Annotated in this window: 54 protein-coding genes (2 of these 54 running past the window's edge); 21 read left to right on the forward strand and 33 right to left on the reverse strand. The window is 72.2% G+C overall.

Going from position 1 to position 56,784, the window contains the following annotated elements:
* Positions 1-216 carry the 5' portion of a histidine ammonia-lyase gene (gene hutH / locus AB0G01_RS05845; protein ID WP_360940170.1) on the reverse strand. The gene continues 1,290 nt to the left of window position 1, outside the view, so the window shows 216 of its 1,506 coding nt (coding positions 1-216); the start codon lies at positions 214-216; the stop codon falls past the left edge of the window.
* Positions 217-455: 239 nt separating this feature from the next.
* On the opposite strand from hutH, the gene AB0G01_RS05850 reads away from it, so the two are divergent.
* Positions 456-1,262: an IclR family transcriptional regulator gene (locus AB0G01_RS05850; protein ID WP_360940172.1), complete on the forward strand. Its 807-nt coding sequence runs from the start codon at positions 456-458 to the stop codon at positions 1,260-1,262.
* 75 nt (positions 1,263-1,337) lie between these two features.
* Here the strand turns inward: AB0G01_RS05850 and AB0G01_RS05855 are convergent, their stop codons facing one another.
* The 4 genes from AB0G01_RS05855 to AB0G01_RS05870 are packed head-to-tail and all read right to left on the reverse strand — an operon-like array spanning position 1,338 to position 4,651.
* Positions 1,338-2,222, reverse strand: a complete 885-nt coding sequence (locus tag AB0G01_RS05855; RefSeq protein WP_360940174.1) for an ABC transporter substrate-binding protein — start codon at positions 2,220-2,222, stop codon at positions 1,338-1,340.
* 20 nt (positions 2,223-2,242) lie between these two features.
* Positions 2,243-2,962 carry an ABC transporter permease subunit gene (locus AB0G01_RS05860; protein ID WP_360941204.1) on the reverse strand — a complete coding sequence of 240 codons (720 nt, stop codon included), beginning with the start codon at positions 2,960-2,962 and terminating at the stop codon, positions 2,243-2,245.
* Positions 2,959-3,618, reverse strand: coding sequence for an ABC transporter permease (locus AB0G01_RS05865; protein ID WP_360940176.1), 660 nt, complete (start codon positions 3,616-3,618; stop codon positions 2,959-2,961). The genes AB0G01_RS05860 and AB0G01_RS05865 overlap by 4 nt, the downstream gene beginning before the upstream one ends.
* Positions 3,611-4,651 (reverse strand): ABC transporter ATP-binding protein, encoded by a 1,041-nt coding sequence (locus AB0G01_RS05870; protein WP_360940178.1) that lies wholly within the window; start codon positions 4,649-4,651, stop codon positions 3,611-3,613. Before AB0G01_RS05870 ends, AB0G01_RS05865 begins: the two co-directional genes overlap by 8 nt.
* A 119-nt stretch (positions 4,652-4,770) precedes the next feature.
* Between AB0G01_RS05870 and AB0G01_RS05875 the strand changes: the two genes are divergently transcribed.
* Both AB0G01_RS05875 and AB0G01_RS05880 read left to right on the forward strand, forming a co-directional pair.
* Positions 4,771-6,303, forward strand: a complete 1,533-nt coding sequence (locus AB0G01_RS05875) for a bis-aminopropyl spermidine synthase family protein (protein ID WP_360940180.1) — start codon at positions 4,771-4,773, stop codon at positions 6,301-6,303.
* A 73-nt stretch (positions 6,304-6,376) separates the two neighbouring features.
* On the forward strand, positions 6,377-6,913 hold the full coding sequence (locus tag AB0G01_RS05880) for a hypothetical protein (protein ID WP_360940182.1): 537 nt from the start codon (positions 6,377-6,379) through the stop codon (positions 6,911-6,913).
* A 4-nt stretch (positions 6,914-6,917) separates the two neighbouring features.
* Here the strand turns inward: AB0G01_RS05880 and AB0G01_RS05885 are convergent, their stop codons facing one another.
* Both AB0G01_RS05885 and AB0G01_RS05890 read right to left on the reverse strand, forming a co-directional pair.
* Entirely contained in the window at positions 6,918-10,097 is a 3,180-nt protein-coding gene (locus AB0G01_RS05885) for an EAL domain-containing protein (RefSeq protein ID WP_360940184.1), read from the reverse strand.
* 224 nt (positions 10,098-10,321) lie between these two features.
* Positions 10,322-11,506, reverse strand: coding sequence for an NADP-dependent malic enzyme (locus tag AB0G01_RS05890; protein ID WP_360940186.1), 1,185 nt, complete (start codon positions 11,504-11,506; stop codon positions 10,322-10,324).
* Positions 11,507-11,794: 288 nt separating this feature from the next.
* On the opposite strand from AB0G01_RS05890, the gene AB0G01_RS05895 reads away from it, so the two are divergent.
* The 5 genes from AB0G01_RS05895 (at position 11,795) to AB0G01_RS05915 (ending at position 17,237) form a co-directional block, all read left to right on the forward strand.
* Positions 11,795-12,388, forward strand: coding sequence for a dTDP-4-dehydrorhamnose 3,5-epimerase family protein (locus AB0G01_RS05895; RefSeq protein WP_360940188.1), 594 nt, complete (start codon positions 11,795-11,797; stop codon positions 12,386-12,388).
* A 663-nt stretch (positions 12,389-13,051) separates the two neighbouring features.
* Positions 13,052-14,242: an ROK family transcriptional regulator gene (locus AB0G01_RS05900; protein WP_360940190.1), complete on the forward strand. Its 1,191-nt coding sequence runs from the start codon at positions 13,052-13,054 to the stop codon at positions 14,240-14,242.
* A gap of 256 nt (positions 14,243-14,498) precedes the next feature.
* Positions 14,499-14,690 carry a lasso RiPP family leader peptide-containing protein gene (locus AB0G01_RS05905; RefSeq protein ID WP_360940192.1) on the forward strand — a complete coding sequence of 64 codons (192 nt, stop codon included), beginning with the start codon at positions 14,499-14,501 and terminating at the stop codon, positions 14,688-14,690.
* A gap of 4 nt (positions 14,691-14,694) precedes the next feature.
* Positions 14,695-16,518: an albusnodin/ikarugamycin family macrolactam cyclase gene (locus AB0G01_RS05910; RefSeq protein WP_360940194.1), complete on the forward strand. Its 1,824-nt coding sequence runs from the start codon at positions 14,695-14,697 to the stop codon at positions 16,516-16,518.
* Complete coding sequence (locus AB0G01_RS05915; RefSeq protein WP_360940196.1) at positions 16,500-17,237, forward strand: lasso peptide biosynthesis B2 protein; 738 nt, start codon at positions 16,500-16,502, stop codon at positions 17,235-17,237. The genes AB0G01_RS05910 and AB0G01_RS05915 overlap by 19 nt, the downstream gene beginning before the upstream one ends.
* Before the next feature lie 56 nt (positions 17,238-17,293).
* Here the strand turns inward: AB0G01_RS05915 and AB0G01_RS05920 are convergent, their stop codons facing one another.
* The 3 genes from AB0G01_RS05920 to AB0G01_RS05930 form a co-directional block, all read right to left on the reverse strand.
* The gene (locus AB0G01_RS05920; protein ID WP_360940198.1) at positions 17,294-17,572 is read right to left on the reverse strand and encodes a hypothetical protein; all 279 of its coding nucleotides are present in this window, start codon (positions 17,570-17,572) and stop codon (positions 17,294-17,296) included.
* 334 nt (positions 17,573-17,906) lie between these two features.
* Complete coding sequence (locus tag AB0G01_RS05925) at positions 17,907-18,773, reverse strand: aminoglycoside phosphotransferase family protein (RefSeq protein ID WP_360940200.1); 867 nt, start codon at positions 18,771-18,773, stop codon at positions 17,907-17,909.
* Complete coding sequence (locus AB0G01_RS05930; RefSeq protein ID WP_360941207.1) at positions 18,763-19,614, reverse strand: DUF3578 domain-containing protein; 852 nt, start codon at positions 19,612-19,614, stop codon at positions 18,763-18,765. Before AB0G01_RS05930 ends, AB0G01_RS05925 begins: the two co-directional genes overlap by 11 nt.
* A gap of 199 nt (positions 19,615-19,813) precedes the next feature.
* Between AB0G01_RS05930 and AB0G01_RS05935 the strand changes: the two genes are divergently transcribed.
* The 3 genes from AB0G01_RS05935 (at position 19,814) to AB0G01_RS05945 (ending at position 21,398) form a co-directional block, all read left to right on the forward strand.
* Positions 19,814-20,416, forward strand: a complete 603-nt coding sequence (locus AB0G01_RS05935) for a histidine phosphatase family protein (protein ID WP_360940202.1) — start codon at positions 19,814-19,816, stop codon at positions 20,414-20,416.
* A complete protein-coding gene (locus AB0G01_RS05940) occupies positions 20,409-20,897 on the forward strand; it encodes a GNAT family N-acetyltransferase (RefSeq protein ID WP_360940204.1) in 489 nt (162 codons plus the stop codon). The genes AB0G01_RS05935 and AB0G01_RS05940 overlap by 8 nt, the downstream gene beginning before the upstream one ends.
* A gap of 135 nt (positions 20,898-21,032) precedes the next feature.
* The gene (locus AB0G01_RS05945) at positions 21,033-21,398 is read left to right on the forward strand and encodes a DUF5684 domain-containing protein (protein ID WP_360940206.1); all 366 of its coding nucleotides are present in this window, start codon (positions 21,033-21,035) and stop codon (positions 21,396-21,398) included.
* A 107-nt stretch (positions 21,399-21,505) separates the two neighbouring features.
* On the opposite strand, the gene AB0G01_RS05950 is transcribed toward AB0G01_RS05945, so the two are convergent.
* The 3 genes from AB0G01_RS05950 to AB0G01_RS05960 form a co-directional block, all read right to left on the reverse strand.
* Positions 21,506-22,303 carry an SAM-dependent methyltransferase gene (locus tag AB0G01_RS05950; RefSeq protein WP_360940208.1) on the reverse strand — a complete coding sequence of 266 codons (798 nt, stop codon included), beginning with the start codon at positions 22,301-22,303 and terminating at the stop codon, positions 21,506-21,508.
* Positions 22,304-22,509: 206 nt separating this feature from the next.
* Positions 22,510-23,253 (reverse strand): trypsin-like serine protease, encoded by a 744-nt coding sequence (locus tag AB0G01_RS05955; protein WP_360940210.1) that lies wholly within the window; start codon positions 23,251-23,253, stop codon positions 22,510-22,512.
* Positions 23,254-23,390: 137 nt separating this feature from the next.
* Positions 23,391-23,789: a hypothetical protein gene (locus tag AB0G01_RS05960; protein WP_360940212.1), complete on the reverse strand. Its 399-nt coding sequence runs from the start codon at positions 23,787-23,789 to the stop codon at positions 23,391-23,393.
* Between the two features lie 254 nt (positions 23,790-24,043).
* On the opposite strand from AB0G01_RS05960, the gene AB0G01_RS05965 reads away from it, so the two are divergent.
* Both AB0G01_RS05965 and AB0G01_RS05970 read left to right on the forward strand, forming a co-directional pair.
* Complete coding sequence (locus AB0G01_RS05965; RefSeq protein WP_360940214.1) at positions 24,044-24,988, forward strand: diacylglycerol kinase family protein; 945 nt, start codon at positions 24,044-24,046, stop codon at positions 24,986-24,988.
* A 257-nt stretch (positions 24,989-25,245) separates the two neighbouring features.
* Positions 25,246-25,500 (forward strand): WhiB family transcriptional regulator, encoded by a 255-nt coding sequence (locus AB0G01_RS05970; protein ID WP_015104912.1) that lies wholly within the window; start codon positions 25,246-25,248, stop codon positions 25,498-25,500.
* A gap of 131 nt (positions 25,501-25,631) precedes the next feature.
* Here AB0G01_RS05970 and AB0G01_RS05975 read toward each other — a convergent pair whose 3' ends face one another.
* The 3 genes from AB0G01_RS05975 to AB0G01_RS05985 all read right to left on the reverse strand — a co-directional run bounded on the left by AB0G01_RS05975 (position 25,632) and on the right by AB0G01_RS05985 (position 28,376).
* A complete protein-coding gene (locus AB0G01_RS05975; protein WP_360941210.1) occupies positions 25,632-27,110 on the reverse strand; it encodes a histidine kinase N-terminal domain-containing protein in 1,479 nt (492 codons plus the stop codon).
* A 364-nt stretch (positions 27,111-27,474) separates the two neighbouring features.
* Positions 27,475-27,768 (reverse strand): mycothiol system anti-sigma-R factor, encoded by a 294-nt coding sequence (gene rsrA, locus AB0G01_RS05980; RefSeq protein ID WP_360940216.1) that lies wholly within the window; start codon positions 27,766-27,768, stop codon positions 27,475-27,477.
* Complete coding sequence (locus tag AB0G01_RS05985) at positions 27,765-28,376, reverse strand: sigma-70 family RNA polymerase sigma factor (RefSeq protein WP_360941213.1); 612 nt, start codon at positions 28,374-28,376, stop codon at positions 27,765-27,767. Before AB0G01_RS05985 ends, rsrA begins: the two co-directional genes overlap by 4 nt.
* 239 nt (positions 28,377-28,615) lie before the next feature.
* Between AB0G01_RS05985 and ybaK the strand changes: the two genes are divergently transcribed.
* Positions 28,616-29,092, forward strand: coding sequence for a Cys-tRNA(Pro) deacylase (ybaK, locus tag AB0G01_RS05990; protein WP_360940218.1), 477 nt, complete (start codon positions 28,616-28,618; stop codon positions 29,090-29,092).
* A gap of 1 nt (position 29,093) precedes the next feature.
* On the opposite strand, the gene AB0G01_RS05995 is transcribed toward ybaK, so the two are convergent.
* Positions 29,094-29,705 (reverse strand): alpha/beta family hydrolase, encoded by a 612-nt coding sequence (locus tag AB0G01_RS05995; RefSeq protein WP_360940220.1) that lies wholly within the window; start codon positions 29,703-29,705, stop codon positions 29,094-29,096.
* Positions 29,702-30,463, reverse strand: coding sequence for an SOS response-associated peptidase (locus AB0G01_RS06000; RefSeq protein WP_360940222.1), 762 nt, complete (start codon positions 30,461-30,463; stop codon positions 29,702-29,704). The genes AB0G01_RS05995 and AB0G01_RS06000 overlap by 4 nt, the downstream gene beginning before the upstream one ends.
* Positions 30,464-30,547: 84 nt before the next feature.
* Here AB0G01_RS06000 and aroA point away from each other — a divergent pair, with 84 nt between their 5' ends.
* Together aroA and rsgA are read left to right on the forward strand one after the other, a co-directional pair.
* Positions 30,548-31,813 (forward strand): 3-phosphoshikimate 1-carboxyvinyltransferase, encoded by a 1,266-nt coding sequence (gene aroA, locus AB0G01_RS06005; protein ID WP_360940224.1) that lies wholly within the window; start codon positions 30,548-30,550, stop codon positions 31,811-31,813.
* Between the two features lie 23 nt (positions 31,814-31,836).
* On the forward strand, positions 31,837-32,823 hold the full coding sequence (gene rsgA / locus AB0G01_RS06010) for a ribosome small subunit-dependent GTPase A (protein ID WP_360941215.1): 987 nt from the start codon (positions 31,837-31,839) through the stop codon (positions 32,821-32,823).
* Between the two features lie 147 nt (positions 32,824-32,970).
* Here rsgA and AB0G01_RS06015 read toward each other — a convergent pair whose 3' ends face one another.
* Entirely contained in the window at positions 32,971-33,276 is a 306-nt protein-coding gene (locus AB0G01_RS06015) for a hypothetical protein (protein WP_360940226.1), read from the reverse strand.
* Between the two features lie 252 nt (positions 33,277-33,528).
* Here AB0G01_RS06015 and AB0G01_RS06020 point away from each other — a divergent pair, with 252 nt between their 5' ends.
* On the forward strand, positions 33,529-33,897 hold the full coding sequence (locus tag AB0G01_RS06020; RefSeq protein ID WP_360940228.1) for a VOC family protein: 369 nt from the start codon (positions 33,529-33,531) through the stop codon (positions 33,895-33,897).
* Positions 33,898-33,948: 51 nt separating this feature from the next.
* Here AB0G01_RS06020 and AB0G01_RS06025 read toward each other — a convergent pair whose 3' ends face one another.
* From AB0G01_RS06025 to AB0G01_RS06035, 3 genes are read right to left on the reverse strand one after another with little or no spacing between them, the layout of a single operon-like run.
* Entirely contained in the window at positions 33,949-34,440 is a 492-nt protein-coding gene (locus AB0G01_RS06025; protein WP_360940230.1) for a hypothetical protein, read from the reverse strand.
* The gene (locus AB0G01_RS06030; RefSeq protein ID WP_360940232.1) at positions 34,437-35,822 is read right to left on the reverse strand and encodes a wax ester/triacylglycerol synthase family O-acyltransferase; all 1,386 of its coding nucleotides are present in this window, start codon (positions 35,820-35,822) and stop codon (positions 34,437-34,439) included. Before AB0G01_RS06030 ends, AB0G01_RS06025 begins: the two co-directional genes overlap by 4 nt.
* A 10-nt stretch (positions 35,823-35,832) precedes the next feature.
* Complete coding sequence (locus AB0G01_RS06035) at positions 35,833-36,489, reverse strand: phosphotransferase (protein ID WP_360940234.1); 657 nt, start codon at positions 36,487-36,489, stop codon at positions 35,833-35,835.
* Positions 36,490-36,789: 300 nt separating this feature from the next.
* On the opposite strand from AB0G01_RS06035, the gene AB0G01_RS06040 reads away from it, so the two are divergent.
* Positions 36,790-37,533, forward strand: coding sequence for an RNA methyltransferase (locus AB0G01_RS06040; protein ID WP_360940236.1), 744 nt, complete (start codon positions 36,790-36,792; stop codon positions 37,531-37,533).
* 410 nt (positions 37,534-37,943) lie between these two features.
* Here the strand turns inward: AB0G01_RS06040 and AB0G01_RS06045 are convergent, their stop codons facing one another.
* Positions 37,944-38,369: an HAD-IA family hydrolase gene (locus AB0G01_RS06045; RefSeq protein ID WP_360941218.1), complete on the reverse strand. Its 426-nt coding sequence runs from the start codon at positions 38,367-38,369 to the stop codon at positions 37,944-37,946.
* 63 nt (positions 38,370-38,432) lie between these two features.
* Here AB0G01_RS06045 and AB0G01_RS06050 point away from each other — a divergent pair, with 63 nt between their 5' ends.
* Complete coding sequence (locus tag AB0G01_RS06050; RefSeq protein ID WP_360940238.1) at positions 38,433-38,759, forward strand: Rv3235 family protein; 327 nt, start codon at positions 38,433-38,435, stop codon at positions 38,757-38,759.
* Positions 38,760-38,854: 95 nt separating this feature from the next.
* Here the strand turns inward: AB0G01_RS06050 and secA are convergent, their stop codons facing one another.
* The 7 genes from secA to AB0G01_RS06085 form a co-directional block, all read right to left on the reverse strand.
* The gene (gene secA, locus AB0G01_RS06055; RefSeq protein WP_360940240.1) at positions 38,855-41,734 is read right to left on the reverse strand and encodes a preprotein translocase subunit SecA; all 2,880 of its coding nucleotides are present in this window, start codon (positions 41,732-41,734) and stop codon (positions 38,855-38,857) included.
* A 1,153-nt stretch (positions 41,735-42,887) separates the two neighbouring features.
* Positions 42,888-43,583 (reverse strand): ribosome-associated translation inhibitor RaiA, encoded by a 696-nt coding sequence (gene raiA / locus AB0G01_RS06060; RefSeq protein WP_360940242.1) that lies wholly within the window; start codon positions 43,581-43,583, stop codon positions 42,888-42,890.
* A 430-nt stretch (positions 43,584-44,013) separates the two neighbouring features.
* A complete protein-coding gene (locus AB0G01_RS06065) occupies positions 44,014-44,511 on the reverse strand; it encodes a phosphoribosyltransferase (protein ID WP_360940244.1) in 498 nt (165 codons plus the stop codon).
* Between the two features lie 222 nt (positions 44,512-44,733).
* The gene (locus AB0G01_RS06070; protein ID WP_360940246.1) at positions 44,734-46,473 is read right to left on the reverse strand and encodes an LpqB family beta-propeller domain-containing protein; all 1,740 of its coding nucleotides are present in this window, start codon (positions 46,471-46,473) and stop codon (positions 44,734-44,736) included.
* 74 nt (positions 46,474-46,547) lie between these two features.
* Positions 46,548-48,272, reverse strand: a complete 1,725-nt coding sequence (mtrB, locus tag AB0G01_RS06075; RefSeq protein WP_360940248.1) for an MtrAB system histidine kinase MtrB — start codon at positions 48,270-48,272, stop codon at positions 46,548-46,550.
* Between the two features lie 10 nt (positions 48,273-48,282).
* Positions 48,283-48,960 (reverse strand): MtrAB system response regulator MtrA, encoded by a 678-nt coding sequence (mtrA, locus tag AB0G01_RS06080; RefSeq protein ID WP_360940250.1) that lies wholly within the window; start codon positions 48,958-48,960, stop codon positions 48,283-48,285.
* A gap of 186 nt (positions 48,961-49,146) precedes the next feature.
* Positions 49,147-49,788: a dTMP kinase gene (locus tag AB0G01_RS06085; RefSeq protein ID WP_360940252.1), complete on the reverse strand. Its 642-nt coding sequence runs from the start codon at positions 49,786-49,788 to the stop codon at positions 49,147-49,149.
* A 139-nt stretch (positions 49,789-49,927) separates the two neighbouring features.
* Between AB0G01_RS06085 and AB0G01_RS06090 the strand changes: the two genes are divergently transcribed.
* A complete protein-coding gene (locus tag AB0G01_RS06090; protein ID WP_360940254.1) occupies positions 49,928-50,896 on the forward strand; it encodes a hypothetical protein in 969 nt (322 codons plus the stop codon).
* Positions 50,897-50,911: 15 nt separating this feature from the next.
* Here AB0G01_RS06090 and AB0G01_RS06095 read toward each other — a convergent pair whose 3' ends face one another.
* The 3 genes from AB0G01_RS06095 to ahcY all read right to left on the reverse strand — a co-directional run bounded on the left by AB0G01_RS06095 (position 50,912) and on the right by ahcY (position 54,419).
* Complete coding sequence (locus AB0G01_RS06095) at positions 50,912-51,475, reverse strand: DUF2510 domain-containing protein (RefSeq protein ID WP_360940256.1); 564 nt, start codon at positions 51,473-51,475, stop codon at positions 50,912-50,914.
* 2 nt (positions 51,476-51,477) lie between these two features.
* Positions 51,478-52,815: a DUF4041 domain-containing protein gene (locus AB0G01_RS06100; RefSeq protein ID WP_360940258.1), complete on the reverse strand. Its 1,338-nt coding sequence runs from the start codon at positions 52,813-52,815 to the stop codon at positions 51,478-51,480.
* A gap of 140 nt (positions 52,816-52,955) precedes the next feature.
* The gene (gene ahcY / locus AB0G01_RS06105; protein WP_360940260.1) at positions 52,956-54,419 is read right to left on the reverse strand and encodes an adenosylhomocysteinase; all 1,464 of its coding nucleotides are present in this window, start codon (positions 54,417-54,419) and stop codon (positions 52,956-52,958) included.
* A gap of 128 nt (positions 54,420-54,547) precedes the next feature.
* Here ahcY and AB0G01_RS06110 point away from each other — a divergent pair, with 128 nt between their 5' ends.
* Positions 54,548-56,784 carry the 5' portion of a hypothetical protein gene (locus AB0G01_RS06110; protein ID WP_360940262.1) on the forward strand. The gene runs 151 nt beyond the window's last position, so the window shows 2,237 of its 2,388 coding nt (coding positions 1-2,237); its start codon is at positions 54,548-54,550; the stop codon falls past the right edge of the window.

Consider the following 56,784-nt stretch of genomic DNA (forward strand, 5'->3'; position numbering starts at 1 on the left):
GTCCGGCGGGATGTGCCGGACGGCCAGCGCGCCGAAGCCCGTGGACACGCCGTAGGTGGGTTTCTCGGCCGTCGCCAGCCGTTCGATGTGGGCGCGGGCGGCCGTGACCGCCGCACGCGCCGACTCCGTGATCTCCACCGGCGCGTCGCCACGGGCGACCGCGTGGACGTCCTCGCGGGTCAGGACTTTCGGACCCAGCTCCACGGGTTGCTGCATGTGCTCATCACAACCCGTGCGCCGGTTCCGCACGACCCGGGACCTCCGGAGACCGTCTGGCATCCCAGACTCGGAACCCTCCGGCAGCCGGCCCGGCCACTCCCCGGGTCCGCCCGGAGGCCGGGGGCGGGGTCTCGGCGGGACGCCGGTGACGACCACCCGTCCGGTCGCGAACCCCTCGAAGCCGGCCGCCACACCCCTCCCCTGCGCGAACACCGGGGTTTGTCGAGAATGACCTGGTGGGTTCCAGCAGCGACGTGCCGGCCTTGCGCCGAGGGCTGGCCGTGCTGCGCCTGCTGGCCGGCCGCCCCGGTCCGCTGTCCGCCGCCGCCGTGGCGCGGGAACTGGACCTGCCGAGGTCCACGACCTACCACCTGCTGGCCGAGCTGACCGAAGCCGGGTTCGCCACCCACTTCCCCGAGGAGCGCCGCTACGGGCTGGGCGTGGCGGCGTTCGAGCTGGGCTCGGCCTACCTGCGCCACGACCCGCTGGAACGCCTCGCGCGCCCGTTGCTGCGCCGCCTGGTCGACGCCGTCGGCCGGGCCGCGCACCTGGGCGTGCTGCACGGGGCGGAAGCGCTGTACCTGGTGCGCGAGCAGCCCCGGCAGCCGTCCACGATCGTGTCGGACGTCGGCGTGCGGCTGCCGGCGCACCTCACCGCGTCCGGCCGCGCGATGCTGGCCCACCTGCCGGACGCCCAGGTGCGCGCCCTGTTCCCCGGCGTGACGTCGTTCGTGGACCGCACCGGCCGGGGCCCGGCCAACCTCCCCGCCCTGCGCCGCCTGCTGGCCGCCGAGCGCCGCCGGGGCTGGGCGGTGGAGGACGGCTACGTCACGGCCGGTTTCGCCTCGGTCGCCGCGCCGGTCTTCGACCACGGCGAACGCCCGATCGCCGCCATCACGGTCACCTTCCGGCACGTGTGCGACGAGGAGTGCGGCGAAACCTGGCCGGACCTGGCGGTCGAGGCCCGGCGCACCGCCGACGCCCTCACCGACCGCATCGGCGGCCACCGCGCCGACACCCCGCGCGGCGAGCGGCCGGGCTGAACCCCGGAGCGGGCGGCACGACGAACCGCCGGCCCACCCCGGGAGGGGCGGACCGGCGGTCGGGTCGTGCGCGGACTAGAGCTTGACGTTCTTCAGGAAGTCCGCCGCCACGTTCGCCACGGTCTCCTTGTCGAGGTCGACCCGCTTGACCAGCTCGGCCAGGCCGACCGTGGTCAGCGCGGCCGACACCTTGTTCAGCGCGTCCTTGCCCGCCTGGTCCACGGCGTCCGTGCGGATCAGCGGGATGATGTTCTGCGCCGGGTACATGTTCTTCGGGTCCGCCAGCTCCACGAACGAGTTCGCCTTGATGTCGGCGGACGTCGTGTACAGGTTCGCGACCTGCGCGGTGCCGTCCTTCAGCGCGTCCACGGTGATCGGACCGCCGGCGTCGGTGGTCTTGATCTCCTTGAACGTGACGCCGTAGAGCTCCTTGACCTTGTCCTTCCACCGCTGCGACCACTCGCCCGCCGCGCCCAGGACGTACTTGCCGTCGCCGAGGTCCGCGATCGAGGCCACCCCGGAGTCGGCGGTCTCCTTGGTGACCACCAGGACGTCCTTGTCCTCGGCGTCGGACTTGAACAGGACTTCGAGACCGTCCGGGGTCTTCTCCTTCAGGTTCTTGTAGACCTCGTCGGACTCGGTCGTGGCGTTGGTCTTGTCGAAGTAGTTCAGCAGGTTGCCGGTGTACTCCGGCACCACGCCGAGCGACTTGTCCTGCAACGCCTTCACCACGAGCTCGCGCGCGCCGATGCCCGACTTCACGGACACCGTCGCGCCGGTCGCCCTGAGGGCTCCCGCGTAGATCTCGGCCAGGATCTTGTTCTCGGTGAAGTCGGCCGAACCGACCACGACCTCACCCTGGGCGGACTGCTGGTCGCTCCCGCTCAGGCCCTCTTTGGACCCGCACGCGGAAACGACCAACGCTGCCGCCGCGACGATGACGGCCAACGTGCGCTTCATGCCGTTCTCCCTCTCCCACTTCACCGGTCTCCACCGACCTCGACCACGTCGGTCGCCTCGGCGCGCCGACGGGGCCGGGCGGTCAGCCGCAAACCCCTGGGTATGACCAGCTTCCCGGCGAACGCCAGCAGGACGTCCACCACCACGGCCAGCAGCGCGATCAGGATCGCGCCGCCGATGAACTGCCCGTAGTCCAACACCCGCAGGCCGTCGAGCAACGGCCGGCCCAGCGACTCGATGCCGACGTACGCGGCGACCGACGCCGTCGCGACGACCTGGAGCACGGCGTTGCGCAGGCCGCCGACCAGCAGCGGCAGCGCGTTCGGCAGCTCCACCTTCCACAGCCGCTGCGACCCGGTCATCCCCATGCCGCGCGCGGCGTCCACGACGCCGTCGTCGACGCTCTGGATGCCGGCGTAGGTGCCGGCCAGGATCGGCGGCACGGCCAGCACGACCAGGCCGATCAGCACCCCGACCTGGCTGACGCCGACCACCAGGTACAGGAACGTGATCAGGCCCAGCGTGGGCAGCGCGCGCAGCGCGTTGCTGCCGCCCACCACCAGCACCCCGCCGCGCCCGGTGTGCCCGACGTAGAGCCCGAGCGGCACCGCGAGGGCCGCCGCGCCCAGCACCGCGCCCAGGCAGTACAGCAGGTGCACGCCGGTCCGCACCGGGATCGACGTCGGCCCCGACCAGTTCGCCGGGTCGACCAGCCACGCGAGCGCGTCCGCGAAGATCATCGGCGACCAGCCCTCGTCCACGGCGTCAAGGCGTTGCGCAGAGCCACCAGCACCAGGTCCACCACCAGCGCCAGCACCAGGGTGAGCACGATGCCGACGATGATCGGTGCGAGGTACCGCTGCCGGAAGCCGTCGGTGAACAGCGTGCCCAGGCCGCCGGTGCCGATCAGCGCGCCGACGCTGACCAGGCTGATGTTGCTCACCGAACCGACCCGCACACCCGCCGCGAGCACCGGCACGGACAGCGGCAGCTCCACGGCCAGGAACCGCCGCCACGGCCGGAAGCCCATCGCGGTCGCGGCGGCCGTCACGTGCGAGGGCACCGCGTCCAACGCCTGCACGACCGGGCGGACCAGCAGCGCGGTGGTGTAGACCGTCAAGGCGGTCACCACGTTGACCGGGTCCAGCACCCTGGTCCCGATCAACGCCGGGATGATCGCGAACAGCGCCAGCGACGGGACCGTGTAGACCACGTTGAAGAGTCCGACCAGGACCCCGTTCACCCGCCGGTACCGGTGGCACACCAGGCCCAGCGCGATCGCGAGCACCACCGAGATCGCCAGCGGCACCAGGGAGAGGTAGACGTGTTCGAGCAGCGCCGACCACAGCGCGGACCGCGTGCCGGCGTCGCCCAGGTACTTGCCCAGGTCACCCACGGCGGCGCTCGATCACGTCGAGCACCTGGCGCGCCCTGACGACGCCGACGAACCTCCCGTCGGCGTCGACCACGACACCGAGGCCCGAGGGCGAGGACAGGGCGGCGTCGAGCGCGCCCCGGATCGAGCCGCCCTCGCCGTAGAGCGAGCCGCCGGGCAGCACCGCGCCGTCCGGCGCGCTCCAGCCCTGGGGCCGCCGCTCGCCGTCCACGAGGAGTTCCCACCCGCCCGACGCGGCGGAGGACTCCACCGCGTCGACCGCGCCGACCTCGACACCGGAGGAGTCCACAAAGGACAGGCTGCGGTAGCCCCGGTCCTTGCCCACGAAGCTCGCCACGAAGTCGTCGGCCGGCCGGGTGAGCAGCTCGGCGGGCGGCGCGTACTGGGCGAGGATGCCGCCCTCGCGGAACACCGCGACCTTCTCGCCGATCCGCACCGCCTCGTCGATGTCGTGCGTCACGAAGACGATCGTCTTGTCCAGTTCGGCCTGCAACCGCAGCAACTCGTCCTGGAGACCTTCCCGGACCACCGGGTCGACCGCGCTGAAGGGCTCGTCCATCAGCAGCACCGGCGGGTCGGCGGCCAGGGCCCGCGCGACGCCCACCCGCTGCTGCTGGCCGCCGGAGAGCTGCGCCGGGTAGCGCCGGCCGAGTTCGGCGGGCAGCCCCACCAGCTCCAGCAGTTCGGCCGCGCGGGTGCGGGCCCGTGACTTCGACCACCCCGACAGCAGCGGCACGGTGGCCACGTTGTCCAGCACCGTCCGGTGCGGGAACAGGCCCGCCTGCTGGATGACGTACCCGATGCCGAGCCGCAGCTTCGGCGGGTCCACGCCCAGCACGTCCCGACCGTCCACCAGGACCGTGCCCGAGGTCGGGTCGATCATCCGGTTCACCATGCGCAGGGACGTCGTCTTGCCGCAGCCGGAGGGGCCGACGAAGACGGTGATCGTGCCCGCCTCGACCACGAGGTCCAGGCCGTTCACCGCGATGGTCCCGTCGTCGAACCGCTTGGTCACGCCGCGGAACTCGATCACCCCGTGGTCCTCCCCGTCGGTGGAATCAGTGCGGTCGTTTCAAGGCGTCGAACGACACTAGCCCGTTCGCCCGACCGTGGCACGGCGTTCCACGATCCGGTCAGTAGGCTGCTCCGGTTGTGGCCACCGAACTAGTCCGCGCGCTGCTGGACTCCCATGGCGCGCACGCGCGCAAACTCCGGCGCGTCCTGACCCTGCTGGGTGACGACTGGCACACGCTGGCCGATCTGGTCCGCCTGCCGGCCGTGCCCCGGCGCACCGTGCAGGACCTGCTGAAGGCGCTCGACGTCGACGTGGAGTCCGACGGCGACCGCGTCCGCATCGCCCCCGGGCAGGTGGCCCGGTACGCGGAGTTCACCGCCGAGCCCGAGCCGGTGGACCCCCTGCTGTCGCGGCACGGCGAGCGGCTGGACGAGTGGCTCGGCGCGGTGCGCGCCGACATCGCCTCGGTGCCGCCGCCGCTGACCGCGCTGGACCACGTGCAGGCGACCGCCGAGACCGTGCTGAAGCGCGCGCTGTGGCTGGACTCCCGGTACGACCTGGCCGGCCGGACCCTGCTGTGCCTGGGCGACCACGACCTGACCTCGCTCGCGGTGTGCGCGGTGAACCCGGACGTGTCCGTCGTCGTGGTCGACGTGGACGACCGGCTCCTCGCCCACCTCGACGAGCGCTCCGGCGGCCGGGTGCGGACGTTCCACGCCGACTTCCGGTTCGGCCTGCCGCCGACCCTGCTGGAGTCGGCGGACCTGGTCTTCAGCGACCCGCCCTACACCCAGGAGGGCGTGGCGCTGTTCGCCGGCCGGGCCGTCGAGTGCCTGGCCGACCTCGGCCGGGGCCGGGTGCTGCTCGCCTACGGGTTCAGCGACCGCACGCCCGCGCTCGGCTTGAAGGTCCAGCAGGAACTCCTGCGGCTGGGCCTGGTGTTCGAAGCGGTCCTGCCCGCGTTCCACCGGTTCGACGGCGCGCAGGCGATCGGCAGCGCCGCCGACCTGTACGTGTGCCGGCCCACGTCCCGGCGTCCGGTCGCGGCGGGCCGGACCGCGATCTACACCCACGGGCCGCAGTCCGTGGAGGCCGAGGGGCCCGGGGCGAAGGCCCTCCAGTCCCTGGTGGACCTCGCGCCGCGACCGGAGTCCTCACCGCCGCCCAAGCCGCGCGCGCCCGGCTGGGCCGACCCGATCGGCCGGGGTGCCGCGTCGCTCGCGGTGGACCTGTCCGGCGACCCCGGTCCGTGGCTGCTGCGCACGCTGCTGGCGTGCTCGCCGGGCCGGATGGCCGCGCTGGTGCCCAACAACCACCCTGACGTGTCGTCGGCGGTCGGCCAGGAGGAGCTGACGTCCCTCGTCGACACCCGGTTCGCGCTGCGCTTCATGCGGTCCACCCCGGACGGCAAGCACTGCGTCGTGGTGGCCGACCAGGTGCTCGCGGGCACCCTCGACCCGGGCGGGCTGGTCGTGCGGGAGGTGCTGATGCGGTCGCACGGCAAGCTCGGCAACGTGTGGCGGGAGGCGCTCACCACCGTGCTGCGGATCACCAAGCGCGAGGCGCGGGACCTGATCGGCGAGCACGACGACCTGGAGCACCGGCTGATCGACCTGCCGCGACACCGGATCGCCGCGCTGCTCCCGCTGATCCGGGCGTCGGCGGGGTAGTTCGGCGAAACCCCTCGGTCGCGGCACGGGCGGCGGTAGCTTCCGTTCCGACTCGTCCGGGGAGGGGCAAGACGTGAACCAGCCGTGGCCACCAGGCCGACCGTACGGGCAGCAGCAGCCGGACCAGCCGTACCCCGGGCAGCCCGGCCACGGTCCGCCGCAGCGGCAGAGCGGTGTGGCGGCCGTCGTGGCCGCGCTGCTGTTCCTGCCGGCCGCGATCTTCACCTTCATCGCGGCGTTCGCCTCGTGGGACGGCACGCCGGGGTCCGCGCACCTGTTCATCTCCTTGCTGGGCTTGGCGTTCTCCCACGGCATCACCGGGAACGCGGACTTCGCCATCACGCTGTCGACGGTCGTCGCGCCGCTGGTGCTGGTGCTCGCGCTGCTGTTGGCGATCCGCCTCCCGGCGGTGCGCTGGGTGCCGGCGGCCCTCGGCGCGCTGTGCGCCGGCTACTACGCGTACGCGACGATCAGGCTGCTCGACGGGTCCGGCGGCTACCTGCTCCTGCCGATCGTCGCGCTGCTGCTGTGGCTGGTGCCCGCGTTCGTCGCCGCGCTGCCCCCGGTGGGGCGGGCGATCCGCACGTTCCCGCCGCAGCGGCGGCGCTGAGCGGTCAGCCCGCTTTGGGGATGTGCAACGGGCCGAGCGCGAGCACGGCCCGGAACTCCTTCGGCGGCACCGGTCGGGAGAACAGCCAGCCCTGGTAGGCGTCCACGCCGACGCCGCGCAGCACGTGGAACTGGGTCGCGGTCTCGACGCCCTCGGCGACGCACTTGCGGCCCATCGCCCGCGCCATGTCCACGACCGCCCGCGCGACCGCGAAGTCCGACGAGTCGTTGCCGACCCCGGAGACGAACCGGCGGTCGACCTTGATGATCTGCGCGGGCAGGTCCTTCAACCGCGCCAGCGACGAGTAGCCGGTGCCGAAGTCGTCGACGGCGAACCGGATGCCGCGCGCCACCAGCTCGTCCATCGACTGGCGCACCCGCGAGGGCAGGTCCACCAGCGCGGTCTCCACCAGCTCCAGCACCACCCGGTCCCACGGGATGCCGGCCTCGGCGATGGCGTCGGCCACGATGTCGACGAACTCCGGGTCGCCCGGCACCAGGCCGGCCAGGTTCACCGCGACCGACACCGGCAGCCCGTTCGGCGCGGGCCACGTCGAGGCCTCCTTCAACGCCGTGCGCAGCACCCACCGGTCCAGCTCGCGCAACAGGTCGCCCTGCTCGGCGACGGGCAGGAAGATGTCCGGCGGCAGCAGACCGCGATCCGGGTGCGGCCAGCGCACCAGCGCCTCGGCCGTCTGCACCGCGCCGTCCACGCCCACCACGGGCTGGAAGTGCAGGGCCAGGCCGTCGTGCGCCAGCGCGTCCCGGAGCTGGCCCTCCAGGTGCACCTGCCGGTCGGCCGAGGCGATCAGCGCCGCCGAGGCCAGCGACACCCGGCCCGCGCCCGCCCGCTTCGCCTCGAACATCGCCGCGTCGGCGAACCGCAGCAGGTCGTTGCCGGTGGCGCGGGACCCGTTGGGCACCGCCGCGCCGATCGACGCGGAGACCCGGACGAGCTGCCCGTGCACCGGGACGGCCGTGCGCAGCAGGCCCGCGACCTTGGTGGCCAGCGCGTCCACGCCGCCGACCAGGTCGAGGTTCTCGCAGATGATCACGTACTCGTCGCCGGACAGGCGGGCCGCCGTGCAGCCCTCGGGCAAGCCGCCCTCCAACCGCCGGGCCAGCGCCACCAGCAGCTCGTCGCCCGCGTCGTGGCCCAGCGAGTCGTTGACCCGCTTGAAGTTGTCGATGTCGCAGAACAGCACGGCCACCCGCGAGCGGTCGTCGGAGTCCAGCAGGGTCGCCAGCATCTCCTTGACCAGCGCCCGGTTCGGCAGCCCGGTCAGCTCGTCGTGCGTGGCCTGGTGGCGCAGCGCCTCGGACGCCCGGCGGCGCTCGGTGATGTCCTGGAACACGGTCAGCCAGAACCGGCGGCCGTCGTCCTGCACGGACAGCGCGATGTGCAGCTCGCAGTAGACCCGCTCACCGTCGGGGCGCACCAGTATCCGCTGCGGGATCTTGTGCACGCGGTCCGCGCCGTTCTGGGTCATCCGGCTCACCGAGTCGAGCCGGTTCTCCTTGTCCTCCGGGTGGGTGAGCTGCTCGGCGGTCATCCCGCGCAACTGCTCCAGGTCGATGCCGAGCAGGTCGCACAGCGCGTCGTTGGCGTCCACCAGGCGCTCGGTCTCGTCGAACAGGCCGATGCCGACGGGCGTCAGCGACACCAGGTCGGCGAAGCGCTGGCTGGACCTCTTCATCCGGGTCTCGGCGGCGCGCTGCTCGGTGACGTCCTGCGCGGTGCCGACCGCGAGCGGGCGGCCGTCCGGGCCCCGCACGACCACGCCGTGGCTGCGGAACACCCGGAGCTTGCCGTCGCGGCGCAGGATGCGGTGCTCGAACTGCACCGGCACCTCGTCGGCGGCCAGTTGCTGCCACAGGTCGTCCACCCAGCCCCGGTCCTCGGGGTGCACCAGGTCGAGGTAGGTCTGGTAGCGGGTGCGCTCGTCGCGCGGCACGCCGAACAGGTCGGCCAGCATGTCCGACCACACCACGTCGCCGGTCTCGAAGTCCCACTCCCACACGCCGAGCTGGGCGGCGCGCTGCGCGTCGGCCAGCCGCCGCCGGTCGTCGCGGAGCTGGAGCTCCAGCGCGCGGGCCTCGGTGACGTCCTGGATGGTGCCGTGGATGCGGTGCAGCTCGCCGCGCTCGAACTCCGGGCGCACCCGGCAGATGTAGACGCGGTCGCCGAACTCGCTGCGCACCTCCACCTCGAAGGTCTCCTCCTCCGCGGCCTTGAGCAGCCGCCGGCGCAGGGCCTCCAGCGCGGTCCGGTCGTCCGGGTGCACGCCGGAGAGCACGTCGCCGTCCGGCGCGATGCCGAGGTCGGCGTACATCTCCAGGAGCACCTCGCTGCGGTGCACGGCCTTGGTCGGCACCTCGTAGCTCCAGCTACCGATGCGCGCGATGCGCTGCGCCTCCAGCAGCCGGGCGCGCTCGGTCTCCAGGGCGCGGTCGGACCGCCACTGCGCGGAGATGTCGCGGATGTAGCCGGTGATGAACTGGGTCCGTCCGTCGGCTCTCAGCTTCGCCTCGGCGACGCCCCTGATCCAGCGCAGCTCGCCGCTGGGCAGGATGATCCGGTAGACGATGTCGATCGGGTTGCCGTCGAGCTCCCGGTTGGCCCAGTAGCTGGCCACCATGTCGTGGTCGTCGGGGTGGACCAGGTCCAGCACGGCCTGCGCGCCCGGCACCACCTCGCCGGGGCGGACGCCCATCATCTCGTAGTGCGACTCGGACCAGACCGTGGCACCGGTCGTCGGGTCGTACTCCCACGAGCCGATCTGGGCGACGCGCTGCACGGTGCGCAACCGGCGCTGTTCGTCGCGCAAGTCGTCGGCGGCCCTGGCCAGGTCCGACACGTCGACCAAGAGGACGGCGTGCAGACCGGTGCCCGGGACCTGGGTGCGCACCACGCGGACCGGGAGCAGACCGCCGTCCACTTGACGCAACCGCAAATCAGCGGGTTCACCGATGAGCAGTTCGCTTAATGCGCGGCCCACCAGCTCATCGGGGGAATGCGCTTTCGCGAGTTCCGCGACGGCGGCGTTCGCCCGCATGACGACGCCTTTGAGGTCGCACAGCAGCGAGGGTCCCTCGGGAAGCGGAACACCGTCCAGCGCAACGGGTGTCCCCGCAGGTCGCGCAGGGTCGAGCACCACTGGAGCGCGGCCAACCCGCTTGGGCACGGTCCCACCTTCCCGTGTTACGGCAGGGATGAACCGGCCCGACCGCACCCGTATACGGCGTCCTTCTCCACGGGCAATATTCACCCGAGGAGAGGGACCGTATCGCTTCGGAGCGTCAACGCCCACCCCTCTTCGGGCTAACGAAACAAGTCACGCGTGGTTTCGGTGGTCCGACGAGCCGAGTGGACGGATGCGGCCGGAGGTCTCCCAACTCCGACTGGGGGTCAGGCTACTCCGTCCTGCCGAGCTGCCAAGGCCACGGCGGCGGCGACTTCGGGTCCGACGCGCGGGTCGAGGGCGCTGGGCACGATCCGGTCGACCGCGAGGTCGTCGGCGGCCACCGCGGCGATGGCGTCGGCCGCCGCCAGCTTCATGTTCTCGGTGATCCGCCGCGCGCCGGCGTCCAGCGCGCCCCGGAAGATGCCCGGGAACGCGAGCACGTTGTTGATCTGGTTGGGGAAGTCGCTGCGCCCGGTGGCCACGACCGCCGCGTGCCGGCCGGCCACCTCCGGGTGCACCTCGGGGTCCGGGTTGGAGAGCGCGAACACGACCGAGTCCCGGGCCATGCCCGCGACCAGCTCCTCCTCCACCGTCGCGGAGGACACGCCGACGAACACGTCCGCGCCCCGGAGCGCCTCGGCGATCCCGCCGCGCAGCCCGCTGCCGTTGGTGACCGCCGCCAGCGCGGCCTTCACCGGGTTGAGCCCGCCCCGGTCCGCGTGCACGATGCCCCGCGAGTCGACCAGGGTCACCTCGCCGATGCCCGCGGCGAGCAGGATGCGCGCACACGCGACACCCGCCGCGCCCACGCCGGAGACGACCACGCGCTGGCTCGCGATGTCCTTGCCCAGCACGGCGTTCGCGCCGCGCAGCGCGGCCAGCACGACGACCGCCGTGCCGTGCTGGTCGTCGTGCATGACCGGCACGTCGAGCGCCTCGATCAGCTTCTCCTCCAGCTCGAAGCAGCGCGGCGCGGACACGTCCTCCAGGTTGACCGCGCCGAACGACGGGCGCAGCCGGACCAGGGTCTCCACGATCTCGTCCACGTCGGTGGTGTCCAGCACGAGCGGGATCGAGTCCAGTCCGCCGAAGGTCTTGAACAGCGCGGCCTTGCCCTCCATGACCGGCAGCGACGCGCGCGGACCGATGTCGCCCAGCCCGAGCACGGCGGTCCCGTCGCTGACCACGGCCACCAGGCGGTGCGCCCAGGTGTACTTGGCGGCGAGCGAGGCGTCGTCGGCGATGGCCCGGCTGACCCGCGCCACGCCCGGCGTGTACGCGATGGAGAGCGCGCGCGGGTCGGCGAGGGACGCGGTGGCCGCGATGCCCAGCTTGCCGCCCTCGTGGGCGCGGAAGATCTCCTCGTCGGTCAACTCGGAGGTGATGGGCTGGTCGTTCAGAGCGGTCACTGGGGAGTCCTCCTGCGGTGCGCGAGTGCTTCGGCGCACCGGGACCGACGTTGTCACGCGGGTCCGCGGGGGCCTCTCAGCGGGGCGTCCGCGCGATCGGCGCGGCGTCCCTGGGTGCGGTGTGCGGGCCAGCATGACAGCGTTCGGGAGTGGTGTCTGCGGTGGGGATCACATTCTTTCCGCAGGTCAGAGCGGGTTTCCCAGAACGTACGTCCGGTTTTCTGCACCGACCGGTCGGTTTCCGCAGGCAGGATCGGTCAAGAGTGAACTGGACATAGGGTGTGCGCCATGAAGGCACGCGAGCTGAAAATTCCCGGGGCGTTCGAGTTCATCCCACCGGTGTTCCCCGACGACCGGGGACTGTTCGTGGCCCCGTTCCAAGAGGACGTGTTCACCGCGGCCGTCGGGCACGGCCTACGGGTCGCCCAGACCAACCACAGCAGGTCGAGACGCGGGGTGATCCGCGGCGTGCACTACGCGGACGTGCCACCCGGCCAGGCCAAGTACGTGCACTGCCCGCGCGGGCGGCTGCTCGACGTCGTGGTCGACATCCGGGTGGGGTCGCCGACGTTCGGCGCGTGGGACGCCGTGGAGCTGTCGGAGGAGGCTTTCAACTCGGTGTACGTGCCCGAGGGCATCGGCCACGCGCTGATGGCGCTGGAGGACGACTCGGTCACCTCGTACCTGTGCACCGAGGGCTACAACCCGAAGGCGGAACGCGGTCTCACCCCGTTGGGGCTGGGCCTGCCGTGGCCGGCGGACGTCGAGCCGGTGCTGTCGCCGAAGGACGCCGAGGCCCCGACGCTGGAGGAGGCGCGCGACGCGGGCCTGCTGCCGTCGTACGCGGAGTGCGTGGCCTGGTACGCGAAGGCGCGGGGTTAGTGCCTGCCCGGTGATCGCATGAGGTGTGACGCGAGTAGCAGAGTCCTTTGTGGACGGCCTTTTGAACTGGCCATGCGGATTAACCGCATTGCTTCTCCGCCGGGGGTGGGCGGGTGGCCGAAGGTCGGCCCCCGCCCGCTCGCCCGAGCGGCTCCGGGTGCCCACCGACCTCGAAGCGGGCCTGGGACTGCGCCAACACGAGCGCGCGGAGTCGACTCGCCTTCGACCCGAACTGCTGGACGTCGACACTCCAGTACGACAATGGAATGCACGCCTGCGACATTTCTTCGCCTCCGCGTTCTTGCATCAGGCGAGCCAAATTTAGAGGCGATTGCCAAGTGGCCGGGTCGACGGCATCTGATTCCGCCGCAGTGGGCATCACCCCGACGAAAGTCGACGAAGCGGCGGGTCAACCCGCCCTGGACGGGCCGCCGCCCGCGACGGCGACTGCTGCCTGACGGGCGCAGGACGGCCGCACGACGGCCCCGCGCTCGCATACGGCCAAATGGCCGAACGGGACCGATCGGCACCGCCAGGTTCCGGAATTCACCGCCCGATCGGCCGGGAACATTCGAAGTCCGCGCTTGTTCAGATTGAAGAAACCACTGCTATTCTGGAATACCGGGTCTTCGGATCGTGCATTATTGCGGAGAGGTCGCCGTCATGCGAGAAGCGCGTGAACTGCTGGACGTCCCCGCCCAGGGTCGCGAGTGGAACCGCCGGCGGTTGATCATCGAGATCATGGTCAAGTCCGACCGGCAGTCGCAGTTGTCCCGGCGGACCGGGTTGTCCGGCGGCCAGGTGTCGCAGACCATCCAGGACCTCACCCAGGAGGGCGTCGTCGAGGTCGACGCACCGGGTGGCGGCCGGGCCAAGGGGAAGGTGCGGCTGAGCCGGATGCGGGGCGTGGCGGTCGGGGTCGACCTCGGCTTCAACCACACCTCGGTGGTCGCCCGGCCGGTCGGCGAGCCGCACGACCGGATCGTGGTGAAGCGCGACGACTTCGGCGCGAACGCCGGTATCCGGCGGCTCCTGCCGAACGTGCTCCGCCTCGTCCGCGAGGCCGTCGAGGACACCAACCAGGGCATGTCCGACGTCGTGTCGGCGGGCCTGGGCGTGCCGCGCATGGTCGACCCGCGCACCGGCCGCTTCGCCACGCCCGTGCTGCCGCCGTGGGAACCCGAGGACGACCCGGCCGGCGAGCTGACCGCCGAACTCGGCGTGCCGGTGGTGATGGACAACGACGCCAACCTCGGCGCGCTGGCCGAGCAGACCTACACGTCCGAGGAAGCCGTGGAGCACGTCGTGTACGTGAAGGCGTCCACCGGCGTGGGCATCGGCATCGTCGTGGGGTCGAACCTGGTGCGCGGGCAGCGCGGGATGGCCGGCGAGATCGGGCACCTGACCATCGAGCCGAACGGCCGGATGTGCCTGTGCGGCGGGCGCGGCTGCCTGGACACGGTGATCGGCGCGGAAGCGCTGCTGGACCAGGTCAAGCAGTCCCGGCGCGGCACGAACCGGGACGTGCCCGCCACCCTCACCGAACTCGTGCTCAAGGCGCACAACGAGGACGCGGTGTGCAAGCGGGTGTTGCAGGACGCGGGCCGGGCGCTGGGGTTCGCCCTCGCGCAGCTCTGCAACCTGATCAACCCCCACCGGATCGTCATCGGCGGGGAGCTGGCCGAGGCCCGGTCCCTGCTGCTCGAACCCTGCGGCCAGGAGCTCGCGCGGTTCGCGCTGTCCGGCTCGGTCGCGCCGGGGGCCGACTTCGAACTGCGCACCAGCACGCTGAGCCCGCACACCGAGGCCCAGGGCGCGCTCATCCTCGGGCTCCGGTCCCGATCGTCGAAATGAACTCCGGACGACCACCGGAAGGCACTCCGCGTTCAATTCGAGGAACCCGGTCCATTGATTCCGGGAATCCGGACCAACACCCGATCGAGTTACCCGGCCACCCTCCACCGGAGGGTCCGCGGGCGGTTCACCGCGACGTCACCCGCTGCTGGCTCGCGGACATTTCGATGGGATAGGCTGCCGCTCCCGACACGAACTCCGCTCACCGACCCAGGCCCCGCACGGCCGTCGGCCGCAGCCAGATCGAAGGCACGCCATGGACTCCAGGCACGGAACTCGCGCGCAGGCACCCGACGACGATTTCGCGGCGGGCCCGAATTCACCGGCCCACCAGCGGGAAACGCCCTACGAACCTCCGGTTCTGATCGACTTCGGCGATGTCCGGAAGGTGACGCTGGGCAGTTCCTCCAGCGGCAACGCGGACGCGAATTCCCAGTACTACTGGTAGCGCGGTGGCAGCGCGACCGGGTCGGCGACCGCCCGCACCGCACGGTCCGGGCCTGGTCGGTGCCCACCCGGCGACCCCCGCGAGCACCCCACCCGCGACGGCGGTGTGGCCCGACCGGGTGAGCCCGGTGGCCTGGGGTCCGTGGCATCCGCAGGAGTTCCGCACGGCGACCTGCCCGGAGGGCCGGGTGCTCGTCGTGGGGGACTGCCTGGTCTCGGACGAGCGCCTGCGCACCGACCTCGGCGCGGCCCTGCGCGCCGGCCGGCCGGACCTGGTCACCCGGTGGCCCGGCAGCTACCTGGCCGTCGTCGTGAGCGGACCGGAGCTGTTCGCCTTCACCGACCTCGCCGGGCAGTACCCGCTGTACTTCCACCCCGGCCGGCCGTTCGTGTTCGGCACCAGCGCGCGGCACACGGCGCACGCCGCCGGCCTCGACGTCCGGTTGGACACCGGTGTCGCCGTCGCCGACATCTTCTGCGCCGCGCTCCCGGTGCTCACCCACGGGCGCACGCCGCTGGCCGGTCTGCTCAAGTTGGACGCGGGCGAGTCGCTGGCGGTGGCCGCCGACGGCTCGCACGTGGTCCGCCGCCACTCCGCGCCGCCGGACGAGGCGCTGTCGCCCGACGACTGGGCCCGACGGCTCGGCGCGGCGCTCGACGACGCGGTGGCGGCGCGGATGTCCGGCACGGAGGTGGTCACCGCGGACTTCAGCGGCGGCCTCGACTCGACCTCCATCGCCCTGCTCGCGGCCGACCACCGGCCGGGGCCCCTCCCGGTGTTCACCTACCACCACCCGGACGTGCCGGCCGACGACCTCGACCACGCGATCCGCAACGCCGAGTCCGCCCGGGACCTCCGGCTGCGCGTGGTGCGCGGTGCCGCCGACACCCTGCCCTACCAGGACCTCGCCGCCGCCCCGGCGACCGACCTGCCCGATTTCGCGGCGGCCGTGCACCGGCGCAACCGCCTGCGGCTGCGCCGGGTCGCGGAGGAGGGGAGCCGGGCGCACCTGGGCGGCGAGGGCGCGGACGCGCTCCTGGTCGCGCCGCCGTCCTACCTGGGCGACCTCGCCGGCGCGGGGCGGGTGCGCCGGCTGCTGGCCGAGTCCCACGCGTGGGCCAAGCTCCGGCAGGACTCCCCGACCAGGGTGGTGAACCGCGCCCTCGCGCTGTCGCGCACCTCCATGCGCCGGGCGCTGCGGGCGTTCGCCCGGCAGGTGCGGCAGGGCGACGCCCGGCAGCCGGCGTGGGTGGACGCGATCTCGTGGTGGCCGGGTCCGGGGTTGGAGACCCACTGGCTCACCGACGCCGCGCGGCGGACCCTGGTCGACTTCGTCGGCGACCACGCGGCGTCCGCGCCGGACACCGCGCAGCCGGGCGTCGCGGACTTCACCGCGTGGCACGACCTGCGCCGCTCGGGCGCGGTCCAGCGGCAGTTGGGCGAACTCGCCCGTGAGTACGACGTCCGGCCCCGCGCGCCGTTCCTGGACAACGACGTGATCCGGGCGTGCACCGCCGGGCCCGCGCACCGGCGGGCGGCGGGCACGGCGGTCAAGCCGCTGCTCCGGGCCGCGCTGCGCGGGCGCGTCCCGGCCTCGGCCATCGAGCGCCGGACCAAGGGCAACTACCTGGGCGAGGAGTACCGGGGCCTGCGGCTGGCCGCGCCGGCGCTGCGGGCCGCGCTGAGGGAGTCCCGCCTCGCCGACCTGGGCCTGGTCGAACCGCGCGAGGTCGTCGCCTCGGTCGACCAGGCCGCCGCCGGGGCGTCCGCGCCGTTGCCCGCGCTCAACCGGCTGATCGCCTACGACCTGTGGCTGAGGTCGGTGTGACGACCGGGAACGCCGTGCACGTGCCGCGCCACCTGCACGCGGCGGGCGCGGCCGGCGGTTCGACGTTCCTGCTGAACGCCCGGTCTGGCCGGTGGCACGTGCTCAATCCGGTGGCGACGTCGCTGTGGTGCGAGCTGGGGCGGCTGGGCGACGTCGAGCGCGTGCTCGACGACGCGGCCGGCCGGTACCCCGACGCGGTCGGCGACACGGCCCGTTCGGACGCGCGCCGGGTCATCGCGGACATGGTGGAGCGGGGCCTGGTGGTGGAGGGGTCGGGTTCGCCGTCGCGGTCGCGCACCGGGGAGAGCCCCGACGGGCTGCTGACCACCGACCACCTGCCGCCCGTGACCGGGGTGCGGGCGTTGGCGGGCCTGGTGGTCGCGCTGGTCCTGCTGCGGTTGCCGTTCCACTTCACCCTGCGCGTGGTCGGCGTGCTGAACCGGCGCTGGTGCGCGCGCGCCGCGACGGCGGACGAGGTGATGGCGGCGGTCGCGGCGGTCGACGCGGTGGCCGACCGGCACCCCGGGCGGGCGGCGTGCCTGGAGAGGTCGCTGGCCGCCGTGGTCACCACGGCCCTGTCGCGCCGGAGGGTGCGCTGGGTGCTCGGTGCCGCCGACGACCCGTGCCGGTTCCACGCCTGGGTGGAATCCGGCGGAATGATGGTTGGCCGGACCCCGGACGGGTCCGCGAGCGCTTTCATCCGGGTTCTCGCGCTGTGAGCGCGCGAAAGTGCCCGGACAGCGGTCGGGCCGCTGTCCGGGCACTTCATCCTCGGTTACCGGACGAGAACACCGACCGGTAACCGCCCGGTGGCCTGTAGCACCAGCACGACGATCACCACCACTACCACCACCACTGCCCGCACCGCCTGGCAGAGGTCCGACAACGTGCCTGACGCGGTGAGCCTGATCCGGAATTCCATGGGCTTCTCCTCAACCTCGTGAAGCCACTGTGCAACACCACCCGAGATACCGCAATCAGCCCTTTCCGGCCTTTCCGGGGCGGCCGGGAAGGCGAGCGCGCGAATACAGCGAGGGGCACCCGTCACTTTCACGGAACAGATTTTTCAGATTGAAGAAACCGAATCCTCCGGGACGGCGCGAATTCGCCGGTTCGAAGGCACCACCCCCGGCGAGCCCCGCCCCGCCCACGGCGGGCGGCGCGGGCACCTCACCGGAAACCGCGCGAACGGCTCTGCGGCCCCGGAGCGCGGACCAGCGGAAACCGGACGACCACCGGGCCGGGGACGCCGCGCGCGGCAACGATCTGAAGACCGCGACCCGGTTGCCGGCACCGGCACTCGTCAGATCGCAGGGCGGCCACGCCCGGTGCGCGTCCGTCCGGCTCGCGCACCGCATTTCCGGAGTTCACTCGAACGGCCCACCAGGTCACCCCTGGCCCGCAGCGAACGCGAGCAGCTCCTCGACCGCGCCCGCCGGCCCGCCCCAGGTGAGGTAACCGATGGCCAGGAGCGGCGCGTCCACCCGCGCCCACGCGCGCAGCCGCTCGGGGTCGAGACCGTACGCGGCGGCGACCCGGGCGCAGCGCTCCTCGACGCTCCCCTTGCCCGCCGCGTCCACCACGTAGTCCACGGCGTCGAAGCACGCGTCGCCCACGCACGTCTTGGGGTCGATGGCGACCAGGCCCCGGGTGCCGCCGTCGAGCACGTTGCCGGGGTGCAGGTCCCCGTGCAGCAGGACCGGGGTGGACCCGGTGTCGAGGAGCCGCCCGCAGCGCTGCACGGTCAGGTCCCAGACGGCGCGGTCCACGTGGGCCGCGATCGCGGGCTCGACCAGCCGGCGGCTGATCCGGGCGAAGGACTCCTCCATCCGCCCGCGCAACGTGCGTTCCAGCCCGGGGGGCGGCGGCACGGCGTGCAGCGCGGTCATCAGGTCGGCCCACTCCTCCGGCGACGGCTCGGCCTCGACCCCCGGCACCACGGCCTCCAGCAGCACCGCCCCGTGCTCGGCCGCCAGCACCCCGACCACCCGCCCGGACGGGGCCAACGACCGCAGCATCACGACCTGCTCGGCGAGGAAGGCGTCGTCGGGCGTCAGTTTCAGCACCGCCGGCGTGCCGTCGGACGTCGTGCAGCGGATCGCCACGGACGACGCGCCGTCGTCGTACGGCACGCCGAGGGTGAGCGCCCACCGTTCCGCCAGCGCCCCGGCCCGCACGGGCACGTCCGCGCACCAGACCGCCACCTCCGGCCCGAACCTCGGCGACAGCCGCGCGGTCAAGTCCTCAACGTTCATCCACCAAGTATCGGTAGGTCAACGGGGTCAGGTTCTCCCGGACGACCCGCCACGGGTGGACCACGTGCAAGGTGCCGCCGGACGCGGTAGGTGCGGTGGACGCGGTGCCACGCCGCAAGGCGATCGAGCTGACCACGGCCAGCATCGTGTTCGGGTACTCGCGCTCGTGCAACAGGACCTCGTTGCGGGTCAGGATGACCTCGCTGTCCGGCCCCCACCTGCTGGTCGTCCCCTTGACCTCGACGAACAGGCGCTCATCGCCCCGCGTGGCGGCCAGGTCGTACGACTCGCGCGCGCCGACGTCCTCGACCCGGTACTCCAGCCCGCGCAGGTGCTTCGAAGCGACCGTCACGGCCCGCTGCTCGATCGCCGTCTTCTCCGCTGCGGTGAGCCGCATCCCCTGCCCGCCGCGCCGCCCGGCAGACCGCTCGCTCGCCGCGATCGCGTCCGCCACCTCGGGCGACGGCTCACCCGGCAGGTCGACCTCCAGGTAGAGCGCGCTGAGCATGGACAGCATGTGCGCGAGGTCGCGTTCCAGCACCGTCTCAGCGGGGATGGCGTCGACGGGGTAGCTGAACGCGGTGACCAACTGGTCGGCGAGCACGTTGCGCGCCCAGTCGACCCGCAGCCGCAGTTCCCTCCTCGGGCGAGGGCGGTACTCGCCGTTGATCACGTGCGTCGACCCCTGCGTCAACGTGAGGTGCACGGTCGTCCCGAGGGCGTCGAACAGGTAGACGACGTACCAGCCCTCGGTCGCCGACCGGGAACGGCCCGGCGAGTAGACGCGCACCCACGGGATCTCGCTCTTCCGGCCGAGGTGGTCGCGGGCCTGGACCCGCAGGCCGCACCCGCGCCCGCGCCCGCGTCCGCGTCCGCGTCCGCCACCAGCTCGCCGCGACGGCGCATCGCGGGTGTGTGGGTGGAGTCGAACTCGGACTGGAGACGTAAGACGTCCGCAAGTAGGTCACGCACACCACGGAAAGTAGTCGATGTGATATTTCGTAACAGCACGTTCCCTTCCCCGACACTAGAATTGCCCGGTGTCCTCTCACGTTTACCTGCTCCGCCACGGCCAGACCGAATGGTCCGAGAGCGGGCGGCATACCGGGCTTTCCGACATCCCCCTGACCGACGAGGGGGTCCAGCAGGCGCGGCGGGCGGGGGCGGTGCTGGCGCGGTTGCGGGGGACGGACCGGCCGGCCGCCCTGGTGCTGAGCAGTCCCCGCGAACGGGCCTGGCGCACGGCCGAGCTGGCCGGGCTGGAGGCCGAGCGGACCGAGGAGCTCGCCGAGTGGCACTACGGCGACTTCGAGGGGCTCACCACGCCGCAGATCCGGGAGACCGTGCCCGGTTGGACCGTCTGGACCCACCCCATCCCGGGCGGCGAGGCGCGGGACGACGTGCGCGTGCGCGCCGAGGGCGTGGTCACCCGTGCCCGGCAGGCGCTGGCCGGCGGGGACGTGGTGCTGGTGGGGCACGGGCACTTCAGCCGCGTGCTGATCGCCGCCTGGCTGGGCCTCCCACCCCACGACGGCGTCCACTTCGGACTCGACCCGGCGGGTCTGGCGGTGCTCGGCGACGAGCGCGGCGACCCGCAGGTGCGCCGGTTGAACGTGCCCGCCTGGGAGGTCGACGTTGACTGACCCCCGGGTCCGCCGCATCCGTCCCGAGGACGTGCCGGCGGTCGTGGGCCTGGTGCGGGAGCTCGCCGAGTACGAACGCTGCCTCGACGAGTGCCTGCTCACCGCCGAGCAGCTCCACGACGTGCTCTTCCGCGACGCTCCCGCGCTCTTCGGCCACGTGGCCGAGGTGGACGGCCAGGTCGTCGGGATGGCGTTGTGGTTCCTCAACTTCTCCACCTGGCGCGGTGCGCACGGCATCTACCTGGAGGACCTCTACGTCCAGCCCGGCCATCGCGGCGGCGGCCTGGGCAGGGCGCTGCTCCAAGTCCTCGCGCGCGAGTGCGTCGCGCGCGGCTACGCGCGCCTGGAGTGGTCGGTGCTGGACTGGAACGAGCCGGCCATCGGCTTCTACCGGTCGCTGGGCGCGAGCCCGATGGACGAGTGGACGGTCTTCCGGCTCACCGACGGGGCCCTGGCTTCGCTCGGTGAAGTCGACAGTTGATCTCGAAACGCTCACGAATCGGCCAAGTCCACCCGTTCGGGTGACGACTGTTGACATCGTCACCCGCCGTGTCGCCTTCGGATCCCCGATGCGGGACTCCCCCGCCCCGGAGGCGACCGGAAGGAAGTTCTCCTCGTGAACCAGACCGACGCGTCCATCGGCGTCTTCCCGATCATCATCAGCCTGGTGATCGCCGTGCTGATGATCGCGGCCATGTGGAAGGTGTTCGCCAAGGCCGGTCAGCCCGGCTGGGCAGCCATCATCCCGATCTACAACATCTACGTGCTGCTGAAGGTCGCGGGCCGTCCCGGCTGGTGGCTGATCCTGTTCATCATCCCGGTGGTGAACCTGGTCATGTCGGTGATCCTGGCGCTCGACGTGGCCAAGGCCTTCGGCAAGAGCGGGGTGTTCGGCTTCTTCGGCCTCTGGCTGTTCGGCATCGTCGGCTACCCGGTCCTGGGCTTCGGCAGCGCCCGCTACCAGGGTCCGGCCGCCGCCTGATCCACGCGCCGGGCCTCCCGCTCCCCCGATTCGCGGGAGGCCCGGCGCACCCGGCGCACGCACGCCGGAAGACGATCGGTACGAAGTACCCGGCGCGCGACGCCGGATCAGCGCTTGACGCCGACCGCGCCGTAGCTGACGGTCTCCGCGCCGGTGGCCGCCTCGCCCTCGCCGCGCCACTTCGCGGCCAGCACGAGACCGGGCTCCAGCAGCTCGAACCCCGCGAGCATCGGCTCGACCTCGGCCCGCGACCGGGCCACGAACGGGGTCAGCGTCCCGGCCGCCACGCCGACCAGCTTCGCCACCATCTCCGGCTGCACGTCGGCGGTCAGGTGGCTGATCACCAGGTGGCTGCCGGGCACCACCGCCGCCCGGTAGCGGGCCACGACGTCGGCGGGCCGGTCCTCGTCGGACAGGTACGGCAGGACCGCCACCATCAGCACGGCCACCGGCTGGGCCAGGTCGACCAGCGCGCGCACCTCGGGCGAGCGCAGCACGGCGTCCTCGTCGCGCAGGTCGGCTTCCGCCACGGCCACGCTCGGGTTGTCCCGCAGCATCGTCCGCCCGTGGGCGACGGTCGCGGGCTCGTTGTCCACGTACACCACGCGGCACGCCGGGTCGGCCCGCTGGGCGACCTCGTGCACGTTGCCGGCGGTCGGGATGCCGCTGCCGAGGTCGAGGAACTGGCGGACGCCGGCGGCCACGCACGCCCGGACGGCCCGGCGCAGGAACGCGCGGCTGTGCTGGGCGATCGCGGCGACGGGCACGACCTCCAGGGACCGCTCGGCGAACTCGCGGTCGACCGCGAAGTTGTGCGCGCCGCCGAGGTAGTAGTCGTACAGCCGGGCCGCGTTGGGGCGTTCGGTGTCCCCGCTCGACGATCCCCACCTCGGGGGGTTCTGCACTGCGCACCTCACCCTGCCTGGCTCCCGGAGCGGCGCGAACGCCTGCCAGACGGTAACTGGCTACTCCGTTCGTGTCCATCCGCCAAACGTGAACACGCAGGGTGATTGTGACTGGTGGAGCACCGAAATCCAAACCCGGTGGTGCCCCGACCGAGGGGGCGGTGCAGGGATCGGTCAACCCCCTCGGCCGGGAATCGGGTTCGGCGTCAGACGCCGGCGTTGGTGCGGATCCAGTCGCGGTAGCGGGTGACCGCGGTGTAGTTCGACGTGCTGGAGCGGTCACTCGTGGAGGCGACGCCCACCTGGTAGTACCGGCCGTCGGCCGGGCTGGTGGCGAACATCGGGCCGCCGGAGTCGCCGCCGGCCGCGATGCCGTTGATGCGGGTCACCGAGATGGCGACGCCGCCCCGGTAGTCACGCCCGTTGACGTTGGTCACGCGGGTGTTGGCGACCTTCAGGTAGCGCGACTGGCAGTTGATCTCGGGCTGGTTGGTGCAGGTCGCACCCCAGCCGTAGAGCTGCACGGTCTGGCCGTTGGCGACCGCGCTGGTGGTGCCGAGCGGCGCGTACGTCGCCGACACCGAGCGGTCCAGCTTCGCCAGGGCGAGGTCGGCCGACGGGTGCTGGATGATCCGGGTCGCGGTGGCCATCGTGCCACCGGTGTTCTGGTCGAGGCTGCCGACGCGGAAGGTGTACGTGCCGGAGCTCGCCACGCAGTGCTGCGCGGTCAGGATCCAGGTCGGGGCGATGATGGTGGCCGAGCAGTTCTGCTGGCCGTTGCGGAAGAGCCGGGCCGCCCAGGGGGCGTTGGAGGCGTTGCCGCCACCGATGATGTACGGCTGGACGTCCTGGGCCTGCGCGGCGGCGGGGGCCAGGGTGGTCAGCGCCAGGGCGGACAGCACCGCGGTAGCGGCACCGGCCACCGCGGTCAGGGCGCGAGTCAATCGCATGTACTTGTCACCTCAACGAGCGCAGGGAGTGGTGAATCCGGTGAAAACACCACTCGCAGCGTCACTCATGGACGTGACTGGGACCACCCTCCGTTAGTTGGGCGTTCACCCGGCCGATCGACGGCGGCCGAATGGCCCTACTCGTCGGTTTCGTCCACGCCGAGCGCCCAGCGCCGCACCGGGTTGGTGAACAGCAGGTAGATCACGACGACGACGTAGAGGCCGAGCAGCGCGCCGTAGAGCTGTTGCCCGGACGGCCCGTACGCGTACCAGGCGACACCCAGCAGGAGCAGTTGCACGACGATCGACGGCGTGCGGGCCCAGTGCTTGCCGAGCACGAGACCGATCCCGGCGGCGAGCACGCCGCCGCCCAGCACGACGAAGTACACGGCTTCGCCGAGCACGCCGACCGCCTGTTCGGCGTCGAACGAGCGGACCACCAGGGCGACCGCGAACGCCAGGCCCGCCAGACCCTGGACGGCGGTCAGCGCGCCGGCGGCGCGGACCTCGCGCGGAACCTGATTCGGCTGTGTCACGCTGGGCCTTTCCTCACGGTGAGTACTCGTCACGCATCGTAGGCCACCCGGTTGGCGAGTCCCGCTCCGCCGCCGCAGGAGCGAGGATCACAGGGTTCCTTGGCGAGCCGGCGGTCGGGCCGGGGTGCACTTGTCGTGGAACCACCGCACCGGAACGCGGGAAAGGAGATGTGGACCACTTTCGTGCGCTCTGGAGCCTCCTACCGGGTGACGCGCGATCTGTCCCAGGTCACGCGCTGTCCTACTCTCTAGTAGTGCGCGCACTTCTGGTGGTAAACCCGCAGGCGACGGCGACCACGGCCGCCGGCCGGGACGTGCTGGCGCACGCGCTGGCCAGTGACGTGAAGCTCGACATCGTCGAGACGACCTACCGCGGCCACGCGGCGGACGCCGCCGCGCAGGCCGTGCTGGACGCGTACGACCTCGTCGTCGCGCACGGTGGCGACGGCACCGTGAACGAAGTCGTCAACGGCGTGCTGCGCGACGGTGTGCGACCGGGCGCGCCGATGCTCGGCGTGGTGCCCGGCGGCTCGGCGAACGTCTTCGCGGGTGCGCTGGGGTTGCCGCGCGACCCGGTCGAGGCCACCTACCGCCTGTTGCAGGCGATCGAGCACGGCACGAGTCGCAAGGTGGGACTCGGCCGCGTCTCGTCGGCCGGTGCGGGTGGCTCGCACGACCGCTGGTTCACCTTCAACGCGGGAGTCGGCTGGGACGCCGACGTGGTGGCGGGAGTCGAGGCGCAACGCGCGAAAGGCCGCGAAGCCTCACCTTCTCTTTACGTCCGCACCGCGTTCGCGAGTTATGTCGGCCAACGCCGGCACCCGGCGAAGCTGACCGTGCGCATCCCGGACGAGGAGCCGTTCGAGGACGTGCGACTCGCCTTCGTGTCGAATACCGATCCTTGGACGTACTTGAAGGACAAGGCCATTCGGCTCAACCCGAGTACTTCCTTCGACGGCGACCTGGGTCTGTTCGCCCTGCGCGCGATGGGTTTGCCGACGATCACCCGGTACGTCGCGCATCTTCTGGCCACGGATGGGAACCCCAAGGGCGGCAACCTGCTGCGGCGGGACGACGTCGGGTTCGTCCGGGTGACGAGCCCGGAGCCGGTGAACCTCCAGGTGGACGGGGACTTGATCGGCTCGTGCACCGAGGTGGAGTTCACCTCGGTGCGCCAGGCGCTCACCGTCGCGGTGTGATCGACGATCTCCACGACCGGGTGGCGCGTGACCGTGGTGTGACCCGCGCGCTACCGATCTGCGATGTCTTGGCAGGCCACGACACCGCAGAGTGAAAGCCGGGATGAACGCAGTCGATCTTTCGGGTGAGTTCACTCACCGGGTTAGTGCTAACCCCTTGACTTCCTGGCCGTTCGTGAAAGCATTCACAAGCACCCCAAAACCGACCGCTGACGACTGGCGTGCCCTTGCGCGCGCCTAGCTGAGGAGTAGTTCCAATGGACTGGCGCCACCGCGCGATCTGCCGCGACGAGGACCCCGAGCTGTTCTTCCCCGTTGGGAACAGCGGTCCCGCGCTCCTCCAGATCGCCGAGGCGAAGACCGTCTGCCGCCGTTGTCCCGTCGTCTCCGACTGCCTCGCGTGGGCTTTGGAGAGCGGCCAGGACGCCGGCGTGTGGGGCGGGATGAGCGAAGACGAGCGTCGCGCACTCAAGCGTCGCAACGCCCGGACCCGGGCTCGCAGCAACGCCTGAGCGTCGCTGCGCAGAGCGCATACGAAAGGCCCGACACCGTGCCAGGTGTCGGGCCTTTCGCTTGTTGCACACCCTCCCGCATGACCACGTGACTTCGCTGAGGTAGGTCGTCACGTGTGCACGGGGTCAGTTTAACGCCGTGCTCTGAGGGGCACGCGCAGGACCGCCTCTGTACCGCCTCGGGGCCTGCTCCGCAAGCTCAAACTGCCCCTCAGTTCCGACTCCACCAGCGTCCGGACGATCTGCAACCCGAGCCGGTCGGTGCGCTCCAGGGAGAAGCCGGGCGGCAGGCCGCGACCGTCGTCCGAGATCACCACGTCGAGCCACTTGGCGGAGCGCTCCGCGTGCACCACGACCTCCCCGTGCTGGCCGGCGGCGTAGGCGTGCTCGAACGCGTTCTGCACGAGTTCGGTCAGCACCATCACCAGCGGGGTCGCCAGCTCGGCGGGCACGATGCCGAAGGGGCCCTCCCGGCGCACCACCACCTGGGACTCGGTGGCCGCCACGTCGGACATCATCGGGATCACCTTGTCGACCACGTCGTCCAGGTCGACCCGCTCGTCCACCGACATGGACAGGGTCTCGTGCACCAGCGCGATGGACGTGACCCGGCGCACCGACTCGGCCAGGGCCTCCCGCGCCTCCTCCGAACTCGTCCGCCGGCTCTGCAACCGCAGCAGCGCGGCGACGGTCTGGAGGTTGTTCTTCACCCGGTGGTGGATCTCGCGGATCGTCGCGTCCTTGGACATCAGCGCGCGGTCCCGGCGGCGCACCTCGGTGACGTCCCGGCACAGCACCAGCGCGCCGGCCGCGCTCCCCCGGGGCCGCAGCGGCAGCGCCCGGAACAGCACGGCGGCCCCGCGCCGCGATTCCGCCTCGATCCGCATGCTCGGCTGCCCGTCCAGGGCGGAGCGAATCCGCTGGGCGACCTCCGTCGCGTCGAACGGGTCGCCGATCAGCGAGCGGGTCAGCGGTGCCAGGTGCACGCCGACGAGGTCGGAGGCGTGCCCCATCCGGTGGTAGGCGCTCAGCGCGTTGGGGCTGGCGAACACCACCGCGCCCGAGGAGTCCAGCCGGATCAGGCCGTCGCCGACCCGAGGGCTGGTGTGCACGTCGGGGGACGGCTCGGTGGTCGGGAACGTGCCGTCGGAGATCATCTGGCACAGGTCCGCCGCGCTGCCCAGGTAGGAGATCTCCAGCGGGCTCGGCACCCTCGGCACGGCCAGGTTGGTGTTGCGGCTGAGCACCGCGATCACCTCGTCGTGCCGCTTGACCGGGATGGCCTCCCGGCGGACCGGCACGCCCAGGTGCCAGCGCGGGTCCTCCTCGCGGCAGATCCGCGATTCGGCCATCGCCCGGCGCAACTGCGGGTGCTCGTCCACCTCGACCGTGCTGCCCACCACGTCCTCGGGGTGCGCGGTCGGTGCCGTCGTCGGACGCGCCTGGGCCACGCACAGGTAGGTGGTGTCGTCCAGCGGCACCCACAGCAGGAAGTCGGCGAAGCTGAGGTCGGACAGCAACTGCCACTCGGCGACCACGAGCTGGAGGTGGTCGACGGCCGCACCGGAGAGCCCGGTGTGCTCGGCCAGCAGGTCGGTGAGCGTGGACAGGGCTACTCCACCACCGCGGTCCGCGCCACGTCGGCGGCCACCGCCGCCCGGATCTCCTCGGCCATCCGACTCCTTCGCTCGCCGTCCATCCAACCACGATCCGGACCCCGCGCCACGTGCGGGCGCGCGCGTGACACACTGGGTCTAAGCAATCTGAGCACTAGGAGAACCCCATGTCGAAGCGTGCCCGCAAGCGCCGCGACCGCAAGAAGGGTGGCGCGAACCACGGGAAGCGCCCCAACGCCTGATCTCGACAGGTGCGGTCAGGGCCGTCGCCGAGCCACCGGCTCCGCGACGGCCTTTTCGCGTCCGGCACGCGAACGGCCCCGGAGCCCACCGCGCCGGGACCGTCGTCGGACGGGCTTCACTCCGAGGTGGTGCGCACCTCGACCTCGACCTCGATCTCGACCGTGACTTCGTGGATGCGGGCCCGCAGCCGCTCCTTCAACTGCTCCGGCGCGAGCTCACCGCCGCACTTCTTCGCCAGCAGCGCCTTGAGGTGCTCCTCGATGCCGTACTCCTCCAGGCACGGGTGGCACTCCTCCAGGTGCGTCTGCAACAACTCCTTGCGCCGTTCGTCGCACTCGTGGTCGAGGAACAGCCACACCTCGGACAGCACTTCCGAGCAGTCGGTCTCGTGGGGTTCGCCGCAGCTCATCGACCCGCCACCTCCGAGCGGCCCTGCTCCTGACCGCGCAGGAAGCCGCGCTCGCGGGCGACGTCGGCCAACTGCTCGCGCAACTGCCTGCGGCCCCGGTGCAACCGGGACATCACGGTGCCGATCGGGGTGCCCATGATGTCTGCGATCTCCTTGTAGGCGAAGCCCTCGACGTCCGCCAGGTACACCGCGATCCGGAACTCCTCGGGCAGCCGCTGGAGGGCTTCCTTCACGTCCGAGTCGGGCAGCCGGTCCATGGCGTCCATCTCGGCCGAGCGCAGGCCCATCGACGTGTGGCTCTCGGCCCGCGCCAACTGCCAGTCGGTGATCTCGTCGGTCGGCTGCTGCAACGGCTGGCGCTGCTTCTTGCGGTACCCGTTGATGTAGGTGTTGGTGAGGATGCGGTACAGCCAGGCCTTGAGGTTGGTGCCGGCGGAGAAGGAGGCGAAGGCGGCGTACGCCTTCAGGTACGTCTCCTGGACCAGGTCCTCCGCGTCGGCCGGGTTGCGGGTCATCCGCAGGGCAGCCGAGTACAACTGGTCGAGCATCGGCATCGCGTCGCGTTCGAACCGCGCGGCGCGTTCGGCCGTTGTCTCGTCAGTCGGCATGTCCTGCGTTCGCGTGGCTGGCACCGCGCTCCCTTCCCACCGGCCGGTGGGCGCGGTGGCTGAAGCCGTATGGGTCGCGTTCGAGGATACGCGCCGGTCGCCGGGCCGGCAGTGAGCCGAACCCCGCGGCGGACGGGCCGCACCGGGCCTGCTGACCTGCTGTTCCATCACCTCGGTTGCCACGTCAGCCGACAACGCCCGCGACAACCCGGACATTCCCCGGCTAGGGTGCGCGGATCATGGCCGGACGTGGGACGCCTGCCACGGCGTTGCTGGACAAGCAGAAGGTGGCGCACGCGCTGCACGCGTACGAGCACGACCCGCGCCACGAGTCCTATGGGCTCGAAGCGGCCGAAGCGCTCGGCATTTCACCCGAACGGGTGTTCAAGACCCTGGTGGTCGAGGTGGACGGCGGGTTGGCCGTCGGCGTGGTCCCCGTCACGGGCCAGCTCGACCTGAAAGCGCTGGCGGCGGCCGTGGGCGGCAAGAAGGCGAGGATGGCCGAGGTGGCGGCGGCGGAACGCGCCACCGGGTACGTCGCGGGCGGCATCTCGCCGCTGGGCCAGAAGAAGCGCCTGCCGCTGGTGCTGGACGCCTCGGCCGAGGGGTTCGACACCGTCTGCTGCTCGGCGGGCCGGCGCGGCCTGGAGGTCGAGCTCGCCCCGGCCGACCTGGTGCGGCTCACCGGGGCCGTGGTGGCGCACATCTCGGCGTAGCTCAGTCCAACGGCCGCAGGATGCGGTCCAGCCACTCGCCGACCGCGCGGTGCAGGCCCTCCAGGTCGGCCTTGAGGTCGTGGTCGCCGGGCAGCAGCACGACTTCGCGGCGGTGCGCCGCCCCGGGCCGGCCGAACGGGTCGTCCTCGCCCTGCACCACCAGGGTCGCCACGTCGACCGCGTCCAGCTCGGGCAGCCGGCTCCGGTCCGGCTTGCCGGGCGGGTGGACCGGGAACGCCAGGCACAGCACCGCCACCGCCTGGCCCTCGGCAGCGGTCCGGCACGCCACCCGCGCCCCCGACGACCGGCCGCCGAACAGCAACGGCATCTCGTCGAACCAGCGCGCGCCCAGGTCCTCGACCACCGCCAGCCACGCCGCGTCCAACTGCTTCGCCGGTGCCGGCGCACGCCGGCCGGCCACCCGGTAGGGCTGCTCCACCAGCGCCACGTGCACACCCGCGTCCACCGCCGCGCGGGTCACCGCCACCAGGTCCGGTGCGGAGATCCCGCCGCCGGCCCCGTGCCCGAGCAGCAGCCCGGCCCGCCCCTCGGGCGCGCAGTGCAGCTCGGCGCGGGCGGGGCCGTGCGGTGTGGCGACGGTGGTGGAGGTCATGTCAGCTCGAACAGGGTGGGCTCGGGCTTCTCGTCCTCGGTCAGCGCGACGGGGTCCATCAGCGACGGGTCGTTGTTCTTGATGCTGTTGACCTTCGTCGACACCGGGCGCAGTTCGAGGCCGTCCACCAGGTCCAGGTCCGGCACCAGCAGCTCGCGCGGGTCCGCGCGGTCCGGGTCCAGCCACGCCGCCCAGCGGTCGCGCGGCAGCACCAGCGGCATCCGGTGGTGCACCCGGGCCATCTCCCCGATCGCGTCGGCGGTGAGCACGGCGCAGGTGATGACCGGCTTGCGCTCGTCACCGTCCTGCTGCCACCACACCGACCAGATCCCGGCCAGGGCGAGGCTGGAGTCGTCACCCGGGGTGATGAAGTACGGCTGCTTGCGGCCCTCGCCGGGCTGCCACTCGTACCAGCCGGCGGCCGGGACGAGGCACCGGCGCTTGGCGGCCGAGTCGCGGTAGGCGGGCTTCTCCAGCACGCTCTCCGACCGGGCGTTGATCATCTTCGCCGCGCCGGACAGGTCCTTCGCCCAGTGCGGGACCAGTCCCCAGCGCATCACCCGGAGGCTGCGCTCGACCACGTCCGGGTCGGCGTTGCCCTCGTCGTCGCGCGGGTGCCGCTCCACGACCGCGAGCACCGACTTGGTCGGCGCGACGTTGTAGTCCGGGCCGGGCACGTCGCCCTCGGTGCCGTCCACCGCGTCGAACTCCGCCGCCAGCAGCGCCGGGTTCTTGGTGGAGGCGTACCTGCCGCACAAATCCGATCACCTCCGATTGGCCATCGTCGCACGTCGGAACCACCGGTGCGAGCTGCCGACCACCCCATGCGGAATCATCAGGACATGACTTCGCAGTGGTCCGCTCCCACCGCCCACGGCCCCGTGCACGCGACGGTACCCGTGCCGGGCTCCAAGTCGATCACCAACCGCGCGCTGGTGCTGGCCGCGCTGGCCGACGGGCCGTCCGCGCTGCACGCCCCGCTGCGCAGCCGGGACACCGCCCTGATGGCCGCCGCGCTGGTCTCGCTCGGCGTCGGAATCGAGGACGGCCCGGACGGGTCGTGGCTGGTCACACCGCAGGCGCTGCGCGGTCCCACGGCGGTCGACTGCGGGCTGGCGGGCACCGTGATGCGGTTCCTGCCGCCGGCCGCCGCGCTCGCGGTGGGCGAGATCGTGTTCGACGGCGACGAGCACGCGCGGGTCCGCCCGATGGGCACGATCCTCCACGCGCTGCGCGCCCTGGGCGCGGACGTCGACGGCGACGCGCTGCCGTTCACGTTGCACGGCAAGGGCGGGCTGCCCGGCGGCGAGGTCACCATCGACGCCTCGGCGTCCTCCCAGTTCGTCTCCGGCCTGCTGCTGTCGGCGGCCCGGTACGAGAGCGGCGTGACCGTGCTGCACGACGGCAAGCCCGTGCCGTCCCTGCCGCACATCGAGATGACCGTCGCCATGCTGCGCGAGGCCGGCGTGGTCGTGGACGACTCGGAGCCGAACGCGTGGCGGGTCGAGCACGGCCCGATCCGGGCGCTGGACCGGCACGTCGAGCCGGACCTGTCGAACGCGACGCCTTTCCTGGCCGCCGCCGCGGTGACCGGCGGTGAGGTCACCGTCCCCGGCTGGCCGACGACCACCACCCAGCCCGGCGGCGCGGTCGCCGGGCTCTTCGAGCGGTTCGGCTGCGCGGTGACCCTGGACGAGCGGGGCCTGACCGTGCGCGGGCCGGGACGGCTGACCGGCGTGGACGTCGACCTGCGCGACGAGAGCGAGCTGACCCCCACCACCGCCGCGCTCGCCGCGCTCGCCGAGGGCCGCACCCGCATCCGGGGCGTCGCGCACATCCGGGGCCACGAGACGGACCGCATCGCGGCCCTCGTCGCCGAGGTCAACCGGCTCGGCGGCGACGCCGAGGAGACCGAGGACGGCCTGGTCATCACCCCGCGCCCGCTGCGCGGCGGCACCTGGCGGGCCTACGCGGACCACCGGATGGCCACCGCGGGTGCGATCGTCGGGCTGGTGGTGCCGGACGTCGAGGTGGACGACATCGGGTCCACCACCAAGACCATCCCGGACTTCCCGGGCATGTGGGCGACGATGCTCGGGACGCGCTGACCGTGGCCCGCGACTGGCACCGGATGGACGAGTCCGACGTCCGGGTGCGCCCCGGCAAGGGCACCCGACCCCGCAGCAAGCGCCGCCCCGAGCACGCCGACGCGGTGACCGCGATGGTGGTCGCGGTGGACCGGGGGCGGTGGACGTGCGCGGTGGGCGACGACCCGGAGCGGCTCGTGGTCGCCATGCGGGCCCGCGAACTGGGCCGCACCCCGGTCGTGGTGGGCGACCGGATCGGACTGGTCGGTGACACCACCGGGCAGCCGGACACGTTGGCGCGCATCGTGAAGGTGGCCGACCGGCGGTCGGTGCTGCGGCGCACGGCGGACGACACCGACCCGTTCGAGCGGGTGGTGGTGGCCAACGCCGAGCAGTTGGTGATCGTGTCCGCGCTGGCCGACCCGCAGCCGCGCCGGGGTTTCATCGACCGGTGCCTGGTGGCCGCTTACGCGGGCGGGCTGACCCCGCTGCTGTGCCTGACCAAGTCCGACCTGGCACCGCCGGACGAGCTGATCGCGGCGTACGCGGAACTGGACCTGCCGGTGGTCGTGACCCGCTCCGACGTGGACCCCGACGAGCTGCGGACGCGCCTGGCCAACCGGTTGTCCGCGCTGATCGGGCACTCCGGGGTCGGCAAGTCGACCCTGGTGAACAAGCTGGTGCCGGACGCGAACCGGGCGGTGGGCGTGGTGAGCGGCGTCGGCAAGGGGCGGCACACGTCGACCCAGGTGGTGGCGCTGCCGCTGCCCGAGGGCGGGTGGGCCGTGGACACGCCGGGCATCCGGTCGTTCGGGCTGGCGCACATCACGCCGGACGACATCGTCGGCGCGTTCCCGGGCATGAGGGCGATGGCCGAGGAGTGCCCGTCCGGGTGCGGGCACCTGGGCGCGCCGGCGGACCCGGACTGCGTGCTGGACGAGCTGGTCACCACCGGAGTGGCCTCGGCGGGACGCCTCGCCTCGCTGCGCCGGCTGCTGGAGTCGCGCGGGAAGTACGACGAGTACGACTGACGCGCGGGCGGCACCGACCGCCGGGGACCGGGCCGCCGCCCGGTCCCCGGTGAGCGGGCCGATCCGGGTCCGCACGGCACGACAGCGCACCGGACGGCGGATTCCCGGCGCGACGGCCCCGGCGCGGCCGGACCCCGGCGCGGCCGGCTACGACTTGTCGGCCGGCGGCAGGGTGGGCGGGGTGAAGGAGGCGAGCACCCGATCGGCGGGGATCTCGCCGACGTACTGCACGCAGGTGCACTGGACGTCGTGCGAGCCGAGGTACTTGTTGGTGCTCTTGGTGATGCCGTGGCACCTGCCGTTCTCGTCGTGGAACGACAGGCCGTGCCGACAACCCTCGCAGATCGCGGGCCGGGGCTCGAACGGCTCGCGGCGGCGGTGGCCGGTCAGGTGGCCGAGGCCGAACCCGGCCAGGGCGATGGCCGCACCGACGATCAACGTGACGGGGTCCATCCGGTCCGGTCCCCTTCCCCGCGATCGGTGGGCTCGACCCGGGTGAGCTTACCCGTGGCGGGTGGGCGGCACGGAGGTTTCCTCGATGACGCGCGGCCTGGTCCACCGCCGCACACCGACGATCGAGCCGCTCGGGACCCGCGCCCGGAACCGCCGGGTGCGGAACCCCGAACCGCTTCGGCGGCCGGTTCGGGTGCCGAGGTGACCGCGTCCCCGCGACCCTCGGGGCACGCGGTAGTACGGTGCGCAGCCGTGGCGAAAGTGACCGGCATCGGCGGGGTCTTCCTCCGTGCCCGCAACCCGGTTCGGCTGGCGGAGTGGTACCGGGCGAACCTCGGCGTGCCCATGAGCGAGCACGGAGCGGTGACGTTCCACTGGGTGCGGGAGGAGACGACGACGTTCGCGCTGTTCGCGAACGACACCGACTACTTCGGCGAACCGGGGCAGCGCGCGATGCTGAACCTGCGCGTGGACGACCTGCACGCCCTCCTGGGCAGGCTGCGCGAGCGCGGCGTGGAGATCCTCCCGCAGACCGAGGACTCCGAGTTCGGCCGCTTCGGCTGGGTCGTGGACCCCGAGGGCAACCGGATCGAGCTGTGGCAGCCCGCTCCCGGCATGTGAGGGTCCGGCCGACCCGCGCCACCTCCGTGAGGTGGCGCGGGTCCGACACCGCTACATGAGCTCCAGCACGAAGGGGAGCTCCTGCGCCGCGTACCAGGCCAGCTCGTGGTCCTCGGCCTCGCCGAGCGCGAATTCCGCGTCCGGGTCGCCGAGGTCGGCCGCGTCGACCACGTCCACGGCTTCGCGCACCGCGTCCTCGGCGTCGGAGGTGTCCAGGTGGACGGCCGCGATCAGCTTCAGCGGCACCGGGCCGACGATCTTCACCACCGAGAAGTCCAGGTCCGGGCGCAGGGCCACGTCCTCGACGTCGACCGAGACGACCGCGCGGCGGGGCACCGGCTTCTCCTCGTTGGACAGCAGCCGCAGCGACGCGCGCGACGCGTCGAGCATCGCCGAGTACTCCAGCTCCTCGGTGTCGCCGGTCGCGTAGGACTCGCGCAGCGCGGGGGTCAGCGCGAAGCCGGTACCGCCCACGGGCGCGAACTCGCCGCGCTCCACCAGGTCGCGCAGCATCGCGACGGTCGCCGGGAGGTAAACCCTCATTGAGACACCGTTCCCATCAGTTCCTCCACGGACTCCTCGACCATCGCCGCCAGGACGTCCACATCGGACATCGCGTCCCGGTCGGCGTTCAGGCCGAAGTACACACCACCGTCGTACGAGGTGACGCCGATCGACAACGCCTGGCTCTTGGCCAGCGGCACGACCGGGAACATCTCGATCATCTTCGCCCCGGCCGCGTACAGCGGCACCTGGGGACCGGGCACGTTGGTCACCACCACGTTGAACAGCCGCCGGGAGAACGAGCTGGCCGCCCGCGCGCCCAGGGCGTGCAGGGTCGGCGGCGCGAAGCCGGAGAACTTCACCAGGGTCTGCGCCGCGACCTGCTGGCCGGACTCCTGGTGGGCGCGCGTGGCGTGGCCGACGTGGTGCAGCCGCACCACCGGGTTGGGCTCGCCGACCGGCAGGTCGACCAGGTAGGCCGCCACCTGGCTGCCGCTCCCGTCGTCGTCCCGGACGTACAGCGGGGCCATCGCGCGCATGGTGGTCTGCGCGGTGACCACCTCGCCGCGCGAGAGCAGCCAGTTCCGCAGCGCACCGGAGACCACCGCCAGCACCCCGTCGTTGACGGTTCCGCCGTGCGCGCGGCGGATGGCGCGGAACTCGTCGAGCCGGGTGCGGGCCACCGCGAACCGGCGCTGCGGCGAGATGCGGACGTTCAGGGGGCTGCCCGGCGCGGGCGTGGCGGCGGTCCGCACGACCGACGCGAGCCCGCCCAGCGCGCCCGCCACCTTGCGGACCGTGGCGACGGTGTCCACCGCCGCGCTGCGGACGTTCTCCACCAGCTCGCCGGGCCGCTGCACGACCTCGGCGACGGCGTCCGCGACGAGTTGCAGACCGCTCGGCTCGGGCTGCGGCATCCACAGCGACTCCACCGGCCGCCGGGGCGTGGCCGACACGTCCAGGATGACCTGGCCGATCTCCGGCGCGCCCATGTGGTCCACCATCGCCTGGTGGGTCTTGGTGATCACCGCCGACCGGTTCCGGGCCAGGCCCTCCACCAGGTAGATCTCCCACAGCGGCCGGGAGTGGTCCAGCGGGCGGGACATCAGCCGCGCCACCAGGTCGTGCAACTGCCCGTCGTTGCCCGGCTTGGGCAGCGCGGACCGGCGCACGTGGTAGGTGACGTCGAAGTCCGGGTCGTCCACCCACACCGGCCGGGCCAGCCGACCCGGCACGTGCACGACCTTCTGCCGGTAGCGGGGCACCAGGGACAACCGCTGCTCGATCAGGTCGACCAGGCCGTCGTAGTCGAAACCCGCCTTCGGCAGGCGGAACACCGCCACCCCACCGACGTGCATCGGCGTCGTGGAGTCCTCCAGGTACAGGAATGAGGCGTCCAGCGCGGACAGGCGGTCGGGCATGGCTGCCAGGCTAGTCGCTGCACCTCTCCACGAGCTTGCGCACGGCTCTGACCTCGATCGGGTCCCGGGTGTGCCGCGCCAGCCGGATCTCGGCGGCGGCCGGCATCGCCCGCCGCACCTCGCGGTCCACGCCGGAGAGAAACCCGCGCACCAGCCGGGACCGGGCCAGCCGCTTGAACGGCCGGAGCGGGGCCACCGCCATCGCCAGCCAGCTCAGCGCCACGTCCACCCGGCGGTCCCCGCGCTGCGCCGACGTCCAGTCGACCACCACCGGCCCCGCCGGGCCGAGCACCACGTTGCCGGGGTGCAGGTCCAGGTGCAGCAGGAAGCCTTCCCCGGGCAGGAAGTCGGGCGCGTCCACGGAGTCCAGGCGGCGGTGCAGGTCGGCGAGCTCACGGCCCAGCGCAGCCGCGCGCCACGGCCTGGCGTCCAACTCCTGCGACATCCGAGGACCGGGCACGTACTCCATGACCAGATCGCTGCCGTCGACGTCGTGCACCCTGGGCACGGGGAGGCCGCGCGCGTGCAGGTACCGCATGAGCAGGGCCTCGGGCTCCAGGTCGCGCCCGGCCCGGCTGCGCTTGAGCAGCAGGCCGTCCGACCGCAGGTAGACGTCCGCCTCCTGGCCGCTGGCCAGCAGACGGTGCGCCTCGTTGCGCGGGGTCATGTGACGATCATCATGATTGCCGCCCCGGAAGCAAGCCCCAAACGGGTGCTACCGCCCCCCATCCCCCACCCACATACACACACGTTCCTGAACCCAGCCCCTCCCCTCCCCTCCCCTCGCGCCTTCCCCTCCCCCTTCCCTCCCCACATCCCTAAAACCCGCCCCCTCCCGCGTGGCCGCGTCGGGAGTCCGGGTCCCCTCTCACGACGATCACGCTTTTCGATCGTCGTGAGAGAGGCCCCGGACTGCCGACTTCCAGGCGGCCACGCCGCCCCGCCGAAGGCGGGGCAGAATGATCCAGTGGAAATCTCGCCGAAGGACCGGTTCGTCACCGTCTACGGCCGCAAGCCGGTGTTGGAAGCCCTGGACGACCCCCGGCTCGAAGTGGACAAGGTGTTGCTGGCCGAGGGTGCGCGCGGGCCGGCGGCGAAGGAGATCCTGGACGCGGCGGGCCGGCGGGGCGTGCGGGTGCAGCGGGCCACCGCGCAGCGGGTGAAGGTGTTGGCGGGCAACGGCCGGCACGACCAGGGCGTGCTCGCCGACGTGGTCGCCCCCCGGATGCTGCCGCTCGCGCACGCGCTGGAGGCGCGGCCGGCGCGGGTGCTGCTGCTGGACGGCATCACCACGCCCGCCAACGTCGGCATGATCCTGCGCACCGCGACCGCCGCCGGCATGGACGGGATCGTCGTGCCCCGGCGCGGGGTCGCCTCGATCGATCCGCTGGTGGTGAAGGCGTCCGCCGGGGTGGCGTTCCGGGCTCCGGTGCTCAAGTGCGCCACGGCCGGCGAGGCGGCGGCGGAGCTGACGGCCGCCGGGTACCCGGTGTTCGCGCTGGACGCGGGCGCGCGGGAGACGATCTTCAGCGCCGATCTGCCGGAACGCGCGGTGTACGTGCTGGGCAGCGAGACCGACGGGATCTCCGAGGAGGTCCGGCCGCACGTCACCGGGTGGCTGTCCATCCCGATGGCGGCCGGGGTCGAGTCGCTGAACGTCGCCAGCGCCGCCGCCGTGCTCTGCTTCGAGGTGGTCCGGCGGCACGGCTGAGCTGCCGGCCACGCGGCGGCGGGGGCTGAGCGGCGACGGGCGGTTGAGCGGCGGCGCGGGCACCGGAGGGCCACTCCGACGCCCGCGCCGCTTCACTGTGGGCGACCTGACGTCATCACCGGTCGAGAACGTGCTCCTCGACGTGCGCCGTCCCGATCAGCCCCGGCGTTCCGCGCCCGACGTCCGAACCCGCGTGGGCGGCATCGCCGGCGTGGTGTCACGGTCCCGGCTGCGCGGTGCACCACCACGGGTGTCGGTCCGCCGACCCGAAGTCGCGGAACACCGAAAACCCCGTCATCGGCTCCACTGTGCACATGTCCGTCGATTTCGACTGAATCGAACGTACGTGGGCGAACGGATTACCGGCAATTCACCGCACGAGTGGTCGAACCGCAGCGGACCGTCACCGACTACCCCTGGAGGGGGACCTCCAGCAGAACTTCGAGTTCCTCAAGGGTGGATCGCACGGACCGGTGGTGCACACCGACCATGCCGGCCGCCGCCGCGCCCCGGACGTTCACCGCGAGGTCGTCCACGAACACGCACCTGCCCGGGTCCAGCCCGAGCCGCGCGGCGGCGAGCAGGTAGATCCGGCGGTCGGGTTTGGCGTACCCGACCTCGCCGGAGGTGATGACGACGTCGAACAGGTCCCGCCACTCGTCCGGCGGGGCCCACAGGCCGTCCGCGTTGGACAGGATCGCGGTGCGCAGCCCGTGCCGGCGGGCCCGCCGGGCGGCCGTGACCAGCGGTGGCTCGGTCACCGCGCCGACCTCGCCGTCCTCGCCGTGATCGGTGAGCACCCCGCCGAAGTCCAGCACCAATCCGCGCACACCCACCTCCACCAGGTGATCCCGGTACCCCGCCGGCGTGCGGCGGCTCGGTTCAGCATGTCATCCCCGATGCGCGTCCTGCGCGCCCGCACGCCCACCGCGCACCGCCGGGCCCGGCGGCTGGTGGCCGCCGTGGTCGAGGCCGTGGCCGGCCGACGTCCCCGCCGCCAGGTGGCCCCGGCGCTCACCGCTCCGGCGGCGGTCGGGGTCGGGCGGGCGGTGGCCGTGCTGCGGACCGTGCGGCTGGGCGCGACCCGGTGGTGCCCGACCGGGGCGCGGACCGCCGAGGTGTGCGGCGTGCTGATCAACCAGGGCGGCCGGGTCCGCGCCCTGGCCGCCCGGGTCGAGTGGGCCGACGGCCGGTGGCGCTGCACGGAATTCCACGTGTTGCCGTGACGGATTCCGCCGTGCCCCGCCAACGGAATCCCGAGGTCCGGAAAAGCGAATGCCGCCGGGTCGGTGGACCCGGCGGCATTCGGCACAGCGCATTCCTACTGGCGCGGACCCTTGCGGTTCGCCTTTTCCTGCGCACGGGCCGCCGCGCGGCGTTCCTTGCGGGTGCCGCCCTGGCCACCGCCGCCCTGCTGCTCCTCGTCGTTGGTCTCCGCGTCACCGCTCTCGGACGGGCCGCTGTAGGTCAGGCCCTGCCGGCCGCCCCGGTGGTCCAACCCCTTGCCGCGCAGCGCGGGCGGGATGGCGTCGCCGCCGGCCAACTGCGCCAACGCCGGGCCGGCGGGCGCTTCCTGCGCCCTCACCGCGTCCTGCTCGGCGGCTGCCGCCGCAGCGGCGCGGGCGCGGGCCCGGCTGCCGGTCAACTGACCGGCACCGGCCGCGATCGACACCTGCACCGGCGGCTCGGGCGCGGGCTCCGGCTCGGCGGCCTCGACTTGGAGGTTGAACAGGAAGCCCACGATCTCCTCGCGGAGCGCTTCGAGCATGCCGTTGAACATGTCGAAGCCCTCCCGCTGGTACTCGATCAGCGGGTCGCGCTGCGCCATGGCGCGCAGGCCGATGCCTTCCTTCAGGTAGTCCATCTCGTAGAGGTGCTCGCGCCACTTGCGGTCCAGCACGGACAGCAGCACGCGGCGCTCCAGCTCGCGCATCGCGCCCGGACCGACCCGGCCGTCGATGTCGGCCTCGCGGGCCTCGTACGCGGCCAGCGCGTCCTGCTGGAGCTTCGACTTCAGGGACTCCTTGGTGAGGTCCTCGTCGTCGGACTCCAGCAGCGCCTTGTGGTCCAGGGTGATCGGGTACAGCGTCTTGAGCGCCGTCCAGAGCTGGTCCAGGTCCCAGTCCTCGGCGTACCCGTCGGCGGTCGCACCGTCCACGTAGTCGCCGACCACGCCGGTGATCATGTGCTCGACCTGCTCGCGCAGGTCCTCGCCGTCGAGCACGCGGCGGCGCTCGGCGTAGATCACCTTGCGCTGCTCGTTCATGACCTCGTCGTACTTGAGGACGTTCTTGCGGATCTCGAAGTTCTGCTGCTCGACCTGGGTCTGCGCGGACCGGATCGCGCGGGTGACCATCTTGTGCTCGATCGGCACGTCGTCCGGCACCCGCAGGCGGGTCATCACGTTCTCGACCATGGCCGCGTTGAAGCGGCGCATGAGCTCGTCCTTGAGGGATAGGTAGAACCGCGACTCACCGGGGTCGCCCTGCCGGCCGGAACGACCGCGGAGCTGGTTGTCGATGCGCCGCGACTCGTGGCGCTCGGTGCCCAGCACGTACAGGCCGCCCGCCTCGCGGACCTCGTCCGCCTCGGCCTTGACCTGGGTCGAGATCTCCTCGATCAGCTTCGACCAGGCGGCCTCGTACTCCTCCGGCATGGCCACCGGGTCGAGGCCGCGCTCGCGCAGCTCGTGGTCGGCGATGATGTCCGGGTTGCCGCCCAGCACGATGTCGGTACCGCGACCCGCCATGTTGGTGGCGACGGTGACCGCGCCCTTGCGGCCCGCCTTCGCGATGATCAGCGCCTCGCGGTCGTGGTGCTTCGCGTTCAGCACCTCGTGCGGCACGTTCTTCTGCACCAGCAGCTTCGACAGGTACTCGGAGCGCTCGACGCTGGTCGTGCCGACCAGGACCGGCTGCCCCTTCCCGTGTCGCTCCAGGATGTCCTCGGCGACCGCCTCGAACTTCGCCTCTTCGGTCTTGTAGACCAGGTCGGCCTCGTCCCGGCGCTGCATCGGGCGGTTGGTCGGGATCGGCACCACACCGAGCTTGTAGGTCTGGTGGAACTCGGCGGCCTCGGTCTCGGCGGTACCGGTCATGCCGCCGAGCTTCGAGTAGAGCCGGAAGTAGTTCTGGAGGGTGATCGTGGCGAGCGTCTGGTTCTCCGCCTTGATCTCCACACCTTCCTTGGCCTCGATGGCCTGGTGCATGCCCTCGTTGTAGCGGCGGCCCGCCAGCACGCGGCCGGTGAACTCGTCCACGATCAGGACCTCGCCGCTGCGGACGATGTAGTCCTTGTCCTTCGCGAACAGCTCCTTGGCCTTGATCGAGTTCTGGAGGTACCCGACCAGCGGCGTGTTCGTGGAGTCGTAGAGGTTCTCGATGCCGAGCTGGTCCTCGACGTACTGGACGCCCTGCTCCGAGACGCCGATCGTGCGCTTGCGCTCGTCCACCTCGTAGTGGACGTCTTTCTTCATCCGCGTGGACAGCCGCGCGAACTCGACGTACCAGCGGGACGACTGGTCCGCCGGGCCGGAGATGATCAGCGGCGTGCGGGCCTCGTCGATCAGGATCGAGTCGACCTCGTCGACGACCGCGAAGAAGTGGCCGCGCTGGACCATCTCCTCCCGGCTCCACGCCATGTTGTCGCGCAGGTAGTCGAAGCCGAACTCGTTGTTCGTGCCGTAGGTGATGTCCGCCTCGTACGCGGCGCGCCGCTGCTCGGGGGTCATCTCGGAGAGGATCACGCCGACGGTGAGGCCGAGGAAGCGGTGGATGCGGCCCATCCACTCCGCGTCGCGCTTGGCCAGGTAGTCGTTGGTCGTGATGACGTGCACGCCCTCACCGGCCAGGGCGTTGAGGTACGAGGGGAGCACGGAGGTCAGGGTCTTGCCCTCACCGGTGCGCATCTCGGAGATCTGCCCGAGGTGCAGCGCCGCACCGCCCATCAACTGGACGTCGAAGTGCCGCTGGCCCAGGGTGCGCTTCGCGCCCTCCCGGACCACCGCGAACGCCTCGGGGAGCAGCTCGTCCAGCGTCTCGCCGTCGGCGTGGCGCTTCTTGAACTCCTCCGTTTTCGCGCGGAGTTCCGCGTCGGAGAGGTCGACGACATCGTCTTCGAGGTTGTTGATGTGCGCTGCGATGTTGCGCAGGCGCTTGAGCATCTTGCCTTCGCCGGCGCGGAGCAGTCGGGACAGCACCATCTCGGGTCGACCTCATTACCTCATCGCGACGCGCCCGCGAACGAGCGCCTTCCAGCGGTTCGCCACGGCCATGACGAACCCACACCACCCGCCATCGTAGGCAAGTCGGGAAGGTGTGTGCACAGACACAGGTAGGAAGGGGTGCGGAACGCCGTGCGGGACCCCCGCCGAGCCGACCCGGAGATCGCTTGGCCCCACTGGTTTCCGGGTGGGTTGGCGGGCGTCGGGGTGGGGTGTGGAGGGGCCGGGGACGTGTCGGAGACCACGTCCCGGTTCCACCCGTCGGTGGCAGGTGGGGACGCGCGAGTCGGCCGGTTGCCGCTGGTGGGGGCGAAGGTGCCGGACGGGTCGGCGACCGCGTGCCCGGCCGTCCGCCGTGCGGTCGAGGGCCGGTTCGCCGGTCGTGCGGCGGTACGGGCGGGGCGGGTGCCGGAGAGCGCGCAGCGACGGCCGGGCGGCCGGAGCGCGGGCCCGGTGCGGCCGGAGAGGGGCACGCTTACCAGTTGACGGAGTCCGCGAGGTGCGCGATGACGCTCGGCACGTCGGCGCGGGCGACCGACAGGCCGGCCCCGTCCGGGAGAGACGCTCGGCGCTTCGGCGCGGGTGATCGGCAGGCCGGGTCGGCGCGGGTGACCGGTAGACCGGGCCGCGTCCGCGAGGGGCGGTCGGCACGTCTCCAGCCGGCGGTCCGGGGAGGGGAGAGCGCGGAGCGACGACCGGATGGCCGGAGCGCGGGCCCGGTGCGGCCGGAGAGGGGCACGCTTACCAGTTGACGGAGTCGGCGAGGTGCGCGATGACGATCGGCGTGTCGGCGCGGGCGACCGACAGGCTCCGTCCGCGAGGGACGGTCGGCGCGGGCGACCGGCAGGCCGGGCCGCGAGAGACGGTCGGCGCGTCGGCGCGGGCGACCGACAGGCCGGCCCCGTCCGCGAGAGACGCTCGGCGCTTCGGCGCGGGTGACCGGTAGACCGGGCCGCGTCCGCGTCCGCGTCCGCGAGGACGGTCGGCGCGTCGCCGGCCGGCGGTCCGGGGAGGGGAGAGGAGTCGATCGGCGCGGTGGTGCGCTGCCGGTCGGGTGCGGATCGGGTCACGACCCCCGGCGTGCAGAGGACGCCGGGGGTCGCGAACGTCTTGGGGTGGGGGTCGGCCTCCCTCAGACCAGCTTGATCACGCCGTAGTCGAAGCCCTTGCGGCGGTAGACGACGCTCGGGCGTCCGGAGGCCGCGTCGGCGAACAGGTAGAAGTCGTGGCCGACCAGCTCCATCTCGTAGAGGGCCTGGTCCACGGTCATCGGCTTGGCCGCGTGCTCTTTCTCGCGCACGATCTGGCCGGGCAGGTTTTCGTCGCCGGCCTCGTCCCAGCGTTGCTGCGAGGGCACTTCCGCCGTGCCCTCGTAGGCCGGGTCGGGCTCGTCGGTGGCTTCGAGGACCGCGGTGTGTCCCAGCCACAGGCCCTGCGCCTGTCCGTTGTGCTCGGTGGTGACCGGCGGTACCGCCGCCAGTCCGCTGGTCGCCTCGGCGACCGAAGTCGGGCCCCGTCGCCCGTGGTGCACCCGCCTACGATCGTGCGAGCGGCGCAACCGGCTCTCAAGCTTGCTGACCGCGGAATCCAGGGCGGCGTAGAAGTCGCCCGCACACGCTTCGGATCGGATTACCGGGCCTCGACCGTTGCCCGTGATCTCCACCCGCTGGCAGTTCTTGGACTGCCTGCGGTTCGGTTCGTGGAAAAGCTCCACGTCGAAGCGGATGACCTTGCGGTCGTATCGCTCAAGCCGGGCCAGCTTCTCGACGACGTGCACCCGGTAGTGATCGGGCACCTCGACGTTGCGGCCCTTCACGACGATGTCCATACACGACCTCCCTCGCGTTGCTGCGAGCTGTGGCTTTGGATCGCTGCGGCACCGGTCCCGCGATCGCCTTCGCGAGTTGTCGTCGAGGGTTGTCCTCAACGCTCCACCGGTGCCAGGGTCATGGGCTGTTCGCCTCCTCCCCGCGGGCCGGGAACGCTGATAGCGGTGCACGTTAGCCCGGTATTCGCCGCTGCGACAGCCCCCGGGGCGGGGGAAATCCATGATTTTCCCGCTGTGACGCTGAGCGACGGAAAACCGGTACCGGCGGTGCGCCACGCGGGCACGCGGGGATCGTGCGCCGGCAGAAGCTCACCCGAACGGTCCAGCATTCGACCGACAGACGTCGGCTCGTCCACTGCGCCGAACAGCCTCTGCAAGCGCCTCATATCCGCCCAACGGTCGAACGGCTCGCGGGGTTCCCGATGCGGAATCACCCGTGTGGGTGGGATCCGCGAGTCGTGGTCAACGTGAGAACGGCGGGTACCCCGAACCCGGCGATCTTCAACGCGGAAACGCACGCGGTTGCGGTCGCACCCGTCGTGACCACGTCGTCCAGCACCAGAATTTCCGATCCGGGCGGTGGCAGACCGCTCCGGACGAGCCGCACGCGCCCCGCCAGGTTCGCCCTCCGGGCCGCCGCGCCGAGCCCCACGGAGTCCGCCACGCCCGGCGCGAAGGCCAGCGCGGACGCCACCGGCAGACCCGCGCACCGCGCGATTCCCAGCAAGTGGGAGCCACCGCGCCGGCGGACGGCTGCGCGGCGTGACGGGGCGGGCACCAGCCACCAATTCCGACTACCGCCCGGATAGCCCGGCAGTTCCGGCACGGCCGCCGCCACCAACGCGCCCAGCACCGGCACGAGGTCACGCCGCCCGCGCTCTTTGAGAGCGAGGACGAGTTCCCGGCCGGGGCCGCGGTAATCGGCCAAGGCGAACACCGGCGGGCCTTTGCCGGGCACGGGGACCCGGCGGGGCGGGCCGAACGCGGCGAGGCACCGCGGGCAACAGCGCGCGCCCTCGACTCGGCAGCCGGCGCAACGGGGCGGGAACAGCAGGGTGATCAGCACGTGATCGAGGATGCCCGCGGGGTACGACAATTTTCGGCCGCGCGAAAGCCCGGCTGAGAGCCCCTTGAAGGAGGCTCTCAGAAATCAGCCGGGATAGAAAGCCTGGGCACCCGTTTCGACCTTCACCGCGGTACTCGCCCGCCACACGTCGCCGACGTCGCCCGCGCTCCACAGACCGCTCTGGTCGACGGCCACCACGTTGCGGCCCGGCGCGGCGGTCACCGAGCTCACCGGCACGTTCAGGTTGGAGGTGTTGTAGCGCTCGATCTTGAGGCCGTCGATGTTCACCTTGGCGATCGGCCACGACGCCAGCGACGTGCTGGCCACCAGCACGTCCTGCGCCAGCCAGTCCACCGCGATGGTCGCCGTGCCCAGCAGGGTCGGCTGGAGGTTGCGCGCCAGCCGCAGCGACACCGACGAATCCGTCCCGCGCACCACCGCCGCCACCACGAGCCGCCCGCCGACCACGGCGGCGACGCGCGTGCCGTCGCGCGACAGCCGCAGCTCGGTGATCGCGCCGAACAGGGTCAGCTCGGTAGCGTTCACCGCGTTCGCGGTCCACCCGGCGTCGGTCCGGTTGACCCGCACCACGTTCGCGCCGTCCACGACCGTCCACACCTCGGCGCTCGGATCGCCCGGCCGTCCGCTGAGCAGCCACGTCGGCCGGGTCAGCGTCGACGCGGGCAGGTCCACGGCGGCCAGCGCCTCCTCCAGGTTGCCCACCCGCAGCCGCACGGACCTGGGGTCCACCCGGCTGACCACGGCGAGCTCCGTGCCGTCCAACGACTGCGCGGCGCTGACCACCTGGTACTCGCCGGTACCGACGGGCCCCTTCACCGGCTCGCCGTCGACCAGCCTGCGCACCAGGCCACCGGTCGCCACCAGGCCGCTCAGGTCGGCGTCCGGCGTGATCAGGGCCTCGCCGGACTGCACGTCGGCCGGCCGCCACTCGATCTGGTCGGCGGAGATCGGCGCGCCTTCCACCAGGATCCGGATGCGGCTGCTGGTCACGCCCGCCAGCGACTTCACCACCTGGGCCACGACCAGCTTGCGGGCCTGCGCGGTCAGGTCGCCGACCTTGGTCAGGTCGACTTCCAGCGCACCGTCGTCCGCCTCGTGGGTGTCCTTGCGCTGCGCCGCGCCGTTGGGGATGGCGGTCGCCAGCGCGCCCCTCAGGCCCACGGCGGGGCCCTTGAGCAGCAGTTCGGTCACCCGGCGCGGGATGTAGGTGGACGGCGTGACCACGACGTAGCGGGGGTCCGGCACGAGGACGCCGAAGTCCGGGTTGAAGAAGAAGAGGGTGACCCGGCGGTAGTTGGCCTGGAAGCCGACCAGGGGCACGTAGATGGCGGGCGGCGGGTCGGCGATGCGCCACTCGCCGTCCTTGTCGGCCTCGATGCCGATCGGGGCGGTGACGTCGCCGACGCGCTGCACGAACGAGTTGTCGACCTCCAGCGAGCCGACGTTCTTGCCCTGGAGCGTCACCGTCCGGTGCTTGTCGTCCGCGGCCTGGTCGCCACCGGTGGGGACGGTGTTGAACGTGGTGTCGATGACGGTCGGGGTGACCTTGGTGTTCCAGTTCTTCCTGGCGTCCTCGGTGAGGTACGCCTTGGCCGCGGCGTAGTCGGCGTCGGGGTTCGCGGCGGCGTTGACGAACTCGCGGACCAGGCTCAGCGGGTCGATGCCCTTGGTGGGCTTCGGGGCGGCGGCCTCCGTGGCGTTGCCGGCCGACGGGTTGACCGCGATGGGCGTCGTCTGCGTGGGGATCGCGGCGCACCCCGTCAGGACCACCAGGCACGCCACCACCGCGACCAACCGCTTCACCGGACCTCCCCCACCCCGGCGGTTCCCCGCCACCGCTCCACGAACCGCACACCCCACCCGGGCACCGGAGCGGGTCACCGGACCTCCTCGCGTTCACCCGTCACGGGCTGCGCGGGCTGCCAGGTGATCTCCTCCTCGGTCAGCTCGACCTCTTCGGCCGACTCCTCGGGCTCCGGCTCGGCCACCACGGCGGGCAGGTCCGGCGGTTCCAGGGGCAGGGGGCTGGCGGTCAGCTCGTGGCCGTGCCGGCAGGGCACGGTCAGCCGGAACACCGCGCCGTACCCGCGCTCGCCCCACGCCTCCAGCCACCCGCCGTGCAGGCGCGCGTCCTCCAGGCTGATGGACAGGCCCAGGCCGGTGCCGCCGGTGCGGCGGTTGCGCGACGGGTCCGCCCGCCAGAACCGGTTGAACACCAGGTCGGCCTCGCCCGCCCGCAGGCCGACGCCCCGGTCGCGGACGACCACCGCCACCGCGTCGCCGTCACCCCGGAGCGTGAGCTCGACGGGCAGTCCCTCGCCGTGGTCGATGGCGTTGGCGAGCAGGTTCCGCAGGATCCGCTCGATCCGCCGGGAGTCCAGCTCCGCGGTCACCTCGTGGTCCGGCAGGTCCAGGACGATCGTGGTGCCGCTGCTGTTCGCGATGGCCCGCACCGAGTCGTGCGCCCGGCGGGCCAGCACCCGGATGTCGATCAGGTCGGCGGCGAGCTCCTCGACGCCCGCGTCCAGCCGGCTGATCTCCAGCAGGTCGCCCAGCAGCGATTCGAACCGGTCCAGTTCGTCCACCAGCAGCTCGGTGGAGCGGGCCAGGCCGCCCGGGAACTGCTCGCGGGACGCGTGCAGCACGTCCGCCGCCATCCGCACGGTGGTCAGCGGCGTGCGCAGCTCGTGCGAGACGTCGGAGGTGAACCGGCGTTGGAGCTGCCCGAACTCCTCCAACTGGTGGATCTGCCGCTGGATGCTCGCGGCCATCTCGTTGTAGGACTCGGCCAGCCGGGCCACGTCGTCCTCGCCCACCACGGGCATCCGCTCGTCCAGGCTGCCGTCCGCGAAGCGCTCCGCGATCTCGGCGGCCTGCCGCACCGGGCGCACGACCTGCCTGGTCACCAGGTTGGCGATCACCGCGAGCAGCAGCAGCAGCACCAGACCGCCCACGACCAGCGTCGACTGGACGACCTCGGCGGTCGACTGCTCGCCGGTCAGCGGGAACAGCAGGTACAGGTGCATCGCGCGGGCGGAGCTGTTCACCGGCTTGCCGACCACGAGCAGCGTGGTGCGGCCGGTGCTGCGCTCGACGGTGGTGATCTGCCAGCCGGCGCTGCCGCGTTCGAGGACCTTGGTCAGCCCCGCCGGCACGTCCTGCCACGGGCCGACCGCGGTCGGCAGGCCGTCGGAGCCGATGCCGACCGGGTCGGACAGCACGGGTTCGAACGCGCCCGCGCCGGACGAGGTCGCGTCCAGGCCGGAACCCGCCGCGTTGATCTTGTTCAACGCGGCGGTGAACCGCGACTTGACGCTGTCCGGGCCGGGGTTGAGGCCGGACAGGTCGGGCTGCACGGCCGCCGCCGACGCCTCGGTCTGCCGGATCGCCGCCTGCGTCTTGGTGTCCAGCAACTGCCCGGTGATCTGCACCTGGAGCACCATGCCCAGCACGAACACCACGGCGGAGGACAGCGCGAGCGTGCTGACCACGACGCGGAGCTGGAGCGAGCGCCGCCACAGGTCGCCGAACGCCGCGGCTTGCCGGCGTGCGCGCTCGACCCCGCGGCGGAGTGCGCGAACCGCGGGATCAAGCACGCTCATCGGGCACCGATCACGGAGGGCCCGCCTTGTACCCGACGCCGCGGACGGTCAGCACCACCTCGGGGTGCTCGGGGTCGCGCTCCACCTTCGAGCGCAGCCGCTGCACGTGGACGTTCACCAGCCGGGTGTCCGCCGCGTGCCGGTAGCCCCACACCTGCTCCAGCAGCACCTCGCGGGTGAACACCTGGCGCGGCTTGCGCGCCAGCGCCACCAGGAGGTCGAACTCCAGCGGGGTGAGCTGGATCGGCTTGCCCTCGCGCAGCACCTCGTGGCCGGGCACGTCGATGGTCAGGTCGCCGATCTGGAGCATCTCGGCCGGTTCCGCCTCGGTCCGCCGCAGGCGCGCGCGGATACGCGCCACCAGCTCCTTCGGCTTGAACGGCTTGACCACGTAGTCGTCCGCGCCGGACTCCAGGCCCAGCACGATGTCCACGGTGTCGCTCTTCGCGGTGAGCATGACGATCGGAACGCCCGATTCCGAGCGGATCGCCTTGCACACGTCGATGCCGTTCATGCCCGGGAGCATGAGGTCGAGGAGCACCAGATCCGGTTTCAACTCGCGGAGCGCGGGCAGCGCGCGGGCGCCATCGGCCACCACCGCGGTATCGAACCCCTCGCCCCGCAGCACGATGGTCAGCATCTCCGCCAGAGCGGGGTCGTCGTCCACCACGAGCACGCGTGCCTTCATACCCGACATCGTCCCACTAGTGGTCGGACCCCCACGCACCGCCCAGTGGTCATCGCCGCTGGTCGTCGCACGGGTCCGCTCGATCATCCATCTCGGTCGCCGTTCCACGTGCCCACCTCGCATCACCGCACGGGATTCGTTCAGCGACTCATCGGCAGGGCGGTCACGTTTCGTTACGGTGTGAGACTAACGGGTGAAATACCCGTCGAGCAGCCCCTCCACCCGCAGGTCGGCGGTGCCGTCGAGGACTTCCCACGGCGACAGCCAGTGCGCGGCGGCCAGTTCGTCGTAGACGGTCGCGCAGCGGCTCTGGAGGTCCTCGTCGGACTCGTAGACGTCACGTTCGCGCTGCTCGGACGCCTCCCGGTGGGCGGCCCGGCTCCGCGCCACCGCGCTCGGCACGCGCAGCAGCAACTGGAGGTCCGGGATCGGCAACCCGAAGCGGTCCACCTCCAGGGCGCGCAGCCAGGCCACGAATTCCCCGTCCGCGTGCTCGCGGAGGCGCGCCGCGCCATAGGCGGCGTTGGAGGCGATGTACCGGTCGAGGAGGACGACGTCGTAGTCGTCGAGGTCCGCGCGGATCCGATCGGCGGCGGCGCGGCGGTCCAGCGCGTACAGGACGGACATGCCGTGCACGGATTCCGTCAGGTCGCCGAGCCTGCCGTGCAGCGCGTCCCGGACGAGTTCGGCGTGGATGTCGTCGTCGTACCGGGGGAAGGCGGCGGTGGCGACCGCGCGCCCCCGGGCCGCGAGCCCGTCGGTGAGCGCCTTGGCGAGGGTCCGCTTTCCCGCGCCGTCCAATCCCTCGATCACCACCAGTTTTCCCACGCCACCACCCTAAGGGGCGACCGAAAACCTCGATCGGTGGCATGACATCGCCCAGTTGGGTGACTGGAGATCTTTCTCTCACCAGATTGAGTGACTACGGTGAACCCAATTTGGGTCCGTGCGAAAGGGTGGTGCCGCGGTGACCGCGGATTCCGGGCCGGTTGACCAGCCGGTGGACCACCCACCAGGGTTGCCCAGCGCCCTGGCCGAGACGCTGCGTTACGGCCCCTTCCACCGTGCGTTGCACGACGCCATCGCCCACCGGGGCCTGTCCCTGGCCCGGCTGCGGGCGCACCTGGGGCAGCAGGGCGTGCAGGTCGGGCAGTCGACGCTGAGCTACTGGCAGCGAGGACTGCGCCACCCCGAAGTGCCGCGCGCGATCGCGACCGTGCGGGCGCTGGAAACCGTGCTGCGGTTGCCGGTGGACTCGCTGGTCACGCTCGTCGGCAACCGCCCGCAACCCCGGCTGCCCCGGCCCGCGTTCACCGAGCTCGCCAACGCGTGGGTCAACACCGTGCCGCTGCTGGCCGAGTTCGAGGCCGTGCCGGAGAGCGCGCGGGCCAACGCGGACCTGGAAGTGCTGTCCGTGCACGACACGGTGCTGATCGGGGTGCAGCGGGAGCAGCGCGCGATCACCACCAGGCTGGTCGTGCGGGCGCTGCGGACGGGGCCGGACCGGTACCTGGCCGTGCACCAGGGCGACGAGGGGTCGGTGATCGACAACGCCCTCGTCCGACCCGCCGAGGGGTGCCGGCAGGGGCGGTTGCGACGGCAGAGCGCGTCCCGCGGGCTGGCCTTCGAACTCCTCTTCGACCGACGGCTCTCCGAGGGCGAGGAGCACGTCTTCAGCTTCACGGTGGTGGACGACACCGGTGGCGCGACCCCGGGCCACCACCGGACGTTCCGCGAACCGTGCCGCGGCTACCTGGTCCAGCTCGCGTTCAACCGGCGCGCCCTGCCCGCCCGGTGCACCAAGCAGTTCCGGGTAGACGCGGGCGCGACGCCGGTGGACGTGGAGGAACTGGTCTGCGGGCTCGGCGGCGTGGTCAGCGCCTTCTTCACCGACGTCGGACCGGGGATGGCGGGCATCGGCGTGGAGTGGAGCTGACCGGGGCCACCGGTGTCAGACGACGTCGAGGCGCGGAGCGGCGGACGCCATCTGCGCCGCGTGCGCGACCGCCTGCGCGTCCTCGACCCGGGCCACCCGCACCACCAGGGCGGGCTGCGCCTTCCTGGTGGGCTTGGTCGTGTAGACGGTGAACGCCTTCGAGGTCCGGTCGTAGAACACCCCCTTCGCCCGGTTCCAGTCGACCTCCGCGAACTGCCGGCGCACCACCCCCACGAACAGGAACAACAGGCGGCGGTCGGTGCACGCGAGCACCCCGAAGCCCTCCCCCTGGGCGGCCGTCAGGGCGAGCACCCGTTCCTCCGGGCGCAGGTAGCCGCCGAGCAGGTTCACCTCTTTCATCGACCCCACGAGCGTGCCGCGCGCCCGGTGCAGAGCCGCCGCGACATCAGGGCGCAACGCGGGCACGACCTGCTGCGGAGCGGGCACCGGCGCGGCTGCCTCCGCGACCTGGCGCACGGCGGTGTGGAACGTCCAGCGCGCACCGTCCCAATAGCGGACCAGGGAGTCGTCGAGCGGGTCGGGCAGCCACGCGGGAGGCCGTGCGGGTGACTGGGTCACGGTCACTCCTCCCCGTCGTCGGACAGGTCGCCGTCGCCGTCCGCCGGCAGCACCCCGCCCGGTGCGGGACCGCCGCGCCGGCCCGTCTCCGAGGCCCGCCACTCGACGGCCTCCGCGGTCTCGGTGAACTCCAGGACGTGGTCGTCGCCCAAGCCGACCATCAGCTCTTTCACCTCGGCGGGTGTCGCGTAGAAGAACTCCCGGCGCGCGTTGACCAGGTTCACCCGCTTGTGCGCCAACCGCTGGTGGAGCGCGGTCTCCAGCGCGACCGCGTCCTTCGAGAAGAACAGGGCGTGCGTGTCGAACCGGAACGGCACCGACGCGTCTCCGAGCTCGCGCACCCGGTCCATCGGCTCCAGGCGGCGGGTCATCCCGATCTTGACCACGTCCGGGCCGAACGCACCGATGTTGGAGATCACGTAGACGTACCCGGCGCGCACGTTGGCGGCCTGCTCCTCGACGCCGTCGATCGCCCGGTCGACCCGGTCGAGCTGCTCCCGCGCGAGACCGAGCGCCTCCGGGTCGCCGTTCACGGCGAGCCGCGCGATCACGGCCGCGTAGTGCGCCCGCTCCTTGGCCAACCGCACCCGCTCCCGTTCGACCTCCCGCATCACCTTGGCCTCTTCGCGCAGGCGGGCGCGCTCCTCCCGGGCCTGCTCGCGCTCGTGCTCGGCCTTCACCAGGTGGTCGGCGGTCAGGTCGATCTCGACGAGGCGGAGCCGGTGGTAGTCGGCCGAGATGGAGATGCCCATCGACGTGCCGAGTCTGCCGATCGTGTCGCGGGTGGTGGTGAGTTTTCTCTTCACCGAGTCGCGGGTGTGCGGTTTCACCGAGCGCACGGCGTTGTCGGCTTCCGCGTTGTAGGCGCGCAGCATCAGCTTGGCCATGTCCCGGCCGAGTTTCTGGCCCTCCTTGACCGAACCGTTCACCGACCAGTTCACCTGGCTCGTGACGGCGTCGGTCTTGGCGGCGGCCTTGATCCGCTGCTTCAGGTCGGCCAACGCGTCCTTGTACGCGAGGACGTCGTCCAACGGGTGTGCGTACTCGTAGACGCCGACTTCTTGGAGCAAGGCGAGCTCACGCGTCTCGACCAGTCCCGCTTGCAGCGCCGCGAGCTCGCCGCTGAGCTGCCGACGTGACGCGCCGAGCGCCTCGTACGTCGCTTTCGACTGGTCGACGGCGGCGCGCAGGTCACGTAGCTCGGCCTCCAGCGCGGAGGTGCCCGCCCCCCTGAGCTGCCCCACCCACCCCCGGAGTTCGGCGATGGTGCCGTGCGCCGCGACCAGTTGTTGCTGGAGCGCCGCCGCTTCCGCGTTCTCCCGGTTCCCGAACAACGCCACGTTGTACCCCCTTCGTGCCGCGCGGTGTGCACAGGAGGATCGCGGTGAATGATTCCGGTGTTACGAATCGCGCCGGAGTCCGGGAAGGCGAACAGGCCGGGGCATCAGCGCTCCGGCCTGTTCGACGACACCGCTGCGGCTCAGTAGCGGTAGTGCTCCGACTTGTACGGGCCTTCGACGTCCACGTCGATGTACTCGGCCTGGTCCTTGGAGAGCTTGGTGAGCTTGCCGCCCAGCGCGTCCAGGTGGATGCGCGCGACCTTCTCGTCCAGCTTCTTCGGGAGGCGGTACACCTCCTTGTCGTACTCCTGGTACTTCGAGAACAGCTCGACCTGCGCGATCACCTGGTTCGAGAACGAGTTCGACATCACGAAGCTCGGGTGGCCGGTCGCGTTGCCCAGGTTGAGCAAGCGGCCCTCGGACAGCACCAGGATCGACTTGCCGTCCGGGAACACCCACTCGTCGACCTGCGGCTTGATGTTGATCCGCCGGATGCCGGGGTAGCGCTGGAGGCCGGCCATGTCGATCTCGTTGTCGAAGTGGCCGATGTTGCCCAGGATCGCCTGGTGCTTCATCGCGGCCATGTGCTCGATGCGCACGACGTCCTTGTTGCCGGTCGTCGTGATGACGATGTCGGCCCGTTCCAGCACGTCCTCCAGCACCTGGACGTCGTAGCCGTCCATGGCCGCCTGGAGGGCGCAGATCGGGTCGATCTCGGTCACGATGATCCGCGCGCCCTGGCCGCGCAGCGACTCCGCCGCGCCCTTGCCGACGTCGCCGTAGCCGCAGATGACCGCGACCTTGCCGCCCATCAGCACGTCGGTGCCGCGGTTGATGCCGTCGATCAGCGAGTGGCGGATGCCGTACCGGTTGTCGAACTTCGACTTGGTGACCGCGTCGTTGACGTTGATCGCCGGGAACAGCAGGTTGCCCGCCGCCGCGAGCTGGTAGAGCCGCATGACGCCGGTCGTGGTCTCCTCGGTGACGCCCCGGATGCCCTCGGCGATCTTGGTCCACTTGCCGGGGTCCGCCGCCAGCGACTTGCGCAGCGTCTCCAGGACGAGTTGCCACTCCTCGGAGTCGTTCTCGTCAGCGGAGGGGACGACTCCGGCCTTCTCGTACTCGGCACCCTTGTGCACGAGCAGCGTCGCGTCACCGCCGTCGTCCAGGATCATGTTGGGGCCGCCGCCGTCCGGCCAGGTCAGCATCGACTCGGCGGTCCACCAGTACTCCTCCAGCGTCTCGCCCTTCCAGGCGAACACCGGGACGCCCTGCGGCTCCTCCTCGGTGCCGTGCGGGCCCACGACGACCGCGGCGGCGGCGTGGTCCTGCGTCGAGAAGATGTTGCACGAGGCCCAGCGGACCTCGGCACCGAGGGAGACCAGCGTCTCGATGAGGACGGCGGTCTGCACCGTCATGTGCAACGAGCCGGAGATCCGCGCCCCCTTCAGCGGGTAGACCTCGGAGTACTCGCGCCGCAGCGCCATCAGGCCCGGCATCTCGTGCTGGGCCAGGCGGATCTCCTTGCGGCCGAACTCAGCCAGGGAGAGGTCGGCCACGGCGAAATCGATGCCGTTGCGGTTCTGGAGCCTCTCGGCGGTCATCGCGGATTCCTCCATGTTCGGGGTACGCCCGACCCTACCGCTCGCCACGCCGGGAGCCGGGGTCGACTGCGACTGGGGTGCTCATGCACCACTATGGCCTGGCTGACGCGAGGTTCGCTGGAGGTTCTGTGCTGATTCCCGGCCCCGACACACGGGTGGTCGAGCTGCGGGTCCACGGCGTCCAGGGCACGACGCCGCAGTCCCTGGTGGATGCGGTGGCGGCGGTGGACGTGGCCGGGGACGGCCTGGGGCGCATCGTGCGGCCGGCCGATCGGCTTCGGAGACCCGCGCCGGGACCGATGCTCCAGGCGGGTGGCCGGCCGGTCTCGCGGGTGGTCGAGGGCTACGTGTGGGGCGGCATGACCTCCGGCGGCTGGGCCAAGGCGACGTGGGCGCTGCTGTTCCCGTTCTCGCTGGCGAACGTGGCGCACTGGATGCTGCCGCCGGTGCCGACCGGCTCGGCGGTCGCGCACCTCGTCGGGGTCGGGCTGCGGTCGTTGCTGCGGTTGGCCGCGCTGCTGCTGACCGTGCTGCTGGTCGCGCAGCTCGCGGTGATCAGCCTGGACCTGGTCGCGGCGCAGTGCCTCGCGCCGGGGTCGACGTGCCCGGGGGGTTCGTCGTGGGTGTCGGACCTGCCGTGGGCGCGGTCGGTGATCGGGCTCGCGCCGATCGCGCTGCTGCTCCTGGTGCTGCACCGGGTGTCGGCGGTCGACTGGCGGATCGAGCGCAAGCACGTGCCCGCGTCGGCGATCGGGCCGTCCGGCCTGCCCGGCGCGCACGTGGCGACCGACCCGGACGTGCCCGCGCTGCGGGTGCTGCACCTGGTCGCGGGTCTCGGCGCGGCGGCGGTCATCGGGCTCGGCGGCCCGCTGGGGCCGCTGGTCGCGCCGGGGTGGCACGGTGTCGCGCTGGACGCGGCGTGGGTGGCCGGCGTGGCGCTGGTGGCGTTCTCCGCGCTGGCCGCGATGCTGCTGGACGACCCGACCGGCGGCGCGCCGCACCGGGGCGGGCGGTGGCTGCGCGCGGTGCTGGCGCGGCGGCCCCGGCAGGCGCTGCTGGTCGTGGCGTGGGCGGTGTTCCTCGCGTCGGCGGCGCTGCTCACCCGGCTGCCGGTGCGGATGCCCGGCGCGGACCAGGCCGTGCAACTGGTGGCGGCGGCGGTGGCGCTGGTGTGCGGGCTGCTCGGCCTGCTGCTGGTGCCGGCGGCGCTGCTGGCCCGCCGGACGTGGAAGGAGCTGCCGCGCGACCTGCGGCCGTGGGCGGGCGGCTGGATGGCCGCGCCGGTGCTGGCGATCGCGGCGCTGCTCGGCGGCGGGTTCGGGGCCGGGGTGGCGTTGACGCTGCGCCGCGCGCTGGGGCACGGCGTGCTGCCGCGCGGGTACGACTACATCGCCCTGCTGTGGGGCGTGGCCGGGGTGCTGGCGCTCGTCGCCGGGATCGCGGTGGTGGCGACGACCGGTGCGGTGCGGTGGAGTTCGCTGCGGCGGGGCAAGGAGTGGGCGCGCGAGGCGTCGTTGCTGCACGCCGGGCGCGAGCGGGACGTGAAACGGGCCGCGCGGGCGTGGTGGTGGGCGCGCTGGGAGCAGCGGCACAGCCACCACGTGGTGCTGATCGGGGCGTGCGTGCTGGTGGCGGGCTCGGTGCCGGCGGCGCTGCTGCGGTTGCGCGAGGTGGACCCGCCGACCTGGACGAAGCCGTTCGCCGCGGTCGGCGTGGTGGTGCTCGCGGTGCTGGCGCTGGTGTTGCTGCGGGCCGTGTGGCTGGCCGCGCGGCGGCCGGACACCGCGCGGCAGTTGGGCATCCTGGCGGACCTGGCGGCGTTCTGGCCGCGCGAGGCGCACCCCGTGGTGCCGCCCTGCTACGCGTTGAAGGTCGTGCCGGAGCTGGTGTCGCGGGTGCGGGAGCACCTGGCCGACCCGGGGGTGCGGGTGGTGATCGCCGGGCACTCCCAGGGGAGCCTGCTGGCGGCGGTCGCGGCGGCGCGCCTGCTGGAGGAGTTGCCGCCGGCCGACGCGGCGCGGGTGGGCCTGGTGACGGCGGGCTCGCAGTTGCAGTGGGCCTACCCGAGGGCGTTCCCGGCGGTCGTGCCGCACGAGTCGCTGGCGCGGCTGGCCGGCGGGCTGGACGGGCGGTGGCGTGCGCTGTGCCGCGGCACGGACCCGTTGGGCGGCGCGGTCATGACGTGGGGCAGGCAGGTGTTCGACGGGATGCTCCTCGGGATCGGGTTCCTGCCCGACGGCACGACCGGCGCGCTGCCGCCGGCTCTGCGCGGCCCGACCGGGGCGCTCGTGCTCGGCGGCGACCACTGGCTGCCGGACCCCCAGCGCGGCCCGTTCCCGGGACGGCGGTGGGCGGCGGGGGTGAA

This window comes from Actinosynnema sp. NPDC023587, assembly GCF_040640215.1.
GTDB lineage: Bacteria > Actinomycetota > Actinomycetes > Mycobacteriales > Pseudonocardiaceae > Actinosynnema.

What these genes read in the sequence shown, in the direction of transcription:
- AB0G01_RS05855 (WP_360940174.1), bottom strand. Translation starts at nt 2,222, where the DNA reads ATGAAGCGCACGTTGGCCGTCATCGTCGCGGCGGCAGCGTTGGTCGTT.
- AB0G01_RS05860 (WP_360941204.1), bottom strand. Translation starts at nt 2,962, where the DNA reads ATGATCTTCGCGGACGCGCTCGCGTGGCTGGTCGACCCGGCGAACTGG.
- AB0G01_RS05895 (WP_360940188.1), top strand. Translation starts at nt 11,795, where the DNA reads ATGAAGGCACGCGAGCTGAAAATTCCCGGGGCGTTCGAGTTCATCCCA.
- AB0G01_RS05900 (WP_360940190.1), top strand. Translation starts at nt 13,052, where the DNA reads ATGCGAGAAGCGCGTGAACTGCTGGACGTCCCCGCCCAGGGTCGCGAG.
- AB0G01_RS05905 (WP_360940192.1), top strand. Translation starts at nt 14,499, where the DNA reads ATGGACTCCAGGCACGGAACTCGCGCGCAGGCACCCGACGACGATTTC.
- AB0G01_RS05925 (WP_360940200.1), bottom strand. Translation starts at nt 18,773, where the DNA reads ATGAACGTTGAGGACTTGACCGCGCGGCTGTCGCCGAGGTTCGGGCCG.
- AB0G01_RS05955 (WP_360940210.1), bottom strand. Translation starts at nt 23,253, where the DNA reads ATGCGATTGACTCGCGCCCTGACCGCGGTGGCCGGTGCCGCTACCGCG.
- AB0G01_RS05970 (WP_015104912.1), top strand. Translation starts at nt 25,246, where the DNA reads ATGGACTGGCGCCACCGCGCGATCTGCCGCGACGAGGACCCCGAGCTG.
- rsrA (WP_360940216.1), bottom strand. Translation starts at nt 27,768, where the DNA reads ATGAGCTGCGGCGAACCCCACGAGACCGACTGCTCGGAAGTGCTGTCC.
- AB0G01_RS05985 (WP_360941213.1), bottom strand. Translation starts at nt 28,376, where the DNA reads ATGCCGACTGACGAGACAACGGCCGAACGCGCCGCGCGGTTCGAACGC.
- ybaK (WP_360940218.1), top strand. Translation starts at nt 28,616, where the DNA reads ATGGCCGGACGTGGGACGCCTGCCACGGCGTTGCTGGACAAGCAGAAG.
- AB0G01_RS05995 (WP_360940220.1), bottom strand. Translation starts at nt 29,705, where the DNA reads ATGACCTCCACCACCGTCGCCACACCGCACGGCCCCGCCCGCGCCGAG.
- aroA (WP_360940224.1), top strand. Translation starts at nt 30,548, where the DNA reads ATGACTTCGCAGTGGTCCGCTCCCACCGCCCACGGCCCCGTGCACGCG.
- rsgA (WP_360941215.1), top strand. Translation starts at nt 31,837, where the DNA reads ATGGACGAGTCCGACGTCCGGGTGCGCCCCGGCAAGGGCACCCGACCC.
- AB0G01_RS06015 (WP_360940226.1), bottom strand. Translation starts at nt 33,276, where the DNA reads ATGGACCCCGTCACGTTGATCGTCGGTGCGGCCATCGCCCTGGCCGGG.
- AB0G01_RS06025 (WP_360940230.1), bottom strand. Translation starts at nt 34,440, where the DNA reads ATGAGGGTTTACCTCCCGGCGACCGTCGCGATGCTGCGCGACCTGGTG.
- AB0G01_RS06030 (WP_360940232.1), bottom strand. Translation starts at nt 35,822, where the DNA reads ATGCCCGACCGCCTGTCCGCGCTGGACGCCTCATTCCTGTACCTGGAG.
- AB0G01_RS06035 (WP_360940234.1), bottom strand. Translation starts at nt 36,489, where the DNA reads ATGACCCCGCGCAACGAGGCGCACCGTCTGCTGGCCAGCGGCCAGGAG.
- AB0G01_RS06050 (WP_360940238.1), top strand. Translation starts at nt 38,433, where the DNA reads ATGCGCGTCCTGCGCGCCCGCACGCCCACCGCGCACCGCCGGGCCCGG.
- secA (WP_360940240.1), bottom strand. Translation starts at nt 41,734, where the DNA reads ATGGTGCTGTCCCGACTGCTCCGCGCCGGCGAAGGCAAGATGCTCAAG.
- raiA (WP_360940242.1), bottom strand. Translation starts at nt 43,583, where the DNA reads ATGGACATCGTCGTGAAGGGCCGCAACGTCGAGGTGCCCGATCACTAC.
- mtrB (WP_360940248.1), bottom strand. Translation starts at nt 48,272, where the DNA reads ATGAGCGTGCTTGATCCCGCGGTTCGCGCACTCCGCCGCGGGGTCGAG.
- mtrA (WP_360940250.1), bottom strand. Translation starts at nt 48,960, where the DNA reads ATGAAGGCACGCGTGCTCGTGGTGGACGACGACCCCGCTCTGGCGGAG.
- ahcY (WP_360940260.1), bottom strand. Translation starts at nt 54,419, where the DNA reads ATGACCGCCGAGAGGCTCCAGAACCGCAACGGCATCGATTTCGCCGTG.